Origin of the sequence: Streptomyces sp. AgN23, assembly GCF_001598115.1 — a bacterium.
Classification (GTDB): Bacteria; Actinomycetota; Actinomycetes; order Streptomycetales; family Streptomycetaceae; genus Streptomyces; species Streptomyces antimycoticus.
On sequence record NZ_CP007153.1, the window covers coordinates 10376669 to 10433892 of the forward strand.

A 57224-nucleotide genomic window follows, 5' to 3' on the forward strand; every position below is an offset into this window, starting at 1 on the left:
AGCCGGCTGTGAGGACCGGACGAGGGCGCGCTGCTGCCGATTCCACGATCGATGCTCTCCTGGATTCGAGGGGGTGCGGTCACCTGGGGCGGACTCAGTGGGAGTCGCGGGGTACCTCGTGCCCACGGCTTCCGCGCAGGAAGCCGAAGTCGGCCCCCTGGTGGGCCTGTTCCACGTTCTGGGTGTAGAGCCAGGCGTAGCCGCTGGTGTGCCGCTCGGCGGGGGCCCGCCATGTCTCCCGGCGCCGGGTGAGCTCGGTGTCGTCCACGTCCAGGCGCAGGGTGCGGTTCGGGACGTCGAGGACGATGGGGTCCCCGTCGCGCACCAGGGCGAGAGGTCCGCCGACGGCGGCCTCGGGCGCCACGTGCAGCACCACGGTCCCGTACCCGGTGCCGCTCATCCGGCCGTCACAGACGCGCACCATGTCCTTGACGCCGGCCTTCAGCAGCTTGGCGGGCAGCGGGACGTTGGAGACCTCGGGCATACCGGGGTAGCCCTTGGGGCCGGCGTTGCGGATGACGATGACGGTGTTCTCGTCGATGTCGAGTTCCGGGTCGTCGGCCACCTCGTGATAGGCCTCGGGGGAGTCGAAGACGCGCGCGGGGCCGCGGTGGGTGAGCAGGTGCGGTGAGGCGGCGGACTGCTTGATCACGGCTCCGTCGGGGCACAGGTTGCCGCGCAGCACGGCGGTGCCGGTGCCGGCCGGCTGGAAGGGAGCGTCGAGGCCGGTGATGACGTCGGAGTTGACGCGTTCGGCGCTCTCGGTGTTCTCGGCGATGGTGCGTCCGGTGACCGTGATCCGTTCGCCGTGCAGCAGTTTGCCGCGGAGCAGCTCGGCCATGACGGCGGGCAGCCCGCCCGCGTAGCAGAAGTCCTCCATGAGGTAGGTGCCGCTGGGCATCAGGTTGACCAGGGTCGGCACCGCGCGGGCCAGGTCGTCGAAGTCGCGCAGGCTCAGCTCGACGCCGACGCGTCCGGCGATGGCGGTGAGATGGATGATCGCGTTCGTGGAGCCGCCGATGGCCGCGTTGACCCGGATGGCGTTCTCGAACGCCTCCCGGGTCAGGATCTGAGAGGGGCGTAGCTCCTCCTCCACCATCCGCACGATGCGCTGCCCCGCCGCCTGCGCGGTCTCCATCCGCCGGGAGTCGACCGCGGGCCAGGCAGCCGAGCCCGGCAGCTGCATGCCGAGCGCCTCGGCCATGCAGGCCATCGTCGAGGCGGTCCCCATCGTCATGCAGTGGCCGTTGGAGCGGGCCATGCACCCTTCCGCGAAGAAGCACTCCTCCTCGGTCATCCGGCCGGTCTTCAGATCCTCCTCGAACTTCCACACATGGGTGCCGGATCCCACGTCCTGGCCCCGGTACTTGCCGTTGAGCATCGGCCCGCCGGTGACCATGACGGCGGGCACGTCGACGCTGGCGGCGCCCATGAGCATGGCGGGGGTCGTCTTGTCGCAGCCGGACAGCAGCACGACACCGTCGAGCGGATTGGCCCGGATCAGCTCCTCGACCTCCATGGCCATGAGGTTGCGGTACAGCATGGCGGTGGGGCGCATCAGGGTCTCGCCGGTGGCCATGGTGGGGAACTGGAGTGGCAGACCGCCCGCCTGCCACACGCCGCGCTTGACCGCTTCGGCGACGCGTGTCAGATGGGCGTTGCACGGGGCGAGTTCGGAGGCACTGGTCGCGATGCCGATGACGGGACGTCCGTCGAACACCTCGTGCCCGAATCCCTGATTGCGCATCCAGGAGCGGTACACCATCCCGCTGCGGCCCTGTGCGCCGAACCACGCCTGGCTGCGGCGGCTCGTCCTCTGACCGTCGGTCATGTAGGCACTCCCGTGGTTCTCGCGTGGTCCGCTTGCGCGGTGGGGCGATGTCGGGTGAGGGCCCGCAGGCCGTACCCTGGAGCTCAATCATTAAATGATTCGATGAATGGCGTCCAGAGGGTGAGCGGAGATCGTGGTGCACTTCCTGACCACGCACCAGCGCGTGGTCGACGAACTGGGGCGGCGCATCGTGGGCGGCGCGTGGGAGCCGGGGGATGCGTTGCCGGTCGAGGACGCGCTCGCGGCCGAGATCGGCGTCAGCCGAGGGGTGTTGCGGGAAGCGGTCAAGGCACTGGTGGCCAAGGGGATGCTGCACGTACGCCCGCGCACCGGCACGCGCGTGCTGCCCCCGGAGCACTGGAACCACCTGGACCGTGACGTACTGCGCTGGAAACAGGCCGGGGACGCCACGGCTCTGCTGCGCGATACGGGTGAACTGCGCCGGATCGTCGAGCCCGAGGCGGCCCGGCTCGCCGCCGGCCGGGCCGGCCCCGACGACGTACGAGCCCTGTACGACGCCCTGGCCCTCATGGAGGCCGCCGCGGCGGCACCCGGCCGCAGCGGCTACGTCGAGGCCGACATCGCCTTCCACCGGGCCCTGCTCGACGCCAGCGGCAACCGTCTCCTCGGCTCACTGGGCCGCGCTGTCGACATCGCGCTGGAACACAGCTTCCTCGTCAGCACACAGACTCCCGGCGCGGTGAAAGCCTCGCTGCCGGGTCACCGCGCCATCGTGGAAGCGGTCGAGGCCCGCGACCCCGCGGCCGCGGCGGCCGCCGTGCTGGCGATCGTCGAAGCCGCCGAACAAGAGATCGCCCAGTCACCCGGGCTGCCCAGCGATGCCGTATGACCTGTCACGGCCGCGACCCCGCACCTTCACCACATGGTGATGTCGTTGTCGGCCGCCACCCGCGGCGTCTGCCGCCTGCGCCACGTGGCCCAGATCTGCCGGGACTGGGTCGCGGACTTCGCCCACCCGGCCGTCTTCGGTGCACGCCCCGCGACAGCGGCCCACGGCTCAGTTCCCGGCACGGCGCGCCACGCCGGTCCGAGGGCGGAAGCGGACGTGGTCGTACGCGGCCGCATCGACGCCGATTCCGGGCCCTGCTGTCGGTCGGAGTGGCGCGCTGGGACGAGGCCATTGGGCCCGCACTACCTGGAACGCCTCCGTCACCTCCGCGACCCGCTCGCCGCCGATGGCGAGGACGTCACCCACGCCCGGCCCGCCTGCTGCAGCGGCGTCGGCTCCACTCCCGCGCTCAGCACGGCCGAAGCCGACGGACAGGTGGTGCTCGTCGGCCTCGACCGGCTGTACCGGGAGGAGTAGCCCGACCGCGGCAGCGAATCGGGCGGTGCCCCGCGGTGATCCGTTCAGCCGGGGATGCCGTTCGCAGTCCCGGCCCGGTCAGGCTCCTCCTGGCCGGCCGGTTCCAGGCGGTCGGCCATGGACTGCCGGCGGTCGGCGAGCGTCGTCGAACGCCGGATCGTCGAACAGGTCCGGACAGCCGATCAGCCGCCCGTGGCTGATCTGGACGCCGAGTGCCGCCACGCGGGGCGGGCCGTCGAGGGCGAGGGATGGGGCCGACCGCGCAGTCCGGGGTCCTTCGCGGAGCAGCCCCGGCTGCTGGACCGCACTCCGCAGGGCAGCCGCACGCGCGCTCGCGTCAGGTACCCGCGTCACTGGCCGCGGTGGTGATCACCACGGTGACGGTGTGGGCACTCGCCCGGGACGGCGGCGGAGGGCCGGGCGATCCGCGGCTGCCCGCGCTCGTCCTCGCCGCGGGAGCGATGGCGGTCTCGACCGGGCTCAGCGGGCAGGACCTCGCGCTGGACCGGACGGCCGCGATCCGCTGGGCACCCCGCAGGGCGGTGCACGTGCTGCTCGCCGGCGCGGTCGTCGCCGTGGTGCTGCTGGCGGTGCAGGCGACGGGGAAGGACCTGGCCACCGCCGCGTTCGTCGTGCGGGACAGCGCGGGCCTGATCGGGCTCGCCGCCGCCGGGGCGGCGGTGTGCGGGGGACAGTACGCGTGGACGCTGCCGTTCGCCTGGCTCTCGTTCTCGTTCTTCGCCCCGCCTCCGACGAGTGTGCCGACGCAGGTGGCGTCCTGGATGATGCTGCCACCCGGCACGGCGGCGGGCACCTGGACGGCTCTGGTGCTCACGATCGCCGGCACCACGGCCTACGCCGTCGCGGGACCGAGGCGGTAGCCGGTCCGGGCTACCGGACCGGGGTACGTCAGGGGTCGTGTGCGCTGCGGACTCGCCGCGGCGCAGACGGGGCGACCGGGCGGCCGCGGCGGGCCACCGGCCCGTAGGCGTCGGCCGGGCTCGGCCAACGGGACAGCCGGGGTCTTGGCCCCGAATAGTACGGCTGGCGTGGAGGCCGGTGACGATCACGGGGTCGACGACGTCGTTGTCCAGGCCGCGGAAGCCGAGGTCCGCGAGTGCCCCGAGGCCGGCGGCGCGCAGGTGGGCCAGGATGTGGTCGTGGCGGGCGGCCGTGTTGTCGTGGGTGCGGCCGGGCCGGGCGACGGATATCCAGATCAGTCGGCCGCGTTCATCGGTCAGGGCGAGGAAGTGCAGGCCGCGATGGTGGTGTTTGCCGCAGTAGTTGCGCCGGTCGGCCTTTCCGGTGCGGTGCTGGGTGGGGATGAGGGTCCCGTCGATCAGGACCAGCTCCCCACCCTGCTCGGTGGCCTTCTTCAGGGCGCGGTCCAGGCGCGGGGCCTGGGCGGTGAGCGGTGCGGGATCAGCATCACGGCCCGTCCACCCACCTGCCCGGGCGCCGGCATAGCCGAGGCGCGCTCGTCGGCGAGCTGCTCGCTCACCCGCTCAAGGTCACGCTTCAGCGACAGCGAGTTCATCCCGCTCCGCCCGTGCCTCCGCCACCTGCTTGACCAGCTGTTCCTCGAGTTCGTCCAGTTCCGCGCGCCGCGCGGTAATCCGTTCCAACAGCTCGGGATCCAGCATGCAGCGGATCGTAGAAGGCCGCTGTACCGCGGCGAGCAAGAACCGGACAGTCGACTCCTTCCTTCCAGGGGAAGTGCCGCGGTCATGCCGCCAGGCGGGTGCCGCGGCGCCAGACGGCGCGGGTGTTGAGGGTGTCGCTGATGTCGTGGGTCGGGTCGCCGTCGACCAGCAGGAGGTCGGCGCGGAGTCCCTCGGCGATGCGGCCCCGGTCGCTGAGGTGGAAGCGGCGGGCCGTGGTCGCCGTGGCCGCCCGCAGGGCCCGGGAGGGCGTGAGTCCGGCGGCCACCAGATACTGCAGTTCGTGGTGCAGGCTCGCTCCGTGTGCCAGGCCCCCGAAGAACGTCTCGGGCATGGAGACGTCGGTGCCGGCCAGCACGTCGACGCCGGCGGCGTCCAGGGCGCGCACGGTGGCGTACACGTCGTCGAGCTTGCCCTGCGGGTAGCGGTTGTAGCTGGAGCGCAGGGTCCGGTCCCACTCGCTGTCGAGGCGTGCGGCAACTCGGGGGTCGTCGGCGAGCTGGCTGCCGGTGATCCCCATCATCGATGCATTGAGGGTGATGCAGGGAATGACGAACATGCCTGCGTCCTTGACGATGCTGATGATCTCGGCGGTGTGCGGCTGGTCCATGAACACGTGGGTGACGCCGTCGATGCCGGCTTCGGCGGCCATCCTGGTGGCCTCCACGGTCAGCGCGTGGGCCACGGTGAGGACGCCGTACTTCTTGGCTTCGGCGACACCGGCGTTCACGGTGGCCTGGTCGAGCGAGGGCAGCCCGGGGTGTCCCTCCACGCTGCCGTCGTCGATCATGAACTTGATGAAGTCGGAGCCGCGGGCGAGGAGCTGAGGCACGAAGGCGGCCGCTTCCTCGGGCGTGGTGGAGAACGGCATCAGGGGCATCACCGGGGGGAGATCCCACTTCGGCCGGAAGCCTTCGGGCATCAGCTCGCTCGGGTGGCCACCGGGCGGTGTGATGGCGAAGCCTGAAGAGCGCACGTCAGCCAGGGTGTCGTCGTCGGCGATGGGTCCCCGGTTCTCCCGGGTGTTCATGCCCTGCATCTCCAGTTCGGTCGTCACCCCGAACCTCAGGGCGAGAGCCAGGGAACCCGGGGCGGAGTGGACATGGGCGTCGATGAGCCCCGGCAGCAGCGTGGCGCCGCTTCCGTCGACGATCTCGCTGCCCTGAGGAGCGTCGCCACCGACACGGGCGATCCGCCCGCCGTCGATGACCACGGTCCGCACGCCTGTCGTCTTCTCCCCGTCGAAGATCTGCGCGCCTGTGATCGCGGTGAGTGCCATAACGGTCCGCTTCATTCCCTCGCTCGTTCATGATTTACATACCTGATGCTATGCAAATACCTGGTGGTATGCAAATGTGCGGACCGGGCCTAGACTCGGTCACATGAGCAGCGCGTCCTTCTCCGAGCAGTCTTCCGACGACCTGGCGCTGGATCAGATCGGCCCGGCGCTGTCACGGTTGCGCCGCCGCGCACCGGCATCGGGCAAGGACCTGTCCCGCAACCTCGTACTCAATGTGATCGCCGATGCGCCGGGCGAGATGACCGTCGGTGGCCTTGCTGCCGAGATGGGCGTCGCCCAGCCGGTGGCCAGCCGGACCGTCGCCGCCTGCATCGCGGACGGTCTGCTGCGCCGGACGGCGTCCCAGTCCGACGGACGCCGCACCGTGCTCGAACTCACCGAACACGGCGAGGCCGAACGCAACCGCTTCGCCGCCGAACAGCGCAAAGTGTTCCAGGAGATCACCGCCACCTGGTCAGGGGAGGAGCGGATCCAGTTCGCACGCCTCTTGGCTCGATACGGAGCTGACGCCACCGCGTGGTCCAGGAAACAGGTAGCCGACCGCGACTGAACGAGCGGTGCCCCGACACCGCACCATGGCGTGGAACCCCTCCGTGGTGGACCACGTCTTCTCCGCAGAAGATCATGGTCATAGGAGAGGACACAAGGTGAGTGACCGCGAACGAGGCCAGGACACCGAACCCGCGCCCACCGGAGACGCTTCGTGGTGGGCCGGGCTCAGGCTGACCGGAGGAGTGGTCCTCGCTGTGAGCGGGATAGGGCTGCTCTCGTGGCTGATCCTGCACGGAGGCACGGCTGACAACGACTGGTCCCGCTACTACGGGGCCGGCAAGATCATGGCCATCGGATGCGTCATTGTCGGCACGACGCTCCTGGCCCGCCGCCGCTAAGGCGGTGTCCTACGGGAAAGGGCGGACGAGTGCGCCACCGAACTCCTGCGCGCTCCGCTCGTCCTGACGAGCCTCAAGATTAACCGCTGACGGAGCCCACCCCTGAGGCTGATCCTCCGGAGTGGGCGCTCTGACGATGGACCTCGTAGGTCCAGGAAGGGATGTCCAGGTGGGGCGCCGGCCTCCGTACCCGGAGGAGTTTCGGAAAAGACGCCGCCGCGTTGTACCGGGCCGCCAGTGGCCCGCCACGCTCAGCGGTTGGCCGCAGGGCGGGGGTCGCCTCTCCGACCCTCTCGAACATCCACCTTGTCCGGCTGGACCAGTTCATCGAGCAGCATCTACTGCCTGAGTACAACCGGGGACGGCATCGGCGCCCCCACCGGGACCACCGGATCGTCGGGTACGCGATCCAACGGGCCAAGCGGCACGGCGACCCGCTGCGCCGGGGCGCGGCCACCCCGGACCCGAGCGTCGATGATCAAGCCCGATGTCAGTGTCAGCGTTGGCGGCGGACATTGACGTCACTCGATCCGGGGGACAGGGGCGGGCCTGCCGCATCAAGACCGTGACATGGGATGTGTTCAGTCGAGCGCAGTTGAACCGCCTGACTATGGATCGTCGGCAGGAACGCCCTTTCGCAGGTGAAGGCAGAAGAGCGTGGCCATCGGCGAGCGAGGCGCCCATGAAAGACTTCCCGTCCCTTTTGGAACATGGGAGGTCCTGTTAGCGTGGCATGGCGTGAGCAGGGAGTGTGGAGTTGGCCTATGTCATTGACCGACAAGGCAATCGCCCGCATCAGGGAGCTCATCCAGTCCGGCGAACTACCGCCGGGCGCCAAGCTACCGCCCGAGCAACAGCTGGCCACGGAACTTGGTCTGTCCAGGAATCTGATGCGTGAGGCGGTCAGAGCGCTTGTTGTCGCGCGGGTCCTGGACGTCAGGCGGGGCGACGGGACCTATGTGACGAGCCTGGAGCCCGCGCTGCTGCTCGAGGGGCTGGGCGCGGCGGTGGAATTGCTCCACGGTGACACCCTGCTGGAACTGACCGAAGTGCGCAGGCTCTTCGAGCCCGTTGCCACCAGCCTTGCCGCCACCCGGATCTCCGACCACGACCTCGTCGAGGTCAGGCACCACCTGGACGCGATGAAGGCCGCCCGCGACGATGTCGAGCTGCTCAACGAGCACGACGCCGCCTTCCACAGGGCGGTGATCGCAGCCGCCGGGAACAGCACGCTGGCGACCCTGCTGGAGGGCATCTCCAGCCGCACCGTACGCGGCCGGGTCTGGCGCGGCATGGTCGACGCCCACGCCGGTGACCGGACCATCGCCGAGCACGAGGCGATCTACGCCGCCCTGCTGCGCCGGGACTCCGCACTGGCCGAGGCCGCGGCGCTGATGCATGTGAGCACGACGGAGCAGTGGCTGCGTCAGCACCTGGACCACGACGAGCCCGCCCGCCGGCCGGGTCCGGCCGGCGACGAGGCGTCGTAGGGCGCGTACGCGGGATAGCCGGGAGCCCCGTCGACGGTGCACGGGTCGTTCGCCCCCCTGGCTCAGCCCGCAAGCGTGGACTGGGGAATCAGCCCTGCGTTCAGAGGGGGCGGCGAAGCCTGCCTCCACGTCCCAGGACGTCTCGTTGTTCTGGGCGCTGAAGACCACGTCCGGCCGGCCGTGGCGGGTGCGATGGAACAGGCCCACCTTGGTGCGCACGTAGTGGGAGCCATGGGCATTCCCGTCGGACGCGACGATGTCCATCTTCGACGAGGGATGTCGGACCTGTGCAGTTCGACGGCCGCCAGGCGCGAGGAGCCGACCCACACCGTCAGCGTGCCGTCTGTCTGCCGCACCGGCTGTAAGCCGTCCCGCGTGTCGGCAGATCCGCTGCCGCAGGCGGCGACGGCCACCAGGGCGAGCACGCCGCCTGCGGCCATGGCCCGTCCCCGTCGTGGCGGTGCGTGAGGCACGCCGGCTTCAGCGCCAGTCCGGCACGATCGGACCGCACGCACCGGTGCCGTCCCGGCGGCACGCGGCCAGGCGGGGTCGGTGCGCCCCCCGCCACCACGGCGATGCCGTCGCGGTGGCGGGGGGCCCGGCCGCGCGTCAGCCGTCACCCGCCTGCCCGTCCCGGGACAGTGGTGGCGTCGGCGGTGAACCGCCACCAGTCCGCGTTGACCAGATAGCCGCTGCCGCCCGCGAACCGCAGATACAGGTCCTGCGTACCCGTGGCGCCGCTGACTGGACAGGACACCGTCGTCCAGGTCTGCCAGCCGCCGGTGTTCGGCACGCCGCACCGGCCCACGACGGTTCCGTTGGGTCCGCCCAGACGCAGTTCGATGGCGCTGCCGCCGGTCGCCGAGGCCACGCGTGCGGTGAAGGAGGACGGGCCCGCGCCGAAAGCGACACCTTTGACCTTGATGTAGTCGCCGTTCTCGGTGTACCCGACGTTCCTGCCTCCCTCGCTGGACGGCTCCGTCTCGATCCCGGATTCCCAGGCGATCGTTTCGGCCTCCTGACGGATGTATGGGTCGAGCGTGCCGACCTGGGGCGCCCCCGTACTGGTCATGTTGATCGTCGGGATGGTGCCGTCGGGGTGGTAGGAGAACGTCTCCACGCCGACCGAGCGGGTGTAGCCGCTCCCGCCCGGAAGCGCGCCGTTGTGGTAGAAGAAATACGAAGTGCCCTTGAAATCGACGATGCCCGGGTGGTTGGTGAAGCTGGCGCCCTGCGTGGGCATGATCGTTCCGCGGTAGGTCCACGGCCCGGTCGGGCCGGGGGCGGTGGAGTAGGCGATGAACTCCGAGCAGCACTTGGCGGCGTACACGATGTAGTACAGGCCGCCTCGTTTGTAGACCCAGGGCCCTTCCTCGAACAGCGTGGGCCGGTTGGGATCACCGGTGCGGGTGCCGAAGCCCGCCGTGGTGAGCGGGATCTTGGCCGGGCTGCCGGAGTAGGAAATCATGTCGGCGTTCAGCCTGACGTACCACAGGTTCGGGTTGCCCCAGTACAGATACGCCTGTCCGTCATCGTCGATGAAGACGGTCGGGTCGATCTCGCCGTTTCCGACCAGCGGGTGGCCGAGGGCGTCGCGGAACGGTCCGGTGGGGCTGTCCGACACCGCCACGCCGATGGCCATGCGGCCGGTCGCGCGCTCCGTTGTCGGCACGTACCAGTAGAACTTTCCGTTGCGGGCCACGACCTGGCCCGCCCACGCGTTGGCGGACGCCCAGCTGAAGGAGGCCACGCTGAGCGGAGAGCCGTGGTCGGTCCAGTTGACCATGTCGGCGGAGGACCACACCCGCCACTCTTTCATGGTGAAGTTGGTCGAGTTGTCCTCGTCGTGCCCGGTGTAGAGGTAGACGCGGCCGTCATGGACCAAGGGCGCGGGGTCGGCCGTGTAGACGTGCTGCACGATGGGGTTGTCCGCCCTGGCCTCCGTGGGAGACACCGCTGCGGGCGCGAGGACGACGGCCAGCAGGAGACTGGCCGCCCAGGCGACCGCTCGCGTGAGTCTCGTACGAGTGGGCTGTGGTCGTCTCCTCATGTGCGGGTCCACCTCTGGTTGCTCTGACCGTTGCAGGTCCACAGGATCAGCGGGGATCCGTTGGCGGTGCCGGCTTGATCGACGTCCAGGCACAGGCCGGCGTGGACGTTGCGGATCGAACCGTTCGCGTCGAGTGTCCATTTCTGGTTGTCCTGTCCGTTACAGGGCCAGGTGATGATGCGTGTGCCGTTGGCGGTGCCCTGGTCGTAGGCGTCCAGGCACTTGTCGCCGAAGACGCGTATCTCGCCGCCGGCCCAGGTGGTCCACAACTGGCCGGCGGCCGTGTGGCAGTCCCGGATCAGCACCTTCGCCCCGGCCGCGGTCGAGGCGTTCTCCACGTCCAGGCAACGGCCGGACCCGTCACCGCGCAGCCGGGACGTGGTGGCGGCCAGCGGAGTGCCGCCGGTCACCCGGAACGCGGCGACACCGTGCGCGGGCACACTCGCCGATACCTGTCCGGTCGTGCTCGATGTGCCGCCGGTCCACAGGTCGGTGAGGGTGAACGACCCGCCGGACAGGCCGACCTGTGCCGCCGTGGCGGTGACGGTCGCCGTGCTGTTCCCCCGGTTGAACAGGCCAACGGCGACCGAGCCGTCGGACAGGGGCTTGGCGAACACCTCGGTGTCTCCGTCGTCGCGCACCCTGCGCCCGCCCGCGCCCAGCGGGTCCTGGTTCACCGCAAGCAGGCGCGGGTTGCGCAGGACCGCGCTCACATCGGCCGACATGGTGCGGATGTCGTTGCCCGCCATGAGCGGCGCGGCCATCAGTGCCCACAGGGCGAAGTGGGAGCGGGACTCGGTCAGCGACAGCCCGGGGCGGCCGACGACGAGCATGTCGGGATCGTTCCAGTGGCCGGGACCCGACTGCGCGGCCAGTGGCGCGGTGACGTCCACGACGTTGCCCACGCCCATCGGGTAGCTGTTGGTGTTGCCGTTCTGCCAGATGTCGAGCAGGTCCTCGGTCGTCCGCCACAGGTCGGCGACCTCGCCCCAGTTGTATGTGTCGCCGGTGATGGCGTGGTAGCTGTTCGGGTTGATGCTGTAGACGATCGGGCGCCCGGTGGCGCGCAGCGCGTCGCGCATGAGCGTGAACCGCGCGACTTGCTCGTCCCGGGTGCCGGCGGCGGAGCACCAGTCGTACTTGAGGTAGTCCACACCCCACGAGGCGAACGTGCGAGCGTCCTGGGCCTCATGACCCTTGCTGCCGGTGGACCCCGGGTAACCGCCCCCGCCCTGCGCACACGTGCGCTCGTTGGGCACCTGGTAGATGCCGAACTTCAAGCCCTTTCCGTGGATGTAGTCCCCGAGCGCCTTCATCCCGCTCGGGAATTTCGTCGGGTTGGCCCGCAAGTTGCCCGCGGTATCGCGTTGCGGGTCGAACCAGCAGTCGTCGACCACCACGTATCGGTAACCGGCGTCCCGCATGCCCGAGGAGACCATCGCGTCGGCGGCCTGCCGGACCTGTGCCTCGGTGACCCCGCACCCGAAGCTGTTCCAGCTGTTCCAGCCCAGCGGCGGGGTGAGCGCCGGACTGCCCGGGGCCGCCTGGGCGGCCGAGTGGCCCGAGGCCGTGGTGAACACGGTGCCGATCAGCGCGGCAGCCGTGAGGAAGCGGAGTAATCGTCTGCGTGGTTTCGACACGAGATGGGTTCCTTCCTGGAAGGATGCGACGGGCCCTCGCCCGCGGTGCGCGCGATGCGGCGGCAGACGGATGCCGGGCAGGCTGCCGACCCGGATGACGGCCGCCGCATCCGGTGGTGTGTCGTGACCTCCGGCCCGGGTCACGGAGGACGGCGGCGGTCGTCGGGACCGGGGAGCGCCCCGGTTCAGCGGTACCCGGCCGCGGTGATATTGGCCTGCACGGCGCTCTCCGTCTGGTCGGAGGGGTAGCCGGAGACCATGGCTCCCTCGTAGAACGTTCCGGCGCTGAGGTTGGTGTTGCCGTTGCAGCAGTCACCGCCGCTGCCCAGGATGATGGCCCCCTGCTTCTTCATGGGGTTGTAGCCACCGGGGAGGGAGCCGGCGTACAGGGTGGTCAGGCTCCCGGACTGCGCGTTGCTGCCCTTGATCGCGAACCGGGTCGTCCCGTTGTTCTTCAGTGTGGCGGTGACGAACTTGCTGGTGAAGGCCCTCTGGTTCGGGTTCCAGGACTGGCTGCCCCCGGAGTACAGGCCCCATTCGAGGTCTGCCTGGACCCACGGGCCGTTCCCGGAGCATCCGCCGAACCAGCATTGCGTGCTGAAGTTGATCGCGTCCATGGCTCCGGGGCCGTCGGCCTTGCGGGTGGTCTCGCTGTTGCCGTAGTCGAAGCAGCAGCCGCCGTTGACGTGCGTGCCACTCGTCACCATGTACATGCCCTCAGGCGCGCTGCCGGTGGGGACGCCCGTCGTGTGGCCGTCACGCCAGTAGCTGTTCCTGGGATTGATGTACAGCGAGTAGGCCCTGTTGCCCCCGACCGTCAGCGATTCACTCGTCGCGTTCGCGGCGGTGTCGGAGCCACCGACTCCGCCCGGCCCCTGGTAGCCCAGGTTGTTGCCGTGCCCGGACTGGTCGTAGACCCAGGTGATGACGCATGAGGTACCCGCGCAGAACGAGTCCTGGGCGGCGGCGTCGGCGGCGCCGCCTGCCGTCAGGGCGCCGATGTCCCGGGTCGCGTTGTCGGACGAGCGCCTGACTTGGTACAGCTTGCCGGTGTACGAGCCATAGAGCGCCCGCACCGTGCTGTGCGCGGCCACACACGGCGTGCCGCCCGACGCGTAGATGTCACAGGGGCCGGTGCCGGCGGCGGACGCCGGCCCTGGTCGGCCGAACACCGCCACCAGTACCGCAATCAACATCAGCGCCGAGCCGGTGGCCAAGGTGGCGGGCGAGCGCCGTCTGCGGGGCACACCGCCCGGCACGGAAACCAATGAAGACTGCACCGTCTCCTCCTGGAGGGGGAATCTGATCAGGGGCATGACATGTCGCGGGCCGTGCCTCGGGTCAGCTGGATGGAGTGGGGCACAAGAAGCGGTCGTCTGATATCTCGAACTGCTGTCGAAACACCGGACAGAGATGGATGATAGGGGAGCCTCGAAGGCTGTCAAGACCGCACACCGGGCGGGTGTGGAGATCGCGATGAAAACCGCAGTCCGGCGGTGGTCCCGCGGGGCGGAATCGTCGGCGACATGTGATGTCTGGCCTCTCTCGCCGCCCATGCCACAGGGCGGTCGTCCCGAGTTCCGCGGCAGGCGCCCGTATCGTTCGACGTCAAGCCTCTTGACAGCCCCAAAGGTCCCATGGGACCCCTAGAGGAACATGGGATGTATCGGCGCGCTCCGCTGCCCGTCCCGTGCTCCCGCCTCCGCACGTGCCGCCGGAAGGTCATGTCATGACGATCATCAGGCGCGTCTTCCTCACCGTCCCGGGCGCGACAACGCCGGGCCGACCGCACCGCGACGGCCATCACCACCCTGGACGGCGGCCACTTCGCCCTACCGCCGGGCTCGCGCCTCCGGCGGTGGCGGCCGTTCCACCGCCGGACTGACGCCCGTATCCGCCCCCTGAGCAACCTCTGCAGGATTCCCTCGCACGCTGGCGCACCGCGCCCGTGCGCCCCGCTCACCCCTACAACACCAAGGAGTCACCCATGTCGATGCGACGGCGAACCTTACTGGGCCTCGGCGCCGGCGCGGCCACGGGCGTGGGCATGTCCCTGCTCGGCAGCAGCGCGGCCGCCGACACCCTGTCACCACGAATGGCCTCACCGCGGCAGGCACCCACCGCGCAGTTCGCCATCGGCGTGCGCCAGTTCTACTGGTCGCGTGGCAACCGCCAACTGAACACGAAGATCTTCTACCCGGCCTCCGGAACCGCGGGTGGCAACCCCATCCCGAACGCGCCCATCGCGAGCGGCGTCTTCCCCATCGCCGAATGGAGCCACGGCATGGGGTGCAACTCCGACTGCTACTCCTCCCAGACCCACGATCTGGCCGCCGCGGGCTTCATCTGCCCCGCCCCCTCGTTCTCCGACAACACCAACATCGGCAGCGTCTACAACGGCAACTGGTCGAAGGACGTCTCCGAGGTCCTCACCCGGACGCTGGCGCTCAACAACACCTCGGGCGACCCGTTCGCCGGGCACATCGACACCCGCGCCGGTGTCGGTGTGTCAGGTCACTCGATGGGTGGGATGACCACCCACGGCCTCCTCACCTCCTGGCCGGACAACCGCATCGTCGCCGCCGTCCCGGTCGCCTGCGTGGACATGGGCAACCCCGCCGGCCTCCACGCCAATGTGCTGTTCATCCACGGTGACCACGATCCGACCTGCGACTACAACTCGGCGCGCGCCGCGTACGCGGAGCTTCCGTCGCCCAAGGCGTTCCTCACTCATGTCGGGGCGGACCACGGCCAGTACCTGACCCCGGACTACCGGTACTACGCCCAGACCAAGAACACCTTCCTGGACTGGTTCCGCTGGAGCCTGTACGGCGACACGGCCGCCCGCGACCGCCTGGGAAGCGACGCCACCAGTAACGGCACCTCCTGGCAGGCGGCCCTCACCTAGATGATCTATTCCAAGGGGTTAGTGATCGTAGGCGGTCAGGGAACGTAGGACGGTGTGTCCGGTGGCGTCGTTGTGCCAGACCGCTGCGGTCAGGGCGAGGATTCGCTGCATGACGCGGGCGACCACGCCGCCGGGTGTGCGGCCCCGGTGCTGTTCGAGGTCAAGCTGTCCCTTGAACGTCTCGTTGATCGACTCGATGACCTGCCGCAAGGGCTTGAACAGATGCGCGCCCGGCCGCTGCCGTTCGCCCTTGCGGGCGGGCCGCAGTAGTTGGATTCCGTGCTCTGCGAGTTCATGTTCGAAGGCGCGACCGTAGTAGTTCTTGTCGCCGATCAGCGTCTGCCCGGTTCGACCTTGGAGAAGGCCGGGTTCGGCGGCGAGGAGGTCGAGGAGGGTCTCGCGCTCGTCGGCTTTTGCTCCGGTAAGGGCGAAGGCGACTGGCAGGCCCTGGAGGGTGCATATCAGGTGCAGGCGCAGGCCCCAGAAGAATCGGCTGTGGCTGGCGCAGTAGCCGTACTGGGCCCATCCGGCCAGGTCCGAGCGTTTGACGGTTTCGCGGGATCGGCCACATTCCACCGGGGTGGAGTCCACGACCCACACGTCGTCGCTCCACACCGAGGATGTGGTGGCCAGGATCCGGGTGACCCGTCGCAGCAGGCCGGCGGCCTTGCGCAGCCGCTTGTTGTAGCCGGGCTGCTGCGGCAGGTACGGGAAGAGGTGCCGCAGATGGGTACGGGCGTGACGGATCCACCTGGCCTCGGAAGTGAAGCCGAGCAGGGCCTGCATCACGGCGAGGGTGACCAGTTCGGCATCACTCAGGCGGGGTGCGATGCCGACCGGCGGGCGCCATGATGCCAGGTCCGGACGCTCCTTCAGCAGGTCGTCGGTGGTCGCGTAAAGTGCGGTCGCGAGGGTGTCCTGGTTGTTCGTCACACAACGATCTTGGACACCCTCGTTCTCATGCCCGCACACACCCCTTGGAATTGATCATCTAGTGAGTCGGTCCTTGAGCCTGCTCGTCACCGCGTGAGTCGTGTTCCATTTCAGATCATGGCTCTCAGCAACACCGCGGTCGCCGCCCGGCCGGGTGTCGACCGGGGCACCAGAAGCAGCGGATCCAGGCGCTGAACGACGCCGCGCGGACGTGTGCCGCGCCCCGCCGAGCAGCCTCGGCGGGGCGGGGACCTTTCCCGACCGCTCCAGCAGGTCCGGGAAACCTCAGCATGGCCGGCCCACTGAGGGTCGTCCCGTTCACCGTCAAGGGGATCGGACAGTGAACACCCAGGTACCGGAGCCGACTCGGTACGAGACCGCTTGGTCGGTGACCTGTGTCCTCCTCGCTTCGGTGGGGGCTTGGACGCGGTGGTCCTTGTCAGCCAGCGGTACCCGTACCACCGCGCGGCTGTTGGCCGGGATGGTGACGGTCAGCCGCAAGGTGCCCCGTGCCTTCTTCCAACGGGCGGCGACGCGGCCACGCACCGTTTCCTGCGAGGCGGACACCTGGTCGAGGGAGCCGGGGATCTGTGGCTCGACCGCGATGTCGCGGTAGCCGGGCTCGGTGGGCCTGATCCCGGCGAGAGCGGTGTAGAACGAGGTGTTGATACCGGCGAACATCGCGTGGTCATGGGTTTCCATCGACGAGCGGTAGAGCCACTGCTCCCAGGTGGTGGTAGCCCCGTTGGCGAGCTGGAAGCCGAAGCCGGGATACGTGCGCTGGTGGAGCATGGTCATCGCCAGGTCGATCCGCCCGGTGCGGGCCAGCGCGTCGACCAGGTAGCGGGTGCCGAAGATGCCGGTGTCCAAGTGGCTGTCGTCGTGTTCGACGATGGTCCGGGCGAGTTGGTCCCCGACGTCGTCGACCTTCCCGGCGGGCACCAGCCCGAACGCCAGCGGGAGGACGCTGGTCACCTGGCGTCCGCTGCCGTACGTATCGCCGGCTTCGTTGAGGAAGTGTGCGTTGAACGCGTCCTTGATGCGGCCTGCCAGGGACGCGAAGTGGCGCGCGTCCTGCCGGTGCCCGAGAACTCCCGCGGCCTTCGCCGTGGCCTCGGCCTGCTGGTAGGAGAGGGCGGTGTTGACCAGGGAGACCTCACTGAAGCAGTCCCCGGCGGAGGGGCTGCCCATGCCGTCGTTGGCCTGCGGCCCGTGATCGGGCGGGCACCAGTCGCCGAAGCCCTTGTCCGCGGGCCAGATGAGCCCGGGGACCTCGTCGGCGTTGCGGTCCACGAACCGTTTCATGTCCGGATAGGCCGTCTCCAGTGCGTTCCGGTCGCGGTACTGCTCGTACAGGGTCCAGGCCAAGGTGACCTGACCGCCGGCCATGTCGGGGTACTGGGCCTTGACGTCGTCGGAGGGCAGCGCCGTGCCCGGCGGCAGGTCCCGCAGATACTTCGCGTAGAAACTCCCCATGCCGAATTCGCGCGTCGCGGCGTCCCGGTAGGCCTGGACATCCATGGCCGGAGGGGTGCGCTCGTCGCGCACCGGAGTGTCGGTGGGCGTGCTCATGGAGTTGTTGAGAACGCTCCAGCGGTTGTTGCGCCAGATGCGGTTGAGAAGCTCGCTGGAGGAGCTGAAGGTGCCGGTCGACGGCACATCCGCGTGGACGACGCGTACGCGCACGTCCCCGGGGCCCGCCGTCCCGGGGAAGCCGGTGACCTCCAGGTAGCGGAAGCCGTGGTAGGTGAAGCGCGGTTCATAGATCTCGCGACGGCCCGTCCCCGCGAGGGTGAAGGTGTCGGTCGCCGCGGCCTCCCGATTGGTGGCGGTGTCCAGCGTGCCGTCGGCGTTGAGTTCCTCGGCCGCACGCAGGGTGATGCGGGTGCCGGCCGCACCCTTGGCACTCAGGCGTGACCAGCCGGCGATGTTCTGGCCGAAGTCGTAGACGTAGGTGCCCGCTCGGATCTCGGTCACCTTCCGCGGCTTCAGAGTGTCCGTCACCCGGACCGGCGGCATGGTGTTGGACCGCGGTGAGCCCTGCGGGGCGTCGACCACCGACACGCTCTGCCAGGAACGGTCGTCGAAGCCCGGCTCGTCCCAGCCGTCCTGTTCCTTCCGTGCGTCGTAGGACTCACCGTCGTACAGATCATCCGCAGTGATCGGCCCGATGGACCACTTCCAGGACGGGTCGGTGGTGAGGCGACGCCGGGTACCGTCGGTGAAGGTGACGTCCAGCAGCGCGACCGCCTGCCGCTGACCATTCCAACGGAAGCCGTACCGGCTGAAGTTCTCCCCGTAGCCATGGCCCAGCCACAGTCCCACGGTGTTGCCACCCTTGCGCAGCGCCTTCGTCACGTCGTAGGTGTCGTACAGCACCCGCCGGTCGTAGGGCGTGTTCGCGGGGGCGAGGACGCGGTCGCCGACCTTCGCGCCGTTCAGGCGCAGCTCGTGGAAGCCGAGACCGGCCACATACGCCCGCGCGCCGGCCACCTCCTTGTCCAGGGAGAACTCCTTGCGCAGCAGGGGAGCCCCGGCCTTCGGATCGGATGGGCCGATCCACCGCGCACCCTCCCAGTCCTCGGGCGCGCTCAGCGCCGTCTCCCAGAAGGAGGGGGCGCTCCAGGCCGACGCTCTGCCGTGCTCGTCCCAGACGCGAACCTTCCAGTGGTAGCGCGTGCGTGGGCTGAGCCGCTGACCGCCGTAGGGCACCCCCACGGACTCGTCGGAGCGTCGTTTGCCGCTGTCCCAGACGTTGCCCTGGTTGTGCGCCAGCCGTTCGGCGGACGTGGCGACCAGGATCTGGTAGGCCGATTGCATGGCGTTGTGCGACTCGGTGTTCAGCTTCCACCCCAGCAGAGGGCGAGCGGCGTCGACTCCGAGCGGTTCGGCCCGACCATCGACGGTGGCGCCACCGATGTGGAGTCCGCTGTCGGCGACGGCGGTCGGGCTGCCGGTGACCAGTGCCGTGGCCAGGAGGAGCGCGGCGGCACCAAGCGGCGCGAGCACACCTCGGGCAGACGTGAGTCTGCTGCGTCCGCACACGTTGAGGACCTTTCGCAAGGGATATCGGCCACATGTCGCCGACAGGGGAGGCTAAAACGATTCAATCAGTGGGTCGGTTATAGCAGCGCCAGTCAGGCGCGGCTAGTACTCCCGTTGCGGCTCGTCATCGCCGCGGTCGAGGGCCAAGCCCTGGGCGTCGAGCGACGACCGGGCCGCTGAACGGTGGGTGTGGTGGGGTGGCCCGTTGAGCGCGTCAGTGGGTGAGGTCGTCGGATGCTTCCGGAAATTATCGGTCGCTGTTGGTTCCTGTGTGGATGGCTCATTCCGCATCGCATAGCTGACCTGAGGCTGTTGGATCGTGAGGGAAATGCGGTGTCGACGTGCTGGGGGAGTCGTACTCAGCGAAAAAGATCCAGAAAGGTTCCGAAAGTTTTCATCATGTGTTCGGCGCCCCTGGTGGCCAGTGCGTTCGGTGGCGAGTAGGCGAGTCTGCGGGGAAAACACCCGTCCTCGTGGCGCGCGGAAGCGCGCTGGGCGAGTAGGGACGGATTTCGGCCGCCGAGTGGAAGTGTGTCGCTTCTGGGGGTGCCTGGGGGCGCCTTGCGCCAACATTGGGCACAATATTGTCGGCCGTCATGAACATGCCTAATCTCGTGAGCGAATCTCGTGATCACTAGGAGGTGGTTGCATCATGACGGCAATCAGAACCGTGCTGGCGGCTGTCGCCGGCGCCTTCGCACTCCTCGTCTCCGGCCTCGTTCTCGCGCCGCAGGCAACGGCGGCTTCGCTCGTGGAGGTGACCAGCTTCGGCAGCAATCCGGGCAATCTGCGCATGCACGTGTACGTACCGGACTCCCGTCCGGCCAAGCCGGCGATCGTGGTCGCCATGCACGGCTGCGGTGGCTCGGGGCCGGGGTTCTACCAGAGCAGCGAGTTCGCGTCGCTGGCCGACCAGCGCGGCTTCGTCGTCATCTACCCGACCGCTACGAAGCAGACGGCGATGAGCAATTGCTTCGACGTGTGGTCCGATGCCTCGAAACACCACAACGGCGGCAGCGACCCGGCCTCGGTCATCTCGATGGTGTCTTATGTGGAACAGCACTACAACGGCGACTCGCAGCGGGTCTTCGTCACCGGCAGCTCGTCCGGCGGCATGGAGACCAGTGCGCTGCTGGCCGACTACCCGGACGTTTTCAAGGCCGGCTCGGCGTTCATGGGAGTCCCCTTTGGTTGCTTCGTGAACGAGGCCGACTTCCCACCGTGGACGAGCAAGTGTGTGAGTGGGAACATGCACAAGACGGCACAGGAATGGGGAAATCTGGTCCGGCAGGCGTACCCGGGCTACTCCGGCACCCGTCCTCGCGTGCAGCTTTGGCACGGCACCAACGACACACTCGTGCCTTTCCAGCTCATGCAGGAAGAGACCAAGCAGTGGACGGACGTCTTCGGGCTGAGCCAGACCCCGGCCTCGACGGACCAGCCGCAGCCGAGCTGGACGCGGCAGCGCTTCGCCGGGGCCGACGGCGCTGTGCGGCTGGAAGCCATCAGCGTCTCCGGGGCCGGGCACCAACTGCCGATGGGTGGCATGGCCGCCGCGGCCGTGCAGTTCTTCGGCCTCTGATCCTGTTGCGCGACCTCGGCAGTTCGCCTGACCTGCTGGGTTCGAGTCCTTCCTGAAACAGCCGGACGACCGTTCCTCCCGCTCCGAGGCGTCGATCGAGGTCGTGCGGAGGAACGGCCGCCGGTCGAACCGTCCGGGAGCCGTCTCTCGCTCAGCGGGATGCGCCGGGCCCCGGACCGGCACGGGAACTACGTCAGCCCGCTGTGGGGCAGCTGTTGTCGACGGGCACAGACCGGTGCCCTCGATGGCGACCGGTCCGACACATACGACTTCGTGGACCGGGTTCCGGCGACGGCCGAGGGCGACGCGCCGAGATGGCGAGGCCGGCCAGACCCATGAAGCGGGCCGGCCGGAGGGGCGAGGCCGTTGGCGCTGCCGTGCGTCTTGTCTGAGAGCGTCCGGGGCCCTACATTCCGGAAAACCGATGGGAGCGCTCCCAAAGTGCTCTCGGCCATCGAGAAGGGAATGTCGTGATCACTCCCATGAGGTCGGTGACGTCGGCACTGCTGACCGCACTGGCGTCCCTGTGCGGCCTGCTGACCGCAGCGTTACCCGCACACGCGGACACCATGCTGTGCGACCAGTACGCCAGCACCACCATCCAGGGCCGTTACGTGGTGCAGAACAACCGCTGGGGCACGAGCGCGACCCAATGCGTCAACGCCAGTGGCGGCGGTTTCACCATCACTCAGGCGGACGGCTCCGTGCCCACGAACGGGGCCCCGAAGTCCTATCCGTCAGTCTTCTACGGCTGCCACTACACGAACTGCTCGCCGGGAACCAATCTGCCCAAGCAGCTCAGTTCGATCGGCAGCGCACCCACCAGCACATCCTTCACCTACGTCAGTGGCGCCGTCTTCGACGCCTCGTACGACATATGGCTCGATCCGGCGCCGAAGACCGACGGAGTGAACCAGACCGAGATCATGGTCTGGTACAACAAGGTCGGGCCGATCGCCCCCGTCGGTTCCCAGGCCGGCACCGCCACCGTCGGCGGCCGGTCCTGGCAGGTGTGGACCGGCTGGAACGGCACCAACAACGTGATCACGTTCGTGTCGTCGTCCACGCTCTCCAGCTGGGACTTCAACGTCATGGACTTCGTCGCTCAGGCGATCAACCGCGGCCTGGCCACCCGCTCCTGGTACCTGACGAGCATCCAGTCCGGCTTCGAGCCGTGGTCAGGAGGGGCAGGTCTCGCGGTGAACTCGTTCTCCGCTTCCGTGAACTGACGTGGGTGCGCCTCAACGCGCGGATTGGCCGCGCGGCGCTCAGATCGGACCGCGCCAGTAGCCGTTCCTTTGTCCACAGCGCGTCGAGCATCGCGGCCTGGGGCGCGCCGACGGTTCGGCTTCAGCGGCGGGTCTCATCAGGAAGTCCCAACCTGTCAGCTAATCGCGGCGAGTTCACGGAGCTGGAGAGTGAGGAACGCGGCCAGGTCCGCGGTGACGACCACGCGCTCGGGATCGAAGTCGTAGAGGACCTCCGGGTGGGTCACCGAGTCGGGCAGCGCCCCGCTCTCGTCCTGGCGGTCAACCGGCAGCAAGAACTGGTCCCAGGCCAGTTCGGGCGCCCCGGGCACCAGGGCGAGGGCGTTGAAGCAGTGGGCAACGTGTGGGAATGGAGCGCCGAGTGGTGGGCCACGGCTCACCCCCGCACCATCGTCGACCGCGTCGACCCCACCGGCCCCTGCCACAGCACCGTCCGGGTCATGCGCGGGCGCTCCTACCTGTGCCACGCGTGCTACTGCAACCGCTACCGCGTTGCCGCCCGCACCGGCAACAGCCCCGACTGCACCGGAGGCGACACCGGCTTCCGCCGCGCCTGGGCACTGCAGACCCGCAGCGCACCGACCGTGACCTGACCGACCCGGTCACCTGTGGGACGGTTCACACGCCGGTGATGGTCCATGCGTTGTTGGTGCTGGAGTTCGGAGTCCACAACACCGTGGTCGAGCCGGCCGTGGCGCTGCCACCGCCGTCAAGGGCGGTACCGGTGCCCCGATTGATGATCTGGTAGCGGTTGCCACATGTTGCGCGGATACCAATCGTTCCCGAACGCGGGAACGCTGAAGGTGCCCCAGTGGTAGTAGATGCCGAACGTGGCGTCCTGGAACCAGGCCGGGGCCGGGGGTGCTGGTCCACGGAGGATCAGCTCGCGGTGCAGCTTCCTGGGCCGTCGGTCGCGGCGGCCTCGGGGGCGGACCGCAGCGGGCCGAAGGCCGTGGCCGCGCCGGCCGACGCCAGCAGTCGGCGCCGGCTGAGCGGCGGGGAGGAGAAAGACAGGAGGGCCTCTCGGGGAAATGACGGGGCAGGTGCGGTAGCCGGTGATCGTCGGCGGGGCATCGGATCAGTCGCGCGTCCACTTCTGGTTGCCGCTGCCGTTGCAGGTCCACAGCTGCAGCAAGGTGCCGTTGGCCGTTCCCGCGCCGGTGGCATCCAGACACAGGCCGGACTGGGCGCCGGTGATCGTGCCGTCGGTTTTGATCGTCCACTGCTGGTTGCCGCCGCCGTCGCAGTCCCAGATGTCCACCTTGGTACCGGGGGTGGTGCCCTGGTTCGCGGCGTCCAGACAGTCGCTGCCGTACACCCGCAGCTCACCGGTCGAGGTGTTCGTCCACTGCTGATTGCCGCCGCCGTTGCAGTCCCACAGCTGCACCTGGGTGCCGGCCGTCTGTGACTGGTTCGGCACGTCCACGCAGCGCCCGGAGCCGACCCCGACGATCGGGCCGGTCGTGCCGCCGTTGTTCCCGCCGCTGCCGGGGGTGATGGACAGGTTGTCGAACTGCGCCGTCTCGCTCTGGCTGGTCGCGTAGCCGATCTGCCCGCCGGCCCAGGTGCGGTCGTTCACGGAACCGACCGTGTCGCCGTCGATGGCGGCGGTGATGGTGGTGCCGGAGAAGGTGAGGGCCAGGGTGTGCCACCGGTTGGTGCCCAGCGCGGTGGTCGTGCCACGGGCCAGGGTGGAGACGTTGCCGCCTGTGGTGGAGTTCAGGATCGACCAGGCCCCGGTGTCGCTCACCCGCAGGTGGTAGGCGTTGAGCCCGCCGGTGCTGCTGTAGTCCTGTGCGCCTGCACGGCCGATCAGCTCGGTGTATCCGGCCTGTTCGAGCATCACGTCGGACGAGACGGTGTAGTTGCTCCAGCCCACGTCACCGAGCAAGGCGTGTGGATCGGACAGCGCGTCCCAGGTGATCGGTTTCTGCGGGCTCATCTGACGCACGCACCTGCCGCCGCGACCGCCGCCGCAGCCCACCGCCTCGAAGGCGCCCTGCCAGTCCATGAGGTACTTGGCCTCGGTGCCGGTGGCGTAGCTGTCGAAGGAGTCACTGTACGGCAGACTCATCGAGTGCTGGGCTGGGCCGGTGGCGGTCCCCTTGCCCTGACCGGTCGTGGTGGTGAGGGTGTAGACGTGACCGGGCTGCACGGTCAGGCTGAAACCGCTGCCGGACGGCGTGACGTCCGTGGCGTGCACGAGGTAGTCGGCCGTGTTGTTGGAATTGACGTCGGTCGACCAGACGTGGACGGTTCCGGTGGACAGTCCTCCGGTGACGGTGAAGTTCAGCGTCTGGGGGCCGCCGGCGTCCATCGTCTCGATGACCGTGGAGTAGTCGGAGTTGTTCTTGGACTTCAGCGAGACGTAGCTGCCGTTGTTCCGGTTGCCGCCGAGGTAGCCGCTGGAGGCGTCAAGGTATTTCCACCCCGGGCTGGTGAACTGGCTGGTCTGTGCCATCACCCAGGCGTTCTTGCCGATCCTGTAGTGCCCGGACCACGGCTGCGCGGCCAGAGCGAGCCCCATGGTGGGGTACGGCAGGTTGGGTGTGAGCGCGGCGACCACCGGCCAGTTGAGATACGAGGTCATCCGGCCGTCGATGTATCCGCGGTTGATGCCGCGGGCCACGGCGGGGGCTCCCGCGTTGTAGTCGTCCGAGCCGTTCTCGCTGGCCCACAGCGCCTTGCCGGACGATGTGGCGGCCGATGGCACCGAGCAGTTGGTCTGGGACGACCGGTAGCCGCAGGGGTAGTGCGTGCCGATGATGTCCACCGAGGCGGCGAACGCGGGGTTGGAGTTGATGTCGTTCGCCACGGCCCAGTCGGAGTCCGCCGCAACGATCTTGGTGCTGCCGTGGCCGTTGCTGTTGAGCGCGCTGCGCAACTGCTCGTACCAGGAGACGTTGTAGCCTCGCTCGTTCCACCCGCCGAGGTAGTCGATGGTCAGCCCGTGCTGCTTGGCGCAGCCCAGCCACGAGACCAGGTAGTTGATCATGTCGGTGGACCAGAAGTTTCCGCCGCCGATCCAGCCGGGCGCGCCCCAGGCGAGCCCGTACAGCTTGATGTCCGGGTTGCGGGCCTTGGCCTGCTCCATCAGCCACCATTCGTAGCCCCGGTCGCAGTTCAGGTCGGACCGCGTGTGCTGGTGACTCGGCTCGGCCCCCGAGGTGGAGTTGGTGTCGCCGCCGATCTCCGCTTTGAGGATCTGAAGGGAGGCACCGTAGCCGGGCCGGAACAGGTAGTCGAGGACCTGGCCGCGCTCGGGCTCGGGATAGTCGATCAGAAGTCTGCTGTTGCCGCCCCCGCCGCTGATCGCGCCGACGCCGTCGAAGGTGCGGCCGCCGGACGCGCCGTTGATCGTGATGGAGGTGGCTGCCTGGGCCGGCCCGGCAGCCGTGCCGACGAGGCCGCCGGCGGCCAGGACGAGGCCGGTGAGCAGGGCCGTCGAGGCGCGCAGACGCCGGAACAGCCGTCTGAATGCTGACACGGTCGGTTCCTTTCGCAGGTCGGAGGCGCCCCGTGGCCGCCGGGTCCGCCATGGGGCGCGGTGACTGTGCTGCTCGTGCTGCGCGTGCTGCTCGTGGTGACCGTGGCTCCACGGTTGCCGGAGGTCGCTCGCGGGCCGGCGTCCGTTCAGCCGTGGTCGGCGGAGGTTGAAGGGCTGGACGAGCGGATCAAGGAGGCGATGGCCCCCTTTCGAGGCGCCCTGGCCCTGCTCGACACCATCCCCGGGATCAACCGGGCGGCCGGGATCCGGGTCGTAGAGTCCCTCGATGGCAGCGCCTACTTCACCCGACGCGACCCGGAACGCGCACCCGCCGGGCCATCAACCAGCTGAACCAGCTCGGTTGGACCGTCACCCTCAACCCGAAGGAGAACGCTGCCTGACCGACAGGGCCGGACACCCGGCGGCCTGTCACGACCGCCGAGCGCCCAACCCTGCCCACACCCACCCTGAACAGGCTCTCTTTACGCGTCAGAAGCACTTCTCAGGTTGGTGATCAGGCTTCGGACAGTCCACCCGGTGAAAGCGCCAGGTCAGCGCTGCAGGGTCAGAACACCCGGCCGCCAGGGCAGTTGGTCGTAGGGGCCGCCGGCGGAGGGGGACTTGCCCTGGTAGAGGAACTGCAGGTTACAGGGGTCGATGGTCATGGTCTGGTCGGGGTTGTTGCGGACCAGGTCACCGTGGCTGATGTCGTTGGTCCAGGTGGCACCGCTGTTGGCCTTGCCCGCGAAGGGGTTGTTCTCGCTGCTGGCCTGCGGGGTCCACGAACCGTTCAGGCTGGAAGCGGTGAACGAGCGGAAGTAGCGCCCGTTCGCACCCATCGCCTCAACGATCATGAGGTACTGGTTCTGGTCCTGAACCTTGTAGACCTGCACCCCCTCGAACAGGTTGTTCGTCGAGTCGCTCATGATCGTCGTGTACGACGAGCCGAAATTGCCCGGGAAGTTCCCGATCGGCATGCTCGCTCGGTAGATCTTGCCGTTGTCACCGGCGAAGAACAGGTACATGTTCTGGCCGTCACCGATCAGGGTCTGGTCGATCGGACCGGTGCCGGAGCCGGAGATGCTACCGGTGAACAGCGGCTGCGGCGAGGACCAGCCGTTGGGGTTGGTGGGATCGCTCGACGTGCGGTAGATGAAGGGCCACGCACCCCACTGGTACGCCAGCACCCAGATGTTCTTGGGCGCGAAGTAGAACAGCGTGGGCGCCACCGCGGACTGGCTCATCCCGGTCTGGCCGGCCGACCCCATGTCCGACCAGTTCGTGAAGGGAGCGAACCTCATCGAGCCGTAGGACGATCCCGACACGTTCGACGCGTAGACCAGGTGCTTGCCGTTGTACACCACGTTGGTGAAGTCCTTCAGTGAGACCCACCCGTTCGCCGGCTGCGCCAGCACACCCGTCGAATTCCATCGGTACGTCGACGGAAGAGAACACGCGCTGGTGGCCGCCTGAGCCGGGTTGGCGACGAGCGTGGCCGCCAACGAGGCCAGGGCCGCAGCCGAGGCGCCGAGCATCACAGACAGACGTTTGCGGTTGAGACTTCCTCCGCGCATGAGGACCTCTTGATTCTTGAGTAGGCGGTTCCGGCCGGCCCCGTCAGAGGCTGTCCGGACGGGTTCGTCGTTAGTGCAGCTCGCCGCACGGTGACTCACGTACTCCGCGAGCCGTTCGAGGTCTGATCGAGACCGGGGCTCGCGAGTCCGGCTCGGTCGCCGTCCCGCATCGCGGGGTGGCCGAGCTGGACCGTGGTGGTGGAGGTGGAGCCCTGGACGCGGCCGGTGGTGGCAGCCGGCGCGCGACGACGGGAGGGTTGATGCGGCCATGGCATATGCATGTGCGGCGTGCTCCTTGCGGCTCGGTCGTTCCGGTGGGCGTGGCCCGGAAGTGTCCTGCTGTGCGAGTGGAGCAGCTGAGCTATGTTCGCGATATCGAACAAGGGTCGAAGTATCGAGCAATCTGGATGGTAGGGGACCAGGGAGCGGCGTCAATACCTCTCGCAAGATTCGCGGTGGCGCCGGAATATCTCGCAGGGCTTGTGGAGGGCGACGCGGCACCGCGTTCTCGTGCCGCGACGCCAAGACCTCCCCATCCTTGGCCACGCGGTGGCGGGCACCTTGACCGGATTCCGGACCGGCGCGGTGACGGCGGAAAGTGGCATCGGCCATCCCAGTCGCCATGCAGGCCGCGTGCCCTGCGCGGGGGAGCTGCGGGCCCGACCCGGAATCGACGTTCCGGGCGGGACGGGGTCCGCGTAGGGCTTCGTGGCCGGGTTGTTGCGGACGGTGCCCGTGGCCCGGTCGCGGGGCGGGGATGAACCGGGCCACGGGAGTCCTGGATCAGTAGCCGTAGATCATCTTGTAGGCGGCCTCGGGGAGGAACTGTCCGGCCGAGGAGCCGGCTCCGACCCCGCAGTTGCCGTCGGACTCGCCCGGGGTCTTGATCCACAAGAGCATCTCGGCCCCTCCGCCCAGCTGGGTGGAGGGGCCGATGCGACGGCCTGAGGGGTTGCACCACTGGCCGTTGGAGCCGTTGCCGTTGCGGCTGGTGTCCACGACGAACGGCTTGGTGTAGCCGTAGCGGGCGTTGAGTTCGCTGTTGACGGCGTTGCCGTAGGCGGTGTTCTCGTTCGTGGTGAAGTAGTTGGAGACGTTGAGGGAGAAGCCGTGGGCCTGTCGGAGGCCGGCTTCGTGGAGGCGCCGGGCCATGGTCGCCGGGTCCGCCCAGCCCGGGTTGCCGGCGTCGAGGTAGACCCAGGTGTTGGGGGCCTGGCGGCTGAACTGGGCGAGGGCGCCGGTGAGCATGCCCTCGCGTTCGTCGATCTGCGCCTGGGTCATGCAGCCGTAGTCCCCGAGAGAGTCCGGTTCGAGGATGACGACGGCCGGGCGGTTGGCGATCCCGCCGGCGAACTGGGCGATCCAGGTGGCGTAGGCGGACGGCGAAGCGGCCCCGCCCGCGGAGTGTCCGCCGCAGTAGTCGCGGTTGTATATGTTGTAGGCGACGAGGATGGGTAGTTTGTCCCCATTGTCTGCGGCGCCCGCGTAGGCGCCGGTAGCGGTGCCGATGGTGCCGCTCCAGGAGCCGAACCAGCGGGCCATCGGGGTGTTGGCGATGGAGGCGTCGATCGAGGACGCCCGGCCGTCACCGGGGTTGGCGGCGACCCACCTCTTCGCGCTGGAGTCGGGGTCCACATAGAACCCGTTGGTCATGGTGGTCGGGTCGGCCGCGTGCGCGGACGGCGCGATGGCGAGTGCCAGCGGCAAGGCGAAGAGCGCTGCCATCAAGGCGCGGAGTCTGTGGCGCATGACTGTACCTCGGTTTCCTGACAGGGATGTGCCGCACGCTCACGGTCACGAGCGAGCGACGCGCTGAGGAAGTGCGGTGGTACGCGCCCCCTTGTGTCGGCGACTCTCCGGCGGGGACGGCGGGTCCGAAGGTCGGCAGCAAGCCTTGGGAGCGCTCTGAATGGGAGCGCTCCCAATGACACAGAGAGCACTTGAGATGTGGCCCGTATCGTGTTGCGGGCTGTTCAAGCTGTCAAGAGTCGACGTACAACTCGCCCTTCACACAGCGAGAACAAGGCTCTACAGTCCCGTAATTGGAAGCGCTCCCAACGGAGCCGGGGCGAGGCGCTTCCCGTCCGATCGAGAGGGAAGGGCTCATGGCTGATGGCGGAAGACGCGCCGCGTCGGCAGCCGACGCTCGACGAGGTGACCGAACTCGCCGGCGTCTCCCGTTCCGTGGCCTCCCGCGCGATCAACAACGCACCGCACGTCAGCCGCGCCGAACGCGAGGCGGTCGAGCGGGCCGTCCGGCGGCTCGGTTACGTGCCCGATCCGACCGCCCGCGCTCTGGCCGCCCGCCCGACAGGGGCGGCCGCTCCGGTCGTCTCGGGAGAAGACCCGTCGATCTTCGCTAGTCCGTTCTTCGACCAGGTGATCGTGGGGGCGTCGGCCGCTCTGGAGAAGAGCGGCCTGCATCTGATGCTGTGTCTGGCCGCCTCCGACCGGAGCCGCAAGCGGGTGGGGGAGCTCCTTCGGTCCGGTCCATGTCCGCCCTCGTCGAGATCCTGCTGGACGCCTGCGCCCGAGGCGAGGTCCACACCCACGCCCGCATGGTCACCACCGGCCGGCGCGATGCCCCCTTTCACGGGGAGGAGGGGCCGCGGTCCTGCTTGCCTTCTTCCTCGCGCCGCCCGTAGTCGTTGAGCAGCAGGTGCGTGGTGACGTTGATGTGCCGGCCGAGCGCCTCGACGACGCCTGGTACGTCCCGTTCGATGGCGCGCTCGCAGATGGTCTTGTGCTCTGCCGCGATATCGCGGTTGCTGTGCTCGGTCGGTGTGCGGGCCCAGCAGCGGTAGACCTCCGCCGCCTCGCGCAGCTGTGTTGCGATGTCCCGCAGCTGCCGGTTGGAGCATCCCTCCAGCAGGACACGGTGGAAGCGGGCGTGGGCGTTCAGCCAGCCTTCGTTGATCTCGCCGGTGTCGGCGACGAGGGGAACGCGGGCGAGATGGTGGTGCGCGGCGAGCAGCTCGGACTCCCACTCGATGGTGCCGGCGGTGACGGACTCCCGGACAAGGTGGGTCTCGATGAACACGCGGGCCTCGGTCAGTTCCTCCAGGCGCTCGGGTGAGACGGTGACGACGCGGAACCCCTGCTGCGGCGCGAAGGTCGCCAGCCCCTGGCCGACCAGCCGGGGCAGTGCCTCCCGCAGTACCCCGCTGCTGGCGCCGTACTTCTCCTTCAGTGCCTCCACCCGCAGGCGTGAACCGGGTTCGTGTCGTCCGTTGAGGATGTCCGCGCGCAGCCGCTGGTAGATCTCCTCGGCACGGGTCATGGAGCTGGTAGTCGCCATGTCGCAGATTCTAGCGCACCTAGATATTCCAAAGAAATCTCGAGATTTTCTTGTCGTGTCGACTGTGAAGGGCGTTGACTCCAGTCATCCAGAAGCGGGAAGACCGGAGGCGGCGCGCTATGCGGACGACGACCAGAGCAGGACGGATGTGCCTGGTGACCGGGGAGGCGGTGATCGATGTCGAGCAGGCCAGTGCGGGCCGGTTCCCGGCTGATCCGCTGACAGTGTTCGAGGAGTGGGACGCCTTCCGGTCCTGGGCCGCTGCGCTGGAGGCCGCGGGTGTCCAGGCGCCGGCGGGGCCGGACGGCAGCGTCTCGCCGACACCGCGGCAGGTGTTCGCGATCGGGCTGAACTACCGCGACCACGCCGAGGAGGCCGGCCTGGCGGCGCCTGAGTCCCCGTCGGTCTTCACCAAGTTCGCCACGTCCCTCACCGGCCCCGACACACAGCTGCGGCTGCCCGGCCGCCGCGTTGACTGGGAGGCCGAGCTGGTGGTGGTGATGGGGCGCCGGGCGGAGCACGTTGCCGCCGGGGACGCCTGGTCCTACGTGGCCGGGCTGACCGTGGGGCAGGACTACTCCGAGCGCGATGTGCAGTCGGTGGGCCCCGTGCCGCAGTTCTCTCTCGGCAAGTCCTTCCCCGGATTCGCGCCGACCGGCCCGGTACTGGTCACGGCCGACGAGTTCGCCGATCCGGACGACCTGGCGATCGAGTGCCTCGTCAACGGGGAGAGCGTCCAGAAGTCACGCACCTCTTCGATGATCTTCCCGGTCCCGGAACTGATCGCCCGGCTGTCCGCGGTGTGCCCGCTGCTGCCGGGCGACCTGATCTTCACCGGCACCCCCTCAGGAGTGGGACACGCCCGCACCCCCCAGCGCTACCTGCGGTCGGGAGACGAGGTCCTCACACGTATCGAGGGCATCGGACAGCTCCGACAGACCTGCGTCGCCGCCTGAGAGAGGGGCACACCCCATGGCTTTGCACAGGCTTCAGTCACTCACCGTCGGAGTGCCGGATGTGGCCGAGGCGGCCGATTACTACGCCGACTTCGGACTCGAGCGGGTGGCACCCGGACGGTTCGCCACCGTCGAGGGCGGTGAGCAGTTCTTCCTCGAGTACTCTCCCGTCCGGCGGCTGCTGGGGATGGCGGTCGCCGCCGACGACGGCGAGGACCTGGACCGGATCGCAGCGAACCTGGACCGGCTCCAGCTGCCGTGCGAACGCGACACCGGCTCCCTGCGCACCAGGGAACCCATCGCCGGTATATCGGTCGAGGTCCGTGTCGCACCCCGGCTGACCCGGGTCACCGTCGCGGCCACCCCGTACAACGGCCCCGGACGCCTGGACCGCGCCGGCACCCGGGCGCCCGTGCTCTCGCGCACCGACCCGGTCCGGCCCCTGGCCCTCGGCCACGTCGTCATCGGTTCGGTGGAGCAGGAGTCGACCCAGCGGTTCTTCACCGAAGGGCTCGGTTTCAAGGTCAGCGATGTCGTCCCCGGCACGGCCGCGTTCATGCGCTGCTCCACCGACCACCACAACGTCCTGGTGCAGCAGGCGCCATTGAACTTCCTGCACCACACCTCGTGGCAGGTGACGGATGTCGACGAGGTGGGCCGGGGTGCCACGAGCATGCTCACCGAGCACCCGGAACGTCATGTGTGGGGGCTCGGCCGCCACCACATCGGGTCGAATTTCTTCTGGTACCTCAAGGACCCGGCCGGCAACTTCAGCGAGTACTACGCCGACATGGACTGCATCGTCGACGACCAACTGTGGACGCCACGCTCCTTCGAGGGCATGCAGGCGCTCTATGCCTGGGGACCTCCGCCTCCGCCGTCGTTCCTCGCCCCCGAGGACCTGGCCGCGCTGATGACCGGTGCCCATACGGCCAACGGCTGAGTGTCCCCGGCACCGTGAAGCGCGGCGGGACACGCGGTCCCGCCCCACGCCCTGCCCGCTTCACACCGACGAGGCCCGAACCGCCCCTCCTCGAGCCGACCCGCTGTCGGCGCCGCACAGAAGTACCTTCGCCCTTTCCCGCAGCGCCGCGGTCAGCGGTCGCGACGGGTGAGAGCGCCGAGATCGGAGTCGGAAGATTGAGCACACCAGCGTTCGCCCGTCGGGGCGGCCGGTCGTCCCCGGGGCCTTCATCGCCGGCGGGCACCGCACTCGCCGTGGGCCTGGCAGTGATGACACTGGAGGGTTTCGACCTTGTCGCCTTCGGCGCGACGACACCGCTGCTTCTGGACTACCGACCCTGGCACCTCTCCGTTGCCTTGGTCGGCCTGCTCGGCAGCCTCACCCCCATCGGCATGCTCGTCGGCTCCTTGCTGGTCGGCCAGTTCACCGACCGGTTCGGCCGGCGCCGAACGACGCTGATCAGTATCGGGGCCGTCAGCGCCGGGATGTTCGCCTGCGCCGTGGCCCCCGTTCCGTCGCAGTTCGGCGCGGGCCGATTCGTCGTCGGGCTCGGTGTCGGCGCGATCTATCCGGCAATGGGCCCACTGATCTTCGAACTCGCCCCGGCCGGACGTAAGAACCTGTTCTCAGGGATCGTGCAGTGCGGGACCGCCGTCGGCGGTTCCTTCGCGGCCCTTGTCGCCAACACCGTGCTGACCGGGCACAGCTTTCATCTGGAGTACCTGGTCGGCGGCATCGCCGGTCTGCTTCTGCTGCCCGTGGCCTTCGCCTGGCTGCCCGAGTCCACGGAGTATCACCGGGCGGTCGGCGCGTCGGCCCCGGTCCCCGACCGCCGCGGTGTGTGGCTCGTGCTGAAGCCGCCCTACCTCGGCACCACGGCGATGTTCTGCGCCATGGCGGCCCTGTCGTTCCTGCTCATCTTCGGGGTGAACACCTGGTTGCCGCAGCTGATGCAGACGGCGGACTATCCGCTGCAGGACTCACAGACCTTCCTCATCCTGCTGAACCTCGGCGCCACGGTCGGCGGGCTGGCCATGTCGCTCCTGGCCGACCGTGCCGGATCACGGGGGCCGATCACGGCCTGCTTCCTCCTCGGAGCCGTGGCGATCGTCACCATGAGCACCCGGCTTCCGCTGCCGGCGCTCTACGCCATCGTCATCGTCGGCGGCTGCGGCGCGGTCGGGGTCCAGGGGCTGATCAACGTGTACATCTCGCGCTCCTACCCGGTGACCGCGAGGGCCAGCGCGGTGGGCGTCGCGCTCGGGGTGGGCCGCATCGGTGCCATCGCCGGCCCCACGCTCGGCGGCTGGATTCTCGCGGCCGGCCTCCAACCCCGTTGGAACTTCATCCTCTTCGCCGTCCCCGCCGTCCTCGGCGCGGCCCTCACCCTGGCTGCCGGCGGACGAACACCGCGGAATCAGGGCCGCCCCGCTCCCTCGCCACGCGCCAAGGAGCCGACGGCCGGACACCCACAATGAGAGAGCACACCATGGACACCTACGATGTCGCCGTCGTCGGCTGCGGCCCGGTGGGGCTGACCCTCGCACGGCTGCTGGCGATGAAGGGGCTGCGGGTCGCCGCCATCGACCCCAACCGGCTCGTCTGCCATCATCCGCGCGCCACCCATCTCGACGACGAGATCATGCGCCTACTGCAGACCCTGGGCGCGCAGGACATGGAACACCGGTTCCTGCGCCAGACCGCCTGGACACTGCACCGGGAGGACGGGCGGGCCTTCCTGCAGCAGATGCTGCCCGAGGAGGAGTCGGACCAGGGCTGGCGCACCGACTACCAGTTCCACCAGCCGGACTTCGAGTCGCGGCTGCGGGGGCTGCTCGCGGCCGACGCGAACGTGGACCTCCGGTTCGGCTGGACGGTCAGCGCGATGGAGCAAGATGACACAGCGGTGCGGCTGACGCTGCTCGACCGGTCGACCGGAGCCGAAACCACGCTCACGGCCGGCTACGCCGTCGGCTCGGACGGCGCCAACTCCTTCGTCCGGCAGGCGATGAACGTGGCAGTCGAGGACCTCCATGGCACTCAGCGCTCCCTCATCATCGACATCCACCCCTTCGAACACCCCGCACAGCTTCCGGCGGACAGCGGATTCATCCTGTGCCGCGGGAAGCGGCCCGTGACCTACCTGCCGATCTTCCCGCCGATGCTCCGCTTCGAGTTCATGCTGCTCGACGAGGACGACGCCGCAGAACTCGAACGACCGCAGTCGGTGTACGACCTGCTGAGCCGCTGGCTGGAACCGGGCAGCTACCGGATCATGCGCACCGACACTTACGAGTGGCACGCCCGGCTCGTGCGCGGCTGGCGGTCCGACCGCCTGCTGCTCGCCGGCGACGCCGCACACCAGATGCCGCCCATGCTCGGCCAGGGCATGTGCTCCGGGCTGCGCGATGCCGCGAACCTGGCATGGAAGCTCGCCGCCGTCGTGAAGGGCGAGAGCCCCTCTGCGCTGCTCGACACCTACGAAAGTGAGCGCGCCCCGCATGTGCGCCCCTACATCGAGGAATCCGCCCGGCAGTCCAACCTGATCGAAGCGCTCGGTACGGGCGCGGTTCCCGAGCCGAACGGAACGCAGACGGTCGAGAGGTTCCGGCCGCTGCTGGGACCGGGCCTGGCCACCTGGCCCGGCGGCGCCATCGGGCAGCTGAGCCCGCAGCCGCGCGGCCCGAGGGGGGAGAGGCTGGACGATACGAGCGGATACGGCTTCACCGTTGTCGGGAACCCGGGGGTGACCTCCGCCGTGTCCGCGGACGTGCGGCAGATGTGGCGCCGGCTGGACGCCGTGGTCGTCCCGGAGACCGGACCGGCCGTCGACCGCTGGCTGGCCGCCCACTCGGCGGCCGCGGCGATCATCCGTCCGGACCGCTACACCTTCGCGCTGGCCACCGACACGGCGGAACTGGAGCAGGCCACCCGCGACCTGGCGCGGACGGTATCGATACAGGAGGCGGTGGCGTGAAGGAGTACGCGGCCGGGATGAGGTGGGGGGAGGGCCCCCGCTGGCAGCGCGGTGCGCTGTGGCTGTCCGACACACAGGGTGGGAAGCTGTGGACCGACCACGACGGCCCCTGGCGGGGCATCCCGCTGGACGCGGTACCCAATGGCCTGTGGTTCCTGCCGGACGGGCGGCTGGCCGGCGCCATGATGCATGAGCGGCGCATCGGAGTGTGGACCGGTGAGCGGTTCGCCAGCTACGCGGACCTGAGCGCGGTGGCCACCGGTCCGCTCGGCGACATGGTCGGTGACCCGCACGGCAACCTCTACGTGGACGATGTCGGCTTCGCCGCGCACGCCGGTGAGCCGCCACGGCCCGGCCGGTTGGTGCGCGTCGCGGCGGACGGGTCGGTACGCGTGGCCACCGAAGACGTCGAGTTCCCCAACGGTCTGGCCCTCGTCGACGGCGGTCGCACCCTGCTCGTCGCGGAGACCACCCGGCAACGGCTGACCGCCTTCACCGTCGCGGACGACGGGGCGCTCACGGACCGGCGCACCTACGCCGACCTTGCCCGTCTGGTCGGCACCCACGCCCGGCCGGACGGTATCTGGCCGGCACAGGACGGCGTCTGGGTGGCCACCACCACCGGCCACGCCGTCGCCCTGGTCCGGGAGAACGAGCTGGTCACCTCGGTGGACACCGGGGCGCTGCTGCCGATCGCGTGCTGCGGCGACGGCGGGAACCGGCTGTTCGTCACCCTCGCCGACACCCAGGGCCTCCCTCTGGGGGAGGCCCTGGCCGCGAAAGCGGTGCGCACGACGGTCGCACTGCTCGAGGCCACGAAGGAGGGGGACGCCGGATGAGCACGAGGCGACCGGACTGGACCCCGACTCCACAGGCCGTCGAAAACTCCCGCATCACCGACTTCGCGCGGTTCGCCTCGCCGCGCGCCGGACGTGACCTGGTTGGTGACTACCACGCGCTGTGGGCGTGGTCGGTCGACGACGTGAACGGCTTCTGGGCGGCGGTGTGGGACTACTTCCGTCTGCCCGAGCGCCCGGCGGGGCCCGCGCTGGCGGCCGAGGCGCTTCCGGGAGGCGTGTGGTTTCCCGGCAGCACGCTGAACTACACGGCCGAAGTCTTCCGCGACCGGACCGGCACCGACACCGCCGTCATCACGGTGACCGAGGACACCGGCCCGGTGGCCATCACCTGGCACGAACTGCGCCGTCAGGTCGCCTCACTCGCGCAGGCGCTCACCGAACTCGGCGTGCGCATGGGCGACCGGGTGGTGGGGTACCTCCCCAACGGCGTGCAGGCCGTCGTGGCCTTCCTCGCCACCGCTGGTCTGGGCGCGACCTGGGCGGTGTGCGGGCAGGACTACACCGCCGCCGCGGCCGAAGCGCGGTTGGCGCAGCTCCGGCCGACCGTGCTGATCGCCGCGACCGGCTCTCTCCACGGCGGAAAGCACATCGACCGCCGCGCCGATGTGCAAGCCCTGCGCGACGCGCTGCCGACCCTCACGGCGACCATCGCCGTGGGGGACGCGGCAGGGGCGGTGCCCGGTGCCCTCTCCTGGTCCGCGCTCACCCAGCGCGACGCCGAACTGGCCCCCGTACCAGTCCCGTTCGACCACCCGCTGTGGGTCGTGTTCTCCTCGGGCACGACGGGACGGCCGAAGGGCATCGTGCACGGGCACGGCGGGGTCGTGCTCGAGCAGCTCAAAAACCTGGGCCTGCACCTGGGCCTGCGCTCCGGGGACCGTTTGCTCTGGCACACCACACCGAGCTGGATGATGTGGAACGTGCTGGTGGCCGGCCTGCTACTGGGCGCAACGCCCGTCTGTTACGAGGGCAGCCCCGCCTATCCCGGCACCGATGCGCTCTGGCGGCTCGCGGCCCGCCTGGAGGTGAACGTCCTGGGCACCAGCCCCGGCTACCTGGCGGCGTGCCGCAAGGCCGGTGTGCGGCTCGCCGACCCCCATCCGGCCTCTCTCGAGCGCCTGGGGGTCACCGGCTCGGCGTTCCCCGCCGACCTGCAACACTGGGTCGCCGGCGAACTCGGGTCCCGGACACAGGTCGTGTGCACCAGTGGCGGCACCGACGTGGTCACCGCGTTCCTCGGCGCCGCACCCACCACGCCGGTCTGGGCCGGTGAGCTGTCCGCCCCTTGCCTGGGCGTGGCCGTGGAAGCCTTCGGCCCGGACGGCAGGCCGGTGCGGGGCGAGGTGGGGGAGCTGGTGGTGCTCCGGCCGATGCCGTCGATGCCGCTGTACTTCTGGGACGATCCGGACGGCTCGCGCTACCGCGGCGCCTACTTCGACGTCTACCCGGGGATATGGCGGCACGGCGACTGGATCACCATCACCGACCACGGCTCGGTGATCCTGCACGGCCGGTCCGACGCGACGCTGAACCGCCACGGCATACGCATGGGAAGCAGCGACATCTACGGTCCGGTGGAGCAGCTCGAGGAGATCGCGGAAGCCCTCGTCGTCGGGGTCGAGCAGGACGGCGGCGGCTACTGGATGCCGCTGTTCGTCACCACCACCGAGGGCATCGACGTCGATGACGTGCTGAGCGAGAAGATCCGCGACGCCATACGCCACGGCGCCTCCCCCCGCCACGTCCCCGACGAGATCATCCAAGCCCCCGGCATACCGCACACCCGCACCGGCAAGAAACTCGAAGTCCCCGTGAAACGTCTGCTGCGCGGAGAGGCCCGGCGCTCCGTGGTCGACCCCGGCAGCGTCGACAGACCCGAACTCATCGACTGGTACGCCCACATCGGCGCCGCCCACCGTAGGCGCGACGGCACCGCTGCCGGTCCCGCCGCGTCCCGGTCACCGAACGGCTGACCGCGCGGCGTCGACCGCCGCCCCGGCCGTGCGGCGGCGCGACCGGCGGCATCGCCCCTCGGCAGCGGCCGGGCCGTCCGGAATCCGCCGGGCGGGGCGGACACGTCTCGCCCCGCCCGGCAGGCAGCCGGTCTTCGGGCTCATCCCGTCGCCGGCCACCGGCACACCACCACAAGGACATGCGACGAAGGAGTCCTGCCATGACCTACATCGCCCTGGAAGAAGCCTTCATCATCCCGGAGCTGTTCGCGCGCCAGCCCTCGACGCCCCAGAAGATCCAGGTCAACGACGAGTACGCCAAGGACTGCCGACGCCGCCTGGCCGACTTCGAGGAGCACCGTCTTCCCGAGATGGACGCGCACGGCATCGACATCCAGGTCCTGTCGCTGAGTGTCCCCGGCATCCAGGCCGACACCGATGCCGGCGCCGCCGTCGACAACGCCCGGTTCGCCAACGATCACCTGGCCCGGACCATCGCCCGCCACCCGACCCGCTTCAAGGGGTTCGCCGCCCTGCCTCTGCAGGACCCCGCCGCCGCCGTGATCGAACTCGAACGCTGCGTCGAACAGCTCGGCTTCAGGGGAGCGCTGGTCAACGACCACACGCAGGGCCGGTACCTGGACCATCCCGCGTACGGGGAACTGTGGAGCGCACTGGAGGAACTCCGTGTGCCGTTGTACCTCCACCCCGGCTCACTGCCCCGCGATGACTGGCACGTGATGCGCGGACGGCCGGAGATGTACGGGGCCAGCTGGAGTTGGCAGGCCGAGACCGGCGGCCACGCCATGCGGCTGATCTATGCCGGAGTGTTCGACCGGCACCCCGGTGCGACCCTGATCCTTGGGCACCTCGGTGAGTTCCTGCCGTTCCAGCGCTCCCGCTTCGACTCGCGCTACCGCTCGCTCCAGGTCACCGCGCCGCTTGAGCGGATGCCGTCGCAGTACTTCGGGAGCAACATCCTGATCACCACGAGCGGGGTACTGGCCCCGGAGGCCGTGCAGGCCGCCGTGCTGAGCATCGGGGCCGAAGCGGTCATGTTCGCGATCGACTACCCGTACGAGTCCACCGCCGAAGCGGTGGACTCGATCGAGAAGTGCGACCTTTCACCCGAGGTGAAGGAGAAGATCGCCCATCTGAACGCCCGGCGCGTGCTGGGCATCTGACCGGCATGAAGCCTGGTGCTCGCGGCAACCAGCGCAGGCACCGGGTCGCCGACGTCGGCTGTCGACCGCGGTCCGCCGGCGTGACGTCCGGCGCCGCCTCATCCGGCGAGGGACGGACGGCCGCGCCAGGACGCGGGGAGAGACATGGTCGCCCCACCGGTCACCGGCGCGGCGCCGGGTCCGCTCACAGGAGGCGGAAGCAGGCCGCCCATGCCGATGCCACGGCCCCTACGCGCCTCGGAGTCCGGCAGGTCCGGACGCCCCCTCGCCCTGGGGCAGGAGGACCTCGATCTCGGCCGCCGGCCGGCCGGTGTGCAAGCTGATCAGGTCGGTGATCAGACCGTCCAAGGGCGGCCAGGGGATGGCGCCGTGGTCGTTGTGGAGGCTGACCAAACCGTGCAGGGCGGTCCAGAGCATGAGTCCGGCCTGCCACTGCTGATCCGCCGCGCACCGCTTCCGCTCCCCGGTGGTCGCAGCCGCCAGGGAGGCGACGACGGCGCCGAGCAGCTCGGCCCCGGCGCCGTGGGCCGTACCGGGGACGAGGTCGGCGGGCATCCGGCCGCCGAACAGGGTGCGGTAGTGGCCGCGCTGGTCGACTCCCCAGTGCACATAGGCCGCGCACCGGGCGACGAGGTCGGCCAGCGGGCTCGCGGCGGGCCGCGCAGCCTCGTCCATCAGCCGGGCCAGCTCCTCATAGCGCAGCCGCAGCACGTGTTCGATCAGTGCGCCCAGGTCGGGGAAGTGGCTGTAGATGCTGGCCGGTGCGACCCCGACCTCACGCGCGACCTGCCGGAGCGTCAGCGTCTCCGGTTGATCGAGGGTGGCCAGCAGCTTGGCCGCGGCGTCCACAAGCTGGGCCTTGAGCACCTGTCCCTGCCCGCGTGGATTGCGGCGACGGGGAGCGGACCACTCCTGAGACGACACCTTCGCTCCCTTCGGGTCAGGGTGAATGGTCCAACAACAGGTGTTCACCTTACAGGTGGCCTCACTTTGACACCGGTAACCAACGGTTGTTTACTTAAGTCGCCAACAGTTGTTCAGTAAGGAAGTGGATGATCATGCGCATCGCAGTACTCGGAGCCTCGGGCCGGACCGGCGGCACGCTCGTCGACCAGGCGCTGGAGCGCGGACACGAGGTCGTGGCCCTGGTCCGCACGCCGTCCAAGGTCACCGTGCCCGCGCCACGGCAGGTCGAGATCAGGCAGGCTGATGTCACCGCCCCGCAGAGCTTCCCCGGCCTGACCGACGTCGACGTGGTCGTCTCGGCCATCGGCATCGGCAAGGGCGACGGCCCAGGCGCGCTGGTCGCCGCGGCCAGGAGGCTCGCCGCGGCGAACGTCCGCACGGTATGGCTCGGAGCCCTGGGCTCGGGCGTGTCGAGCCGGTCCGGCGGCCTGATCTACGCGGGGGTGATGCGGATGTTCGTCGGATCGGAACTGGCCGAGAAGGCCAAGGCCGACGAGATCGCCCTCAAGGCCGGCGCCACGGTGTTCCACGCTCCGGACGTCACGGACGGCCCCCTCAGTCCCACCCGCCGCGTCGTGCCGCTGGCGGAGCTGCGGCGCCCGCTGCTGCCGCCCAGGATCTCCCGCACCACGCTGGCCGCGCTGCTGCTGGACGAGGCGGAGGCGGGCAAGCACGGCAACGGCATCCTCGTGCCCCTCAGCTGACCGTCGGCCGACGTGACAGCCCTGGGATCCACGGGGCGAGCGGGTTTCCCGCCGGCGACCGTGACCGCGGTCGCGCGACCGGCCGCGGCCGGAACCAAAATCAGGAAGGACGGCGGGAGGCGCCGGCGGTCCGCGTCGAGATCGCCGACGAGGACGCGGTCCGGACGGCCGTCCAGCGCACGGTCGAGGCGTACGACGGCCTCGACTTCGCCGTGAACAACGCCGGCCTGCACGCGTTCCCGACCGCCCCCGCCTACGTCGCCGCCAAGCACGGTCTCGTCGGTCTGACCAAGGTCGCCGCTGTGGACTACGCGCCGCGCGGTATCCGCGTCAACGCCGTCTGCCCCGGCCGGCCCGCACACCCGGGTTCGAGCGAGTGGTGGCCGGCACCGGCATGATCGCGATACAAGAGGCGATCACCCCGCTCGGCCGGATGGCCACACCGGAGGAGGCCGCGGCGGCCGCGGACTGGCTCTGCTCGGACGCCGCGGCCTACGTCACCGAAATCCGCCTCACCGGCACCCTCCACCTCACCGGCCCGGTCCGCTGCGTCGGCCACGGCTGTTTTGCTGCGCACACCGGCGCGCATCGGCTGACAGGAGACCGTCGACAGTCTTGTGCCGTGGGGCCTTCTGTTCGATGCTGACGATTCTTGATGCCTTCAGTCCGGAGTCGCGAATGAGTGCAGAGAGAACCAGTTCGAACCATCCGCGCCGTCGTACGGTGCTCGCCGCGGGCGCCCTGGCGGGTTGGGCCGCCTTCAACGCCCAGAAGTTGGCGTTCGCCGCCGAGGGCGATCCGTGGGACGCCGCCCCGCGGATCTTCCAGGTGAACCGTGAAACGGCGCGAGCCCGTCTCGTGCCGTACGCGGGCCCGGCCGACGCACTGCGGGGACGGTTCCAGGATTCCCCGTACTACCGTTCGCTCAACGGAAGCTGGCGCTTTCGATGGTCGCGGAACGCGGACCAGCGGCCCACCGGGTTTCAGGCCCCGGGCTTCGACGACAGTGGATGGAACCACATACCGGTGCCCTCCAACTGGGAGATCGAGGGCTACCCGGAGCCGATCTACCTCAACATCAAGTACCCGTGGATCGGCTATGAGACGCCGAACCCCCCGCAGGTGCCCAAGGACTTCAACCCGGTCGGCTCCTATCGCCGCACCTTCACCGTGCCCGCCGACTGGTCGGGGCGGCGCACCCTGCTGTCGTTCCAGGGGGTGAAGTCGGCCTTCTTCGTGTGGGTGAACGGTGAGCGGGTGGGCTACAGCGAGGACAGCTACACGCCCGCCGAGTTCGACATCACACCGCATGTGCGGAAGGGCGACAACGTCCTCGCGGTGGAAGTCCACCGCTGGTCCGACGGCAGTTGGCTGGAGGACCAGGACATGATCGACCTGTCCGGGATCTTCCGGGACGTCTACCTGTACTCGATCCCCCCGGTCCACGTGCAGGACCTGTTCGTGCACACCGGGCTGGACGCCGCCTACCACGACGCCGTGCTGACCGTCGATGTCACCGTGCGGGACCGTGGCGAGGACGGCACCGCGGGACACCGCGTCGCGGCGGAACTCTTCGATGCCCGGGGCCGCCGGGTGGTCCGCCTCTCGGGTGACGCGGGCGACGGCTCGGCGTCCCTGAAGGGTGATGTGCGGGCTCCCGCGCTGTGGTCCGCCGAGGACCCCAACCTGTACACGCTCGTCGTGACACTCACCGACGCACGCGGCCGGACGACCGACGTCCACAGCACGCGGATCGGATTCCGGCAGGTGGAATGCGGGTCAGGGCGGTTCACGGTCAACGGCGAGCCGGTGATGTTCCGCGGCACCAACCGCCACGAGTCCGACCCCGAACGGGGCCAGGCCCTCGACGAGGCGCGGATGATCGAGGACATCCGCCTGATGAAGCAGCACAACATCAACGCCGTCCGCACCTCGCACTACCCCAACCACCCGCGCTGGCTGGAACTCTGCGACGAGTACGGACTGTACGTCATCGACGAGGCGAACCTGGAGACGCACGGCGTCCGGGACACGGTGCCCGGTTCCCTGCCGGAGTGGACCGACGCCTGTGTGGATCGGCTGCGGTCCATGGTCGAACGGGACAAGAACCATCCGTGCGTGGTCGTCTGGTCGCTCGGCAACGAGGCGGGGCAGGGAACGAACTTCAAGGTCATGGCCGACTGGGCGCACGCCCGCGACGCCTCGCGTCCGGTGCACTACGAGGGCATGAACTCCGTCGCCGACCTGCACAGTGAGATGTACACCAGCCCGGACGGCGTGGAGGCATACGGCAGGTCCGGTAACCAGACCCCCTTCATGCTGTGCGAGTACAACCACTCGATGGGCAACAGCGGCGGAAACCTTAAGGAGTACTGGGACGTTTTCGAGCGCTATCCCAACCTGCACGGCGCCTTCGTCTGGGACTGGGTCGACCAGGCCATCAGACTGCCGGTGCCGGGCGACTCCCGGCACACGTACCTGTCCTACGGCGGCGACTGGCACGCCGGCTATCCCACGGACAGCAATTTCTGCTGCAACGGACTGGTGGCCGCGGACCGGTCGGTCCACCCCGGGCTGATCGAGCTGAAGAAGTGCTACCAGCCGGTGGGCATCGCGGCCGACGACCTCTCCGGCGGGTCCGGGGGCACCGTGAAGGTCCGCAACAAGCATCTCTTCAGCGGCCTGGACGCCTACACGCTGCGCTGGTCCGTGACCCGGGACGGTGAGACCGTGCAGCACGGCACGCTTGCGGCCCCGGCCGTGGCCCCCGGCGAGGAGGGCGTCGCGCACATCCCGTACCGCACACCCTCGTCCGCCGAGTCCGGGGGCGAGCACTTTCTGAACCTCTCCTTCGTGCTGCGCGAGCGGACCCGCTGGGCCCCCGCCGGGCACGAGGTCGCCGCCGAGCAACTGGCGCTGGACCGGCACGCCCCGCCCCCCGGCGACACCCCGGCGACCGGCACCCTGGCGGTCACCGAGACCGCGACCGAGATCACGGTGAGTGGCCCGGAGGTGGAGGTGGCGGTGTCCAAGTCCTCCGGAACCCTGGCCTCGTACACCTGGAAGGGACGGGCCCTGCTCACCGGGGGCCCCGTGCCCAACTTCTGGCGCGGCCCCACGGACAACGACATCGGCCGCGGCTTCCAGAAGACGGCCGCGACCTGGCGGGACGCGGGAACCAAGCGGACGGTGACCTCCGTGACGGCCTCGCAGCCCGCGCCCGGCGAGGTCGTCGTCGAGGTCACCTGCACGCTGCCCACCTCACCCAGGACCGCCACCTGGAAGACGGCGTTCCGGGTGCGGGCCGACGGTGAGGTGCGGGTGCGCCACACCCTCGACGCCCCGGCCGGGCTGCCGGACCTGCCCGTGGTCGGCGCCCTGCTCACCGTGCCGGACGGCCACGAACGGCTCGAGTGGTTCGGGCGCGGCCCCCACGAGAACTACCAGGACCGCAAGACGTCCGCGTTCGTGGGTCGGTGGCGCTCCACGGTCGATCAGCAGGTTGCCCCGTACGTACGGCCCCAGCAGACGGGGAATCAGACGGACGTCCGCCGGCTGTCGCTGACCGACCGCTCCGGCCAGGGTCTGACCGTCGTCGCCGACCCCGCCGAGGGCGAGCCGCTGCTGGAGACCAGCGCCCTGCACTTCACGCCGTCGGACCTCGACGGCCCCAGGCACCCGTATCAGCTGAAGCGTCGCGACGAGACGGTCCTGCTCGTCAACCACCGCCAGATGGGTGTCGGCGGCATCGACTCCTGGGGCGCGGCCCCGCTGGAGAAGTACCTGTTGCACTCCGGGCGCACCTACAGCTACGCCTACCGGCTGCGTCCCGCCTCCGCCTGACGGACCCGCCCGGCCCTCAGCAGCCGCCCCGGGCCTGGTCGTCCAGCACGGCCGGGCCCGGGCTACGCGATCTCCTTCATGCCTGGTCCGTAATTCGTCCGGGGCCCTGGCAGCGCCCTCACCGAGGACCTGGTGGCGGCGAAGGCGGGGAAGTTCGCCTGGATCGACGGAGGCCGGCACACGCGCCGCACAGGAGCACCTGCGCGGCGGCCCGGGGGTGTACGGAGTGGACGCGCCGGTACGCCGGATCGCCGCCGAGCCGGGCGTCGGCATGGCGATCCGTCACCGTATCCACGGGGTGCCCGGAATCCGGGCGCGCTCGGGAACGGCGGATCCTTGACGTCCACCAACGCGGTAGCGGGCACCCGGCAGCTCGACAGATCGTGACGCTGAACCTGTTACAGGCTGGGTGGGCTCCGTGGACTCGCGAGCACGTCCTCGTGAGCATGGACAGTCGTACGTTGAGCCAGACGGTGGAGACGCATCGGGTGCGCCTTCACCGCTGAATCGGATTCGTGCCGTCGGGTCATGCGCAGGCCCTGCCGCATGGTGGTGCTCACGGGCAGGGCCTGGCGTTGGCGATGACGAGGTGCTGCGGAAGCGCCTCGCCGCTTGCTAGGCGGGGCCTTCCAGACCGTGGGCGCGGGTGCCCAGAACGCGTCGTGACACTTCTGCTTCCATCGTGCTGTCGAATGGCGTTGCCGATGCTGCTTCGCGGGCCTCGGTGGCACGCCGGGCGTCTTCGAGGATGAGGTCCATGTTGATGGCGCCACCTGCGGTGTTTCCGGCGCCGGCGGACTGGGGCACGGCAGCGAGGACGTCGCTGACGTTCCCGGCGGCCCACACGCCCTGGACGCCGGTGAATCCGGAGGGGTCGACGGCGACCTGGACGCCGGGGACGGCGGGGTGGGGGGTGAGCGTGAGGCCGAGGTCTTCGAGGAAGCCGCCGCGGGCGGTGAAGGTGGGGGCGACGACGAGGGTGTCGAGGGGGATGACGGTGCCGGAGGCCAGGCGGGCGCCGGTCAGCTTGTCCTGTTCGGTGTCGGTCTCCAGGGCGGTGACGGTGCCGTGGATCACTTCGATGCCGAGGGCGGCGAGCTGTTCCCACTGCTCGTCGGTGAGCTCCGCCGGTGCGTGGTGAGCGAAGAGGGTGACCTGGTCGGTCATCTGACGGAACAGCAGGGCCTGGTGGAAGTTGCCCAGGACACCGACCTTGGTGTCGCGGGCTTCCCAGCCGTGGCAGTACACGCAGTGGATCACATCGTGCCCCCACCGCTCCGCCAGGCCGGGGATGTCGGGCAGTACGTCGATCAGGCCGGTGGTCACCAGGACGCGCCGGGCACGGGCGCGCTGTCCGTCCTGGGTGGTGATGGTGAAGGTGCTGCCGCCACGCTCGACGCGCTCGCCCCGGCCGTTGACGACTTCTCCGCCGTAGGAGGCGACTTCCTCCCGGCCTATGCGAAGGAGCTCCAGGGGGGAGATGCCTTCGCGGCCCAGGACGTTGTGGGCGCCGACTCGCGCGGCGGGGGCGTTGCGGGGTTCACCTGCGTCGATGACGAGGACGGAGCGCCGTACGCGAGTCAGCAGCAGCGCGGCGGACAGGCCGGCGGCGCCCCCGCCGACCACGACGACGTCCCAGGTACGGCCTTCGGTGCTCTTCAGCTCATTGGTGTCCATATCGGCACCGTCACCCCACACCACCGTCCATAGCAAACAGCTTTGCTGTTCCTGCAATGAATTGGGTCATCGGTTCGAGCTTTACGTATTCAGCATGTTCGTTTGACGCTTTCAGGCGGTGTCGCGTAGGAGGCTGCCTGCTCGTGCTCGGCAGCCGCTTCGCACCCGTCGGCAAACCCGCTTCCCCGTCGCGGACCTGCGCAGCTTCTTCGGACAGCTCGATCAGGCACGCACCTGACGACGCCCGCACCCGCTTCCGTCGTTTGCTGGATCAGCAACGCGGCTTGCCTACTGAGAAGCGGGTGGGGACTTTGGTCACGAGGGGCCCGCCTTCCGCGCCTGTAAGGAGATCTTGATGACCACACCTGACAGCATCGAGCCGGCCCGGTTCTGGGAGGACCGCTATCGCAAGTGCGGGCGCGTCTGGAGCGGCCGGCCGAACGAGCTGCTGGTCCGCGAAGCGGGCAATCTGACACCGGGAAGTGCACTGGAGCTGGGCTGCGGCGAGGGCGCGGACGCCTTGTGGCTGGCGTCCTGGGGCTGGCAGGTGACCGCTGTCGACATCTCCACCACAGCCTTGCGGCGGGCCGCCGTCCGCGCGATCGAGCTGGGCCTGTCCGCACAGGTCACCTTTCAGCATTTCGACCTCGGGCAGACGTTTCCCAGCGGCAGTTTCGACCTCGTCGCCGCGCAGTACCTGCAGTCACCGGTCGCTTTGGACCAGACGGCCATCCTGCGGCTGGCGGCCCAGGCCGTCGCACCGGGCGGCACATTGATCATCGTCATGCACGCCGGATGGCCGACCTGGAGCACCGCCGCGCAGCAGCCCGCCGATGTCGTCTTCCCCACCCTGGAGGGCCTGCTGACCACCCTTGCCCTGCCTCCTACCTGGAAGGTGGACACCCTTGCCGGCGTCCAGCGGCCCGCCCCCTCATCCGAGGGGCGCCCCGGCACCCGCACCGACCATGTGTGGCGCCTGACCCGCACCACCTGAACCGCCCCGCCTCCGTACACCCGCAGCGGGCGGAGCCCCCTACCTCCCCACCCGATGAAGAAGAGAGCCATGCCCATCACGCCGACCGAGGACCAGCTCGTTCACGACACAGAGGCCGTGCTCGGCTCGGTCGGGCCCCGTCTGCGCGACGCCCGCCGAGCCCGCCGCATGACGCTCGCGGACGTCGCCGAACGCAGCGGCATCTCCATCAGCACCCTCTCCCGCCTGGAGGGCGGCCAGCGCCGCCCCAACCTGGATCTGCTGCTGCCGCTGGCCCACGTCTACCGGGTCGCCCTGGACGACCTGGTCGGAGCCCCGCCCACCGGTGACCCTCGTGTTCACGTCAAGCCGATCCGCAACAATGGCACCACGTTCGTCCCTCTCACGCGCGGTGGAGCGCCCGTGGAGGCGTTCAAGATGGTTCTCCCGCCCCTGCGGATCGCCCCGAAGCCCTCACTGCGCAGGCATGGCGGTTATGAATGGCTGTACGTCCTGACCGGTGCCATCGACCTCACCCTCGGCACCGCGACCACCCGCGTGAGCGCCGGCGAAGCCGCCGAATTCGACACCCGCATCCCCCACGTCCTGAGCAGCGCCGCCCACGACGCGGCAGCCGAAGTCCTGGCCCTGTTCTCCACCAGCGGCGAACAGCTCCACGTCCGCCAGTGTTGATCACAGACACGTCCTGCGTTTGCGTCAGACGCAGCGCCCCGGCTGCGCCAGTAGTGGCCACCCGATCCGCCGACTAGAGGCACCGGCTTGGGCTGGTGGGCCGCACTTTCTGGATGCAGCCTGCCCGCACAGGTCTTTAGGCGGCACGGACTCGGCCGTGTTCCCTCATGTTCCGGGAACCTCTCCGGCGCGGGCGGCACTAATTGGCTTACAGGGCAAAGGGGGCGGCGGATGGAAAATCGCCATGTCGTGATCATTCCGATCGAGATCGACGAGGAGAAGGAAAGCGTGTATCTCCACGCCTGGCGGGACGCCGCAGACGTGATGGCGGCTCAACCCGGTTTCATTCGAACCTACATGTTCCGCACGATCGTTCCGGGGAGCAAATTCTCTCTCGTCAACGTGGCGGAATGGGAGTCCACAGCTCACTGGGAAGAGGCGATGAACGTCTGCCCGGTGATGGGACAACAGATAGCCGTCGCCCACGCCTCTAACTACGAGGCGATCTGGACGGTCCTGGTCCCGGCGGACGCCAGCGTCTCCTTCGGCCGTACTCCCGTCACGGACGGCGACACGTGCGAGGTGGACGGGCACCTGGTGCTGAGCCGCCGGTGAAGACCGCCACCGCGCGTCCGTCCTCCTCCAGGGCATATGAGGTGTGGTGCGGGGTGTGGCCCGGGGTGGCTATCGCACGCGGAATCAGGCTGGGCGTCAGCTGCGAATACTTTGACGAAGAGCCCTTTGCCAACCAAGGCTTGGCCGCTGCTGCTGCGTGGATCGCCGCACCATGTGCGACCTCCGGCCAAGACCGACATCCTCGACGCCAGGGGCACCAGCGACTGAGTCCGGCATACCGGATTCGCCAGGACCGCCTGCCCTCGTAGACAGGACCCTGTCGACAGGCGCCGCTCCTCGGCCAGAAGCACCCCGGTCGAGCGCAAGGCCGCGAACAGCTCCTTCTCTCGCTCGTCCGGCAGCCGCCGAGACCGTGTCAGCTCGTGGCGCCCGCGCCACGGGCGCCACGGCCACCCGCGGTGTACGGCGCTTGCTACCCGTTGGAGGCGCGGACCGTCTTCCGGGATCACTCAGTGATCGCTCAGCTGCCTGGTACGTGGCTGTCGCGGCAGGTGTAGCGTGAAGCGGATTCGGCCGGTCCGTCCGGCGTACGTGTGTCCTAACGGGGGGCCTTTCGCCATGCATCTTCCTCGCGTCGCCGCTTTCGGCGCGCTCGCCGCCGCCCTTCTCGCTCTCTCGGCCTGCTCCAGCAGCGGATCGGGCGATGCGTCGTCCGACGCCGGGAAGGACGGGAAGAAGAGCACGAGCGACAACTCGCCGAGTTCGAAGACCGCATCGTCGCCGTCCGCCTCGGCGAGTGGGGCGACCGGCGGATCCGGCACCGCTCAGGCGGTGACGTCCAAAGTCGAGGTCAGCATCAAGTCGTGCCAGCTGCGCGACGCGTCCAAGCTGTTCGCGGTAGTCCAGCTCGACAACGCGAACGGCGCGGCGGACTACGCCTACACCGTCAAGGTCCGTTTCCTGAACTCCGCACATCCCGACCAGGCGGTCTACACCACCCTCACCAACCAGCCCGTCCAAGCCGGAGCCATGAAGAGCGCACTCGCGTCAGCCGCGTGGAAGGGCGACTCCGCCGCCATGCCGAAGACCTGCCAGGTTGCCAAGGCGACCAAGGTGAAGACGGCTGGCTGACCCCGGTCCGCGTACGGCGCAAGGCGCGCCGAGGGCTCCTTGGGCAGCACGACCTCGCGGTTGCTGGATCCAGTGGCGGCGATCAGCGCCTTGTCGGGGCGGTCTCGGTGGCGTTGGTACCTTCTCCTCGGTACTCGGCGGTGAGGGACCACCGAGTACCGCCCCGGGCCTCCGCCGAACGGGGGTCGACGTGGCCCGGAGCGTCCGTCAGGCCGCAGCCGGGACAGAGGTGTCGAGGTCGATGCCGCGCGGCGCGTCGAGTACGTACGCGTCGAAGCGGGCCGGGTACTCGGCGGCGGCCAGGCCGGCGACGCGGCCGCGGGCGTGGCTGATGGCCTGCGCACCGGCGCCGGACGCCGCGAGGACCTTGTCGACGGTGTCACCGGCCAGGCGCTGGCTCCATCGCCGGGCGGCGGACTGGTGCCGGGCGCGGGCCTGGTCGCGCTGGCCACCCGGGGGATCGGCCCCCGCCGAGGTCCGGTCATCCGAACACCGCGTCGTGGAAGGCGATTTCCGCCTCCAGCATGCCGGCGAACCAGCGGGTCAGCCGCTCCTGGGGGATGTCGTCCGGCAGGGCGTCGACCTCCGCCGCGAGCGCCCGTACCCCGTCCCGGAACGCCTGATCGGCGTGGAGCGCCACCCAGGCGCTCATCGCGCCGTCGGGGACGGCGCCGCGTTCGTGTGCCCGGGCGCACCAGGTGAGGTAGAGGCTCTCCGCGGCGAACAGCATGGTCATCACCGCCGGGTAGCCGCCTTCCCGCGCCGCGTCGAGTGCGTACCGCGACAGCACCTCGGCCCGCCGGGCGGCGCCCGGCCGGGCGGGGACGGGCCAGGCGGCGCGGGCTTCGCGGAAGTAGTCCGCCTGGGTGGTGGTCAGCGAGTGGACCGCGCGGGCGTTGCGCTCCAGCGCCGTCCGGTCCGGGGCGCCCCACACGGCCAGTCCGTGCAGCCGGGTGGCCGTCTCCACGAACGCGGCCTCGATCTCCAGGTAGTCGGCGTAGTCGGCGTCGCTGATCGTGCCGGCCGTGACCTCGGCGACGAAGCGCATGCGCAGTGCCTGTTCCATGACCGGGGCGGTGGCCTTCAGGAGCCGCTCGGACCGGCTCACCGGGAGAGCCATTCGACGAGGCCGCCGAAGACCCGGGCGTAGCCGTCCCACTGCTCGCAGAACGCCGCGGGCGCCCAGTGCGGGGAGCAGTCGGAGGTGAACACCGCCGACCGTCCCGCGCCGTACTCGGCCACCGCCACCAGGGGGTCGCCGCCCAGGGTGGCCAGGACATCGGCGCCCGGACGTGGCCGGACGCGGTTGTAGCCGAGCAGCGGCGGCCATTCGCCGGTCACCCCGCCGAGGGCGGGATGGCCGGTGCCGACGGCCGACGGGCGGCCACCCGCGGGGAGTTCGACGCGGTCGTCCTCGGGCAGCAGCTCGACCGGCAGCACCTCGTGCAGCGCGGTGTTGCGATAGGCGGCCTTGCCCTCGAAACCGGTGAAGGAGAGATAGCCGCCGACCATCAGCAGCCCGCCGCCGTCGCCGACCCATCCGCGCAGTGCGTCGATCCGGTCGGCCCCCGGCGTACCCCGCTCGAACACCTCGGGGGAGAGCTGGAGGGAGTTCGCCCCGATGTCGGAGAGGATGACGACGTCGTAGCGGGCGAGCGCCTCGGCATCGCCCGGGAACTGCGCGGGTACCAGATGCGCGGGCAGGTGCGTGACCTCGTGCCCGCGGCCCTCCAGCGCCCGGCGCAACGGCTCGACTCCGGTCACATAGGCACTGGTGGTGAACGAGTCGACCCCCTTGATGTGTGTGGACTGGGAGATCCAGCTCTCACCGGCTATCAGGACGCGGCTCACAGGGTGCTCCTTTGCGACGGGTTCGTAACGGGAAGTGATGGAAACGGTGGGGCGTGGTCAGGACGCGGCGGCGTGCTCGAACAGCCGGGCCGGGTTGGTGTGCAGCAGGCCCGCGGTGGCCTGCCGGGGCACGCGGTGCTCGACGAGGCGGGGGAGGAACAGCTCGGGTACGTAGCGGAAGCCGTTGCCGCCGTAGGCGGTGAGCATGCTCTTGAGGAACACGTCGTGGCTGAGCAGCAGCCGCTCGCCGTGTCCGTGGGCGATGAGCCCGGCGATCGCGCGCGCGGTTTCGTGGGGTGCCGGGGACTGCCCCTCGCCGGGGTAGTGGAACGGCATGCCGATCATGTCGAATTCGAGCCAGACGCCGCGGTCGGCCACCGACCGCTGATAGTCCGGGTCGGCGTGCGAGGGGTCCATATGGCACAGCACCACGGCGGCCGGCGCCACCCCGTACTCGCCCAGTACCAGGTCGAGGACCTCATGGGCGCGGCGCTGCCAGCCGGGCAGATGGACGTAGAGCGGGACACCGGTCTCGCGCTGGGTGCGCGCGGCGGCGCGCAGCGCGGTGTGCTCGCCCTCGGTGAACCGCGGGGAGACCCCGATCTCGCCGATGACGCCCGGCCGGATCCCGGTGGAGTCGGCTCCCTCGGTGAACTCCGCCAGCAGTGCGACGGCAAGCGGGCGCTCGTCCGCCGGTGACAGTGGCCGGGGATGGTAGGGCTCCAGGTACCAGCCGCTGCCCATGACCACACGTACGCCGCTGTCCTCGGAGAGCGCGCGCAGCGCCGCCGGGTCGCGGCCCAGTCCGGCCGGGGTGACGTCGACGATCGTGCCGCCCCCGGCGGCGGCGAACGCGCGCAGGTCGGCCAGCATCCCTTCGGTGTCGTCGAGCACACAGTGGTCGAGGCAGGCGTAGGGCCGCTCGCGCAGCAGCCAGGCCAGTTCGGGCGTGGTGCGGGCGTCGCGCAGATCACCGAGCCGCGGGTCGGCCGGGCCGGTGACGGCCTTGCGGACGTCGTTGCGCAGATGCTCATGGGCGAGGGTGAGGCCGAGCCCGGTGCTGGGCACGGGCCCGGTCACCGTGGTCACGGTGGTGGGGGAGGGGCCGCTCATGAGCGGCCCGTCAGATGGGCGAACAGGTCGGCCATCGCCCGGCCGCGCAGGTTGAGCCAGATCGCGGCGAGCAGCACCAGTCCGGTGACGATGGGGGTGAGGAACGGGCTCACGCCCAGCAGGTTGAGGCCGTTGGCGATGACTCCGGTGATGAGGGCGCCGATGACGGTGCCGAGCACGGTGCCCCGGCCGCCGAACAGATTGGTGCCACCGAGCACGACTGCGGCGATCACGGTGAGTTCGAAGCCCTGTCCGGAGTTGGCGGAGCCGGAGCCGAGCCTGGCCGCGGTGAGCAGCCCGGCGATACCGGCGGCCACACCGGTCAGCATCAGGGTGATCATCTTGATCCGGGCGGTGTTCACCCCCGCCCGTCGTACCGACTCCTCCTGGGAGCCGATGCCGTTGACGTAGGAGCCGAACGGCAGCTTCGACAGCAGGACCGCTCCGACGGCGACCGTGGCCAGGGCGATCCAGGCCAGTGCGGACAGCCCGAGGAAGGAGGCGTCGCCGATCTTGGCGACGAAGAGCCGGGCGTCGATGGGGACGGAGAACCCCTTGGTCCACAGCTGTGCCAGACCGCGGACGACCGACATGGTGGCGAGGGTGACGATGAACGGGGGGATCTTCTGGTACGCCGACAGCCATCCGTTGACGGCGCCCCAGAAGAGCCCGGCGAGCAGCGCCACGACGATCACCAGGGAGGAGTCCCAGCCGGCCTGCAGCATCTCGGCGGTGCAGGTGGCGGTGAACGCGAGGATCGAGCCCACGGACAGATCGATCTGCCCGGTAGTGATCACGAAGGTCATGGCGACCGCCACGATCAGGGTGATCGCCACCTGGGTGGCCAGGTTGGCCAGATTGGTGAAGGTCAGGAAGTTGGGGGCGGCGATACCGAAGCCGAGGAAGAGCGCGACCCCCACGCCGAGCATGGCCAGGGTGGCCTTGTTGGCGCGCTGCCAGCGGCCCGGGGGCCGGCCCGGTACGGCGGTGGTGCGCATCGCGGTGTCGGCGCTCATCTCAGGCCACCTCCTGGGTGCCGGGCCCGCCGTTCGTGGCGCCGGATCGGGTGATCATGGCGACGAGCCGTTCAATGTCGAGATCGGAGATCGGGGCGTCCTCGACGCTGCGTCCCTCGTACATCACGGTGATCCGGTCGCAGACCTCGAACAGGTCCTGCAGCCGGTGGGTGATCAGGATGACGCCGACGCCCTGGGCGGCGACGTCGCGGATCATCTTCAGCACCTGCCGGACCTCGGCGACGGCGAGCGCGGCGGTGGGTTCGTCCAGGATCAGTACGCGCGGGCGGAACGACACCGCACGGGCGATCGCCACGGCCTGCCGCTGCCCTCCGGACAGCTCGCCGATCTCCTGGTAGGTGGATTTCACCCGGACGTGCAATTCGGAGAGGGTTTCGGCCGCTTGGGCATGCATCGTCGCGCGGTCGATGAAGGGGCCTTTGCGCGGTTCACGTCCAAGGAACAGATTGCTGGCCACATCGAGGGTGTCGCACAGGGCGAGGTCCTGGTAGACGATGCCGACCCGCTCACGGCGGGCGTCGGCGGGGCTGGTGAAGCGGACGTCACGGCCGTCGATGGAGATCTGCCCGCTGTCGTGCTGGACCGCTCCGGCCAGGACCTTCATCAGGGTCGACTTCCCGGCGCCGTTGTCGCCGACCAGGCCGAGCACCTCGCCCGGGGCCAGGGTCAGGTCGACGCCGCGCAGCGAGCGGACGGCGCCGAATGATTTGGTGATTCCTCGCAGGGAGACCAGCGCGCTCTCGCCCATCACTTCTCCAGGTAGTAGAGGTAGTTCTTGACGTTGTCCGGGGTCACCAGCTGGGTGGGGACGGGCACGTTCTTACGGGCGGTGCGGCCGCAGGCCAGGTCGATCGCGGAATTCATGGCCTCGTAGCCGAACCGGAAGGTGTTCTGCTGCAGCACACCGGTGATCCAGCCGGCCCGCAGTCCGTCGACGGCCTGGCTGGACAGGTCCCATCCGACGACCTTGAGGTCCTTGGTGCGGTGCTGGCTGACCACGGCGGCCGACAGGCCGATCAGGGCGGGCTCGCCGGTGGCGTAGGCGTACTTCAGGCCGGGGTCGCGGGTGAGCAGGTTCTCGGCGGCGGTCTGGGCGTTCTCCTGGATGTTGCGGCCGTCGACCACGTTCTGGATCTTCATGCCCTTGGCGGTGACGGCGTCGGTGAAACCTTTCTGCCGCTCGTTCTGGATGGTGCTGTTGAGCGCGCCGACGACGCCGATCCCCCCGCGGTTGCCGGCCGTCTTCAGCAGGGCCTCGCCGATCCGCCGGCCGCCTTCCGTGTTGCCGACGCCGACCTGGGTGGAGACCGCGGGGTCGTCGACGGTGGCGTCCACGGCGACGACCGGTACGCCCGCCGCCTTGGCCCGGCGGATGGCGGGCTTGATGCCCTCGGTGTCGACCGCGTCCACGATGATGGCGTCGTAGTGGTTGGCCACCAGGTCGTCGATGGCGTTGGCCTGGGTGGCGGAGTCGTCGTTGCCGTTGACGATCTGGGTTTTGACCCCGGCCTTGCGGGCCACGGTCCGGGCGCCGGTGTTGATCTGGTTGAAGAACAGCGCCTGGAGGTTGATGGGCACGATACCGATCTTCGGAGCGTGGCCGCGGACGGTACAGGAGCGGGCGACCTCCGCGGGCGGCGGCGGGCCCTGTTCGGTGGTCTTCTTCTCGGCCGCCATCTCGCGGCGGGCCTGGGTGTCGCAGCCGACGGTCGTCAGCAGCAGGCCCAGCGCGACCACGGCCGTCACTTTCTGGCGCATCTGCTCTCCTTGTCCTACGGGGTACGGGTCGGCTCCGGGATTTCCGGGGTGGGGTGGGCCGCGAGCCAGGATTCGACGGCCCGCCGGTCGGGCAGCCCGTCACGGGCGCCGGGGCGGGTACAGGACAGACCGGCGGCGACGGCGGCGAAGCGCGCCGCCTCCAGCGGGGACCGGCCCCGGTCCAGTTCGGCACAGTATGCGCCGGTGAAACAGTCTCCGGCCCCCGTGGCGTCGACCGTGTCCACCTCGATAGCCGGACCGTCGTGGCGTTCACCGGCCGGGGTCAGCAGGGTCCAGCCGCGCGAACCGTCGGTCACGACCAGATGGACGTCCATGTCGGCGGCGGCCCGGACCAGGGCCGGTTCTCCGCCCAGCAGCGCGACGGCCAGCGGCCGGCCGACGACGGCGTGATCGGCCGCGGACAGCGCGGTGCGCATCGCCTCCGCCCCGTCGCAGCCGTCGAGGTCCACCACCAGGCCCGGTCCGGGCGTCCCGGGCGGGGCGTCGGCGGCGGCCTCGGCCAGCGCGGCGGCGGCCTCGGGGAAGCGGTAGCCGTCGAGGTAGAGCCAGTCGGCCCCGGCCTCGCGCGCGGCCCGTACCGTACGGGTGATGTGCCGGGCGTCCAGCTCGTCGTCCTGGCTGATGACGGCACGTTCGCCGTCCGGGGTGAGCAGCACGACGGCGGTGGTGAGGGTGCCGTTGCGGGCGGTCCAGTCGGTACGGACCCCGTCGTCGGCGAGTGCGGCGAGGAACGCCGTGCTCCGCGGCTCCGGTCCGACCACACCGGCGAACCACGCGTCGGCCCCCGCACGGGCCGCGGCCGCCGAGGCGTTGGCGGCCATCCCACCATGGCCCTGGCGGACGGCGGTCGCCTGCACGCGGTCACCGGGAGCGGGCAGCGCGGGCACACCGACGGTCAGGTCGATGTTGGCGTACCCGCAGAAGACGATCACGGGAGCACCACTCCGGCCTTGGCCGCCGCGGTGGTCAGCTCGCGGACCTTGGCCCGGTCGACCCGGCCCCACCAGCGGCCGTTGTCCTTCACCGAGGACGCGACGATCACCCCGTCGCAGGCCGGCAGCAACCCGCCGATGTTGTCCGCGGTGATACCGGAGCCGATCACCACCGGCAGGGTGGTGTGGGCGGAGATGCCCTCGACCTCCTCCAGCGAGGCGGCGTCCCCGGTCCGCGAGCCGGTGGCGATCAGCACATCGGCGCCGAAGAACTCGGCGTCCTCGGTCTGTTCGGCCAGCGTGCGGTCGGCGACGATGGCGTGCGAACCGTGCTTGACGTGCACATCGGCGAAGACCTTGACCGGGCCGGCGCCGATCCGGCTGCGATAGCGGCTGGCGTGTGCCGACTGGCCCTCGATGATGCCCTCGTTGGCGACATAGGCATTGGCCCACTGGTTGACCCGTACGAATCCGCCGCCGCCGGACCAGGCGGAGGCGATGGAGCACTCGGCGGCGTTGGACAGCACGCTGACCCCGAGCCTGCCGCCGGCCCCCGCCAGCACGGCGTGCCGCACCCGGTCGGTCACCACGGCCATCGCCGCCGATGTCTCATAACCGTGTTCGCCCGGCTTGAGGAACGGGATGTCCCAGTGGTTCTCCACGATCAGCCCGTGGCAGCCGCCCTCCAGATAGGCCCGCGCCTCCTCGACCGCGAAGGCGCAGATCTCGTCCAGCGGGGTGCCCTCGTAATGCGGGCTGCCGGGCAGCGGCG

At 69.6% G+C, this 57224-nt stretch carries 46 protein-coding genes and 8 pseudogenes (2 of these 54 running past the window's edge); 27 read left to right on the plus strand and 27 right to left on the minus strand.

All coding sequences use genetic code 11. The features are described 5' to 3' along the window. Both AS97_RS44280 and AS97_RS44285 read right to left on the minus strand, forming a co-directional pair. Positions 1-46 carry the 5' end (the start) of a fumarylacetoacetate hydrolase family protein gene (locus tag AS97_RS44280; protein WP_059142305.1) on the minus strand. 1142 nt of this gene lie to the left of the window's left edge, so the window shows 46 of its 1188 coding nt (coding positions 1-46); the start codon lies at positions 44-46; its stop codon lies beyond the left edge, outside the window. 48 nt (positions 47-94) lie between these two features. Then, the gene (locus AS97_RS44285) at positions 95-1831 is read right to left on the minus strand and encodes an IlvD/Edd family dehydratase (RefSeq protein ID WP_210566896.1); all 1737 of its coding nucleotides are present in this window, start codon (positions 1829-1831) and stop codon (positions 95-97) included. Positions 1832-1961: 130 nt separating this feature from the next. On the opposite strand from AS97_RS44285, the gene AS97_RS44290 reads away from it, so the two are divergent. Together AS97_RS44290 and AS97_RS44295 are read left to right on the plus strand one after the other, a co-directional pair. Beyond that, complete coding sequence (locus tag AS97_RS44290) at positions 1962-2681, plus strand: FadR/GntR family transcriptional regulator (RefSeq protein ID WP_247204877.1); 720 nt, start codon at positions 1962-1964, stop codon at positions 2679-2681. Between the two features lie 33 nt (positions 2682-2714). Continuing rightward, positions 2715-3158: a hypothetical protein gene (locus tag AS97_RS44295; protein WP_143670300.1), complete on the plus strand. Its 444-nt coding sequence runs from the start codon at positions 2715-2717 to the stop codon at positions 3156-3158. A gap of 78 nt (positions 3159-3236) precedes the next feature. On the opposite strand, the gene AS97_RS49135 is transcribed toward AS97_RS44295, so the two are convergent. After that, positions 3237-3512 carry a fructose 1,6-bisphosphatase gene (locus AS97_RS49135; protein ID WP_185929777.1) on the minus strand — a complete coding sequence of 92 codons (276 nt, stop codon included), beginning with the start codon at positions 3510-3512 and terminating at the stop codon, positions 3237-3239. Positions 3513-3520: 8 nt separating this feature from the next. On the opposite strand from AS97_RS49135, the gene AS97_RS44305 reads away from it, so the two are divergent. Beyond that, positions 3521-4039, plus strand: a complete 519-nt coding sequence (locus tag AS97_RS44305; RefSeq protein ID WP_247204698.1) for a hypothetical protein — start codon at positions 3521-3523, stop codon at positions 4037-4039. 267 nt (positions 4040-4306) lie between these two features. Here the strand turns inward: AS97_RS44305 and AS97_RS48195 are convergent. Next, positions 4307-4549 (minus strand): annotated as a pseudogene (locus tag AS97_RS48195) (transposase family protein); the annotation flags it as partial. Between the two features lie 334 nt (positions 4550-4883). After that, positions 4884-6098, minus strand: a complete 1215-nt coding sequence (locus AS97_RS44315; RefSeq protein ID WP_059142309.1) for an amidohydrolase family protein — start codon at positions 6096-6098, stop codon at positions 4884-4886. A gap of 103 nt (positions 6099-6201) precedes the next feature. On the opposite strand from AS97_RS44315, the gene AS97_RS44320 reads away from it, so the two are divergent. The 3 genes from AS97_RS44320 to AS97_RS44330 all read left to right on the plus strand — a co-directional run bounded on the left by AS97_RS44320 (position 6202) and on the right by AS97_RS44330 (position 8499). After that, entirely contained in the window at positions 6202-6669 is a 468-nt protein-coding gene (locus tag AS97_RS44320) for a MarR family winged helix-turn-helix transcriptional regulator (RefSeq protein ID WP_210566898.1), read from the plus strand. A gap of 97 nt (positions 6670-6766) precedes the next feature. Further along, positions 6767-7009 carry a hypothetical protein gene (locus AS97_RS44325; RefSeq protein WP_059142311.1) on the plus strand — a complete coding sequence of 81 codons (243 nt, stop codon included), beginning with the start codon at positions 6767-6769 and terminating at the stop codon, positions 7007-7009. Positions 7010-7773: 764 nt separating this feature from the next. Then, a complete protein-coding gene (locus AS97_RS44330; protein ID WP_086708734.1) occupies positions 7774-8499 on the plus strand; it encodes a FadR/GntR family transcriptional regulator in 726 nt (241 codons plus the stop codon). A gap of 616 nt (positions 8500-9115) precedes the next feature. Here AS97_RS44330 and AS97_RS44335 read toward each other — a convergent pair. The 3 genes and pseudogenes from AS97_RS44335 to AS97_RS44345 form a co-directional block, all read right to left on the minus strand. Next, positions 9116-10549 carry a glycoside hydrolase family 43 protein gene (locus tag AS97_RS44335; RefSeq protein ID WP_086708735.1) on the minus strand — a complete coding sequence of 478 codons (1434 nt, stop codon included), beginning with the start codon at positions 10547-10549 and terminating at the stop codon, positions 9116-9118. Beyond that, positions 10546-12141, minus strand: a complete 1596-nt coding sequence (locus AS97_RS44340; RefSeq protein WP_247204878.1) for a ricin-type beta-trefoil lectin domain protein — start codon at positions 12139-12141, stop codon at positions 10546-10548. The genes AS97_RS44335 and AS97_RS44340 overlap by 4 nt, the downstream gene beginning before the upstream one ends. 233 nt (positions 12142-12374) lie before the next feature. After that, positions 12375-13316, minus strand: a pseudogene (locus AS97_RS44345) (arabinofuranosidase catalytic domain-containing protein); the annotation flags it as partial. Positions 13317-14176: 860 nt separating this feature from the next. On the opposite strand from AS97_RS44345, the gene AS97_RS44350 reads away from it, so the two are divergent. Then, the gene (locus AS97_RS44350; protein ID WP_086708737.1) at positions 14177-15097 is read left to right on the plus strand and encodes an alpha/beta hydrolase; all 921 of its coding nucleotides are present in this window, start codon (positions 14177-14179) and stop codon (positions 15095-15097) included. An 18-nt stretch (positions 15098-15115) separates the two neighbouring features. Here the strand turns inward: AS97_RS44350 and AS97_RS44355 are convergent, their stop codons facing one another. Beyond that, entirely contained in the window at positions 15116-16030 is a 915-nt protein-coding gene (locus AS97_RS44355) for an IS982 family transposase (protein ID WP_210564085.1), read from the minus strand. 324 nt (positions 16031-16354) lie between these two features. After that, on the minus strand, positions 16355-19039 hold the full coding sequence (locus AS97_RS44360; protein ID WP_210566900.1) for a family 78 glycoside hydrolase catalytic domain: 2685 nt from the start codon (positions 19037-19039) through the stop codon (positions 16355-16357). A gap of 688 nt (positions 19040-19727) precedes the next feature. Between AS97_RS44360 and AS97_RS44365 the strand changes: the two genes are divergently transcribed. Both AS97_RS44365 and AS97_RS44370 read left to right on the plus strand, forming a co-directional pair. Beyond that, positions 19728-20657: a PHB depolymerase family esterase gene (locus tag AS97_RS44365; protein ID WP_059142316.1), complete on the plus strand. Its 930-nt coding sequence runs from the start codon at positions 19728-19730 to the stop codon at positions 20655-20657. 482 nt (positions 20658-21139) lie between these two features. After that, positions 21140-21883, plus strand: a pseudogene (locus AS97_RS44370) (glycosyl hydrolase family 5); the annotation flags it as partial. 52 nt (positions 21884-21935) lie between these two features. Here AS97_RS44370 and AS97_RS48200 read toward each other — a convergent pair. Continuing rightward, positions 21936-22260: pseudogene (locus AS97_RS48200) on the minus strand (glycogen debranching protein); the annotation flags it as partial. On the opposite strand from AS97_RS48200, the pseudogene AS97_RS48205 reads away from it, so the two are divergent. Next, positions 22261-22518: pseudogene (locus AS97_RS48205) on the plus strand (SUMF1/EgtB/PvdO family nonheme iron enzyme); the annotation flags it as partial. A gap of 161 nt (positions 22519-22679) precedes the next feature. Here AS97_RS48205 and AS97_RS44380 read toward each other — a convergent pair. Together AS97_RS44380 and AS97_RS44385 are read right to left on the minus strand one after the other, a co-directional pair. Continuing rightward, a pseudogene (locus AS97_RS44380) lies at positions 22680-22798 on the minus strand (alpha-L-fucosidase); the annotation flags it as partial. A 205-nt stretch (positions 22799-23003) separates the two neighbouring features. Beyond that, a complete protein-coding gene (locus tag AS97_RS44385) occupies positions 23004-25412 on the minus strand; it encodes a ricin-type beta-trefoil lectin domain protein (RefSeq protein WP_210566901.1) in 2409 nt (802 codons plus the stop codon). A 60-nt stretch (positions 25413-25472) separates the two neighbouring features. On the opposite strand from AS97_RS44385, the gene AS97_RS44390 reads away from it, so the two are divergent. After that, the gene (locus AS97_RS44390; RefSeq protein ID WP_210566902.1) at positions 25473-25763 is read left to right on the plus strand and encodes a hypothetical protein; all 291 of its coding nucleotides are present in this window, start codon (positions 25473-25475) and stop codon (positions 25761-25763) included. A 200-nt stretch (positions 25764-25963) separates the two neighbouring features. On the opposite strand, the pseudogene AS97_RS44395 reads toward AS97_RS44390, so the two are convergent. From AS97_RS44395 to AS97_RS44405, 3 genes and pseudogenes are all read right to left on the minus strand, one after another. Continuing rightward, a pseudogene (locus AS97_RS44395) lies at positions 25964-26866 on the minus strand (non-reducing end alpha-L-arabinofuranosidase family hydrolase); the annotation flags it as partial. 215 nt (positions 26867-27081) lie between these two features. Continuing rightward, positions 27082-27267 carry a hypothetical protein gene (locus AS97_RS44400; protein ID WP_086708739.1) on the minus strand — a complete coding sequence of 62 codons (186 nt, stop codon included), beginning with the start codon at positions 27265-27267 and terminating at the stop codon, positions 27082-27084. 502 nt (positions 27268-27769) lie between these two features. After that, entirely contained in the window at positions 27770-28735 is a 966-nt protein-coding gene (locus AS97_RS44405; RefSeq protein ID WP_125757005.1) for a glycoside hydrolase family 6 protein, read from the minus strand. Between the two features lie 363 nt (positions 28736-29098). Here AS97_RS44405 and AS97_RS44410 point away from each other — a divergent pair. Beyond that, positions 29099-29473, plus strand: a pseudogene (locus AS97_RS44410) (LacI family DNA-binding transcriptional regulator); the annotation flags it as partial. A 103-nt stretch (positions 29474-29576) separates the two neighbouring features. On the opposite strand, the gene AS97_RS44415 reads toward AS97_RS44410, so the two are convergent. Continuing rightward, the gene (locus tag AS97_RS44415; RefSeq protein WP_059142322.1) at positions 29577-30284 is read right to left on the minus strand and encodes a GntR family transcriptional regulator; all 708 of its coding nucleotides are present in this window, start codon (positions 30282-30284) and stop codon (positions 29577-29579) included. Positions 30285-30403: 119 nt separating this feature from the next. On the opposite strand from AS97_RS44415, the gene AS97_RS44420 reads away from it, so the two are divergent. From AS97_RS44420 to AS97_RS44450, 7 genes are all read left to right on the plus strand, one after another. Continuing rightward, positions 30404-31240, plus strand: a complete 837-nt coding sequence (locus tag AS97_RS44420) for a fumarylacetoacetate hydrolase family protein (protein WP_210566903.1) — start codon at positions 30404-30406, stop codon at positions 31238-31240. A gap of 16 nt (positions 31241-31256) precedes the next feature. Further along, positions 31257-32183, plus strand: coding sequence for a VOC family protein (locus tag AS97_RS44425; protein WP_059142324.1), 927 nt, complete (start codon positions 31257-31259; stop codon positions 32181-32183). Positions 32184-32473: 290 nt separating this feature from the next. Beyond that, positions 32474-33682, plus strand: a complete 1209-nt coding sequence (locus AS97_RS44430) for an MFS transporter (RefSeq protein ID WP_247204700.1) — start codon at positions 32474-32476, stop codon at positions 33680-33682. An 11-nt stretch (positions 33683-33693) separates the two neighbouring features. Then, positions 33694-35181 (plus strand): bifunctional 3-(3-hydroxy-phenyl)propionate/3-hydroxycinnamic acid hydroxylase, encoded by a 1488-nt coding sequence (locus tag AS97_RS44435; protein ID WP_059142326.1) that lies wholly within the window; start codon positions 33694-33696, stop codon positions 35179-35181. Beyond that, positions 35178-36020 (plus strand): SMP-30/gluconolactonase/LRE family protein, encoded by an 843-nt coding sequence (locus tag AS97_RS44440; protein WP_210566904.1) that lies wholly within the window; start codon positions 35178-35180, stop codon positions 36018-36020. Before AS97_RS44435 ends, AS97_RS44440 begins: the two co-directional genes overlap by 4 nt. Continuing rightward, complete coding sequence (locus AS97_RS44445; RefSeq protein WP_210566905.1) at positions 36017-38014, plus strand: acetoacetate--CoA ligase; 1998 nt, start codon at positions 36017-36019, stop codon at positions 38012-38014. The genes AS97_RS44440 and AS97_RS44445 overlap by 4 nt, the downstream gene beginning before the upstream one ends. Before the next feature lie 200 nt (positions 38015-38214). Further along, the gene (locus tag AS97_RS44450; RefSeq protein ID WP_086708744.1) at positions 38215-39177 is read left to right on the plus strand and encodes an amidohydrolase family protein; all 963 of its coding nucleotides are present in this window, start codon (positions 38215-38217) and stop codon (positions 39175-39177) included. A 228-nt stretch (positions 39178-39405) separates the two neighbouring features. Here AS97_RS44450 and AS97_RS44455 read toward each other — a convergent pair whose 3' ends face one another. After that, entirely contained in the window at positions 39406-40101 is a 696-nt protein-coding gene (locus AS97_RS44455) for a TetR/AcrR family transcriptional regulator (protein ID WP_247204701.1), read from the minus strand. 134 nt (positions 40102-40235) lie between these two features. On the opposite strand from AS97_RS44455, the gene AS97_RS44460 reads away from it, so the two are divergent. The 4 genes from AS97_RS44460 (at position 40236) to AS97_RS44470 (ending at position 44690) form a co-directional block, all read left to right on the plus strand. After that, on the plus strand, positions 40236-40847 hold the full coding sequence (locus AS97_RS44460) for an NAD(P)H-binding protein (RefSeq protein ID WP_201724555.1): 612 nt from the start codon (positions 40236-40238) through the stop codon (positions 40845-40847). Between the two features lie 212 nt (positions 40848-41059). Further along, positions 41060-41245 (plus strand): SDR family oxidoreductase, encoded by a 186-nt coding sequence (locus tag AS97_RS49140; protein WP_338069248.1) that lies wholly within the window; start codon positions 41060-41062, stop codon positions 41243-41245. Further along, positions 41242-41493, plus strand: a complete 252-nt coding sequence (locus AS97_RS49145; RefSeq protein ID WP_059142331.1) for a hypothetical protein — start codon at positions 41242-41244, stop codon at positions 41491-41493. The genes AS97_RS49140 and AS97_RS49145 overlap by 4 nt, the downstream gene beginning before the upstream one ends. 32 nt (positions 41494-41525) lie before the next feature. Continuing rightward, complete coding sequence (locus tag AS97_RS44470; RefSeq protein WP_210566906.1) at positions 41526-44690, plus strand: glycoside hydrolase family 2 TIM barrel-domain containing protein; 3165 nt, start codon at positions 41526-41528, stop codon at positions 44688-44690. 615 nt (positions 44691-45305) lie between these two features. Here AS97_RS44470 and AS97_RS44475 read toward each other — a convergent pair. Next, the gene (locus AS97_RS44475) at positions 45306-46367 is read right to left on the minus strand and encodes an NAD(P)/FAD-dependent oxidoreductase (RefSeq protein WP_210566907.1); all 1062 of its coding nucleotides are present in this window, start codon (positions 46365-46367) and stop codon (positions 45306-45308) included. 355 nt (positions 46368-46722) lie between these two features. Here AS97_RS44475 and AS97_RS44480 point away from each other — a divergent pair, with 355 nt between their 5' ends. The 4 genes from AS97_RS44480 (at position 46723) to AS97_RS44495 (ending at position 49740) form a co-directional block, all read left to right on the plus strand. Beyond that, a complete protein-coding gene (locus AS97_RS44480; protein ID WP_059142333.1) occupies positions 46723-47361 on the plus strand; it encodes a class I SAM-dependent methyltransferase in 639 nt (212 codons plus the stop codon). A 69-nt stretch (positions 47362-47430) separates the two neighbouring features. Further along, positions 47431-48033, plus strand: coding sequence for an XRE family transcriptional regulator (locus tag AS97_RS44485; RefSeq protein ID WP_210566908.1), 603 nt, complete (start codon positions 47431-47433; stop codon positions 48031-48033). Between the two features lie 231 nt (positions 48034-48264). Continuing rightward, positions 48265-48648: an antibiotic biosynthesis monooxygenase family protein gene (locus AS97_RS44490; RefSeq protein WP_236669886.1), complete on the plus strand. Its 384-nt coding sequence runs from the start codon at positions 48265-48267 to the stop codon at positions 48646-48648. A 579-nt stretch (positions 48649-49227) separates the two neighbouring features. Beyond that, positions 49228-49740 (plus strand): hypothetical protein, encoded by a 513-nt coding sequence (locus tag AS97_RS44495; protein ID WP_059142335.1) that lies wholly within the window; start codon positions 49228-49230, stop codon positions 49738-49740. 481 nt (positions 49741-50221) lie between these two features. On the opposite strand, the gene AS97_RS44500 is transcribed toward AS97_RS44495, so the two are convergent. The 8 genes in view from AS97_RS44500 to AS97_RS44535 are tightly spaced (at most 57 nt apart) and all read right to left on the minus strand, a layout consistent with a single transcriptional unit that may run on beyond the window. Next, positions 50222-50860: a TenA family protein gene (locus AS97_RS44500; RefSeq protein WP_210566909.1), complete on the minus strand. Its 639-nt coding sequence runs from the start codon at positions 50858-50860 to the stop codon at positions 50222-50224. Next, a complete protein-coding gene (locus AS97_RS44505) occupies positions 50845-51591 on the minus strand; it encodes a glutamine amidotransferase (RefSeq protein ID WP_125757545.1) in 747 nt (248 codons plus the stop codon). Before AS97_RS44505 ends, AS97_RS44500 begins: the two co-directional genes overlap by 16 nt. Before the next feature lie 57 nt (positions 51592-51648). Then, entirely contained in the window at positions 51649-52704 is a 1056-nt protein-coding gene (locus AS97_RS44510) for a phosphotriesterase-related protein (RefSeq protein WP_210566910.1), read from the minus strand. Then, the gene (locus AS97_RS44515; protein WP_059142339.1) at positions 52701-53720 is read right to left on the minus strand and encodes an ABC transporter permease; all 1020 of its coding nucleotides are present in this window, start codon (positions 53718-53720) and stop codon (positions 52701-52703) included. Before AS97_RS44515 ends, AS97_RS44510 begins: the two co-directional genes overlap by 4 nt. A gap of 1 nt (position 53721) precedes the next feature. After that, complete coding sequence (locus tag AS97_RS44520) at positions 53722-54489, minus strand: ATP-binding cassette domain-containing protein (RefSeq protein ID WP_059142340.1); 768 nt, start codon at positions 54487-54489, stop codon at positions 53722-53724. After that, positions 54489-55499, minus strand: coding sequence for a substrate-binding domain-containing protein (locus AS97_RS44525; protein ID WP_210566911.1), 1011 nt, complete (start codon positions 55497-55499; stop codon positions 54489-54491). The genes AS97_RS44520 and AS97_RS44525 overlap by 1 nt, the downstream gene beginning before the upstream one ends. 14 nt (positions 55500-55513) lie before the next feature. Beyond that, positions 55514-56452 (minus strand): carbohydrate kinase family protein, encoded by a 939-nt coding sequence (locus AS97_RS44530; RefSeq protein ID WP_059142342.1) that lies wholly within the window; start codon positions 56450-56452, stop codon positions 55514-55516. Next, positions 56449-57224 carry the 3' portion of a BtpA/SgcQ family protein gene (locus AS97_RS44535; protein ID WP_059142372.1) on the minus strand. The gene runs 103 nt beyond the window's last position, so only the last 776 of its 879 coding nucleotides appear in the window; the start codon falls outside the window, past its right edge — the gene reads right to left on this strand; it ends in the stop codon at positions 56449-56451. The genes AS97_RS44530 and AS97_RS44535 overlap by 4 nt, the downstream gene beginning before the upstream one ends.

Bases quoted from the DNA above. Each gene is read 5' to 3' on its own strand.
- AS97_RS44320 (WP_210566898.1), top strand. From the start codon at position 6,202: ATGAGCAGCGCGTCCTTCTCCGAGCAGTCTTCCGACGACCTGGCGCTG.
- AS97_RS44445 (WP_210566905.1), top strand. From the start codon at position 36,017: ATGAGCACGAGGCGACCGGACTGGACCCCGACTCCACAGGCCGTCGAA.
- AS97_RS44350 (WP_086708737.1), top strand. From the start codon at position 14,177: ATGTCGATGCGACGGCGAACCTTACTGGGCCTCGGCGCCGGCGCGGCC.
- AS97_RS44425 (WP_059142324.1), top strand. From the start codon at position 31,257: ATGGCTTTGCACAGGCTTCAGTCACTCACCGTCGGAGTGCCGGATGTG.
- AS97_RS44480 (WP_059142333.1), top strand. From the start codon at position 46,723: ATGACCACACCTGACAGCATCGAGCCGGCCCGGTTCTGGGAGGACCGC.
- AS97_RS44430 (WP_247204700.1), top strand. From the start codon at position 32,474: ATGACACTGGAGGGTTTCGACCTTGTCGCCTTCGGCGCGACGACACCG.
- AS97_RS44475 (WP_210566907.1), bottom strand. From the start codon at position 46,367: ATGGACACCAATGAGCTGAAGAGCACCGAAGGCCGTACCTGGGACGTC.
- AS97_RS44520 (WP_059142340.1), bottom strand. From the start codon at position 54,489: ATGGGCGAGAGCGCGCTGGTCTCCCTGCGAGGAATCACCAAATCATTC.
- AS97_RS44330 (WP_086708734.1), top strand. From the start codon at position 7,774: ATGTCATTGACCGACAAGGCAATCGCCCGCATCAGGGAGCTCATCCAG.
- AS97_RS44525 (WP_210566911.1), bottom strand. From the start codon at position 55,499: ATGCGCCAGAAAGTGACGGCCGTGGTCGCGCTGGGCCTGCTGCTGACG.
- AS97_RS44400 (WP_086708739.1), bottom strand. From the start codon at position 27,267: ATGCATATGCCATGGCCGCATCAACCCTCCCGTCGTCGCGCGCCGGCT.
- AS97_RS44510 (WP_210566910.1), bottom strand. From the start codon at position 52,704: ATGAGCGGCCCCTCCCCCACCACCGTGACCACGGTGACCGGGCCCGTG.
- AS97_RS44365 (WP_059142316.1), top strand. From the start codon at position 19,728: ATGACGGCAATCAGAACCGTGCTGGCGGCTGTCGCCGGCGCCTTCGCA.
- AS97_RS49145 (WP_059142331.1), top strand. From the start codon at position 41,242: ATGATCGCGATACAAGAGGCGATCACCCCGCTCGGCCGGATGGCCACA.
- AS97_RS44515 (WP_059142339.1), bottom strand. From the start codon at position 53,720: ATGAGCGCCGACACCGCGATGCGCACCACCGCCGTACCGGGCCGGCCC.
- AS97_RS44295 (WP_143670300.1), top strand. From the start codon at position 2,715: ATGGTGATGTCGTTGTCGGCCGCCACCCGCGGCGTCTGCCGCCTGCGC.
- AS97_RS44500 (WP_210566909.1), bottom strand. From the start codon at position 50,860: ATGGCTCTCCCGGTGAGCCGGTCCGAGCGGCTCCTGAAGGCCACCGCC.
- AS97_RS44460 (WP_201724555.1), top strand. From the start codon at position 40,236: ATGCGCATCGCAGTACTCGGAGCCTCGGGCCGGACCGGCGGCACGCTC.
- AS97_RS44495 (WP_059142335.1), top strand. From the start codon at position 49,228: ATGCATCTTCCTCGCGTCGCCGCTTTCGGCGCGCTCGCCGCCGCCCTT.
- AS97_RS44335 (WP_086708735.1), bottom strand. From the start codon at position 10,549: ATGAGGAGACGACCACAGCCCACTCGTACGAGACTCACGCGAGCGGTC.
- AS97_RS44485 (WP_210566908.1), top strand. From the start codon at position 47,431: ATGCCCATCACGCCGACCGAGGACCAGCTCGTTCACGACACAGAGGCC.
- AS97_RS44285 (WP_210566896.1), bottom strand. From the start codon at position 1,831: ATGACCGACGGTCAGAGGACGAGCCGCCGCAGCCAGGCGTGGTTCGGC.
- AS97_RS44490 (WP_236669886.1), top strand. From the start codon at position 48,265: ATGGAAAATCGCCATGTCGTGATCATTCCGATCGAGATCGACGAGGAG.
- AS97_RS44450 (WP_086708744.1), top strand. From the start codon at position 38,215: ATGACCTACATCGCCCTGGAAGAAGCCTTCATCATCCCGGAGCTGTTC.
- AS97_RS44415 (WP_059142322.1), bottom strand. From the start codon at position 30,284: ATGGCGACTACCAGCTCCATGACCCGTGCCGAGGAGATCTACCAGCGG.
- AS97_RS44435 (WP_059142326.1), top strand. From the start codon at position 33,694: ATGGACACCTACGATGTCGCCGTCGTCGGCTGCGGCCCGGTGGGGCTG.
- AS97_RS44315 (WP_059142309.1), bottom strand. From the start codon at position 6,098: ATGGCACTCACCGCGATCACAGGCGCGCAGATCTTCGACGGGGAGAAG.
- AS97_RS44470 (WP_210566906.1), top strand. From the start codon at position 41,526: ATGAGTGCAGAGAGAACCAGTTCGAACCATCCGCGCCGTCGTACGGTG.
- AS97_RS44420 (WP_210566903.1), top strand. From the start codon at position 30,404: ATGCGGACGACGACCAGAGCAGGACGGATGTGCCTGGTGACCGGGGAG.
- AS97_RS44405 (WP_125757005.1), bottom strand. From the start codon at position 28,735: ATGCGCCACAGACTCCGCGCCTTGATGGCAGCGCTCTTCGCCTTGCCG.